We start from the raw sequence: 56522 nt of genomic DNA on the forward strand, positions 1-56522 counted from the left end.
CAAGAAGATGAGTGATCAGGGGGTCAACCTTCAGATGCCGGAAAGGGGTCAGTTTTCACTCGCCGTTGACAGCTTTCCGTGCGCGCTCCAGGGCTCGATTACTCAGACCCTGCCATGCGATGTTTCCCTTGGAAGTCGTCTTGCACCTGTAGCACGCGGGATCTGATTTGAGACCAAGGTGATGAACCACTGCGTACGCCTGGTGCCGCGTCACTCCGAGCTTCTCCCCCAGCTTGCTCAGCTTGAGCGAGTAACGGTCGAAAGTGTCAACCTCGCGATATGTGGCAGCTTCTTCGCCCTCACGTGCTGGCCTAACAGGTACCTCCCCTCGCTTGGGGTCGATCCTGAGGCTGATTTCCTGGACCTGATCCGAAGGACGTGGCGAACCGACGAGCTGCAGCCCGACCACCCCTGGGAACGCCGAGGTCCAGTCGGAGCTCTCCTTCAGCCCCCGCAAAGCGCGATTGATCTCCGCCTCGGTCGGCGGCTCGGTCTCCCCGCGAGCGGCACGGTCGAGGGACATGAGGGGCAACAGGCGCGCCCGCGCTGCGGCGCTGCGCCGCTTGCCAGGACGCAATAGCTCCGCGATTTGCTCGGCCTCCTTACCGACCACGAGGCCGACATCGGTGGGCGGGGTGGCCGATACAGGGAGCACCCGCCCGGGCATCACGTCAGCGAGGTCCTGACCGGTGAGGCCGAGCAGCACCTTACGGAAGATCGTCACGGCCGACCGCAAGTGCAACCACAGCACGTCATCGCTCATCGCAATGACGTCGTGGGTCGCCGTGTCCCGATCATTCTTAAGAGCGAGCAGCACGACTCTGTCTCCCTCGTCGATAACACCCAACGACGTTTCCGCGACGGTGACGCACTTGCCGAGATCGAAGGAACGATCACTGCCGGAGAACTTGACCTTCTTGCGCTGCTCATAAATCGCGGCCTTCAACAGCATCTCAAAGGGGCTCTTCGCAGATGAGGGTGTAGCTGCGGAGTGTGGGGTGGGCGCGTCGGTGCCGGGATAGACGTCGAGGTCTCCCGATGATGGAAGTTCTCACGCTCGCCATCAGGAAGACCTCGACGTGCCCAACGCTACCTTCGACAGCCCCGATTTGACGACCTTCGCGCGCCTGGACGAACTCGGTCTGGTCGCCGTCGGTCAACGCTTCTCGGCCGAGCGGGCGGTGCTCGAGTGTCGACTCGCGGAGGAAGATCCGTGGTGCCGCGCCTGCGGGGCGAGGTCGACCTCGCGCGGCACGATCACTCGTCGCCTCGCTCACCAGCCGTTCGGCCACCGCCCCACGACCCTGCTGGTGCGGATCCGGCGCTACCGGTGTGATCATTGCGGCAACCGCTGGCGAGAGGACACCACCGCCGCCGCGCCCGAGCGGGCGAAACTCTCCCGCGGCGGGATGCGGTGGGCACTGGAAGCCCTGGTCATCGATCACCTCACGATCGCAAGGATCGCCGCCGGGCTCGGGGTTGCCTGGCACACCGCCAACGACGCCGTCCTGGCCGAGGGCCAGCGGCTGCTGATCGATGACCCGGCCCGCTTCGACGCCGTCCGCGTGATCGGTGTTGACGAGCACGTCTGGCGCCACACCCGGCGCGGCGACAAGTACGTCACCGTGATCATCGACCTCACCCCAGCCAGGGACAAGACCGGCCCGGCGAGGCTGCTGGACATGATCCCCGGCCGCTCCAAAGCAGCGTTCAAGGCCTGGCTCGAGGCCCGCCCCAAGGCATGGAAGGACCGCATCGAGGTAGTGGCGATGGACGGGTTCACCGGATACAAGACCGCCGCCGGCGAGGCCCTCCCAGGCGCGGTCGCGGTCATGGATCCCTTCCACGTCGTCCGCCTCGCCGGAGACGCACTGGACGACTGCCGACGACGCGTCCAGCAGCAGCTCCACAAGCGCAGGGGCCGCAAGGACGACCCCCTCTACAAGACTCGCCGCACCCTCCACACCGGCACCAAGCTGCTGACCGACCGCCAATGCCAGCGCCTCAGCAGCCTGTTCGAGCGAGAGAAGCACGTTGCGGTCGAGGTGACCTGGGAGATCTACCAGGCGATGGTCGCCGCCTACCGAGAACCCGACCGGGCGAAAGCCAAAGCGAAGATGGAGAAGCTCATCACCGCGCTGAGCAAGAAGGTCCCGGACGCCTTGCCCGAGCTGGCCAAGCTCGGCCGAACACTGACGAAACGCGCAACCGACGTGCTGGCCTTCTTCGACCGACCGGGCACCAGCAACGGTCCGACAGAGGCGATCAACGGCCGGCTCGAACACCTCCGCGGCTCCGCCCTCGGATTCCGCAACCTCACCCACTACATCGCCCGCAGCCTCCTCGAAGCAGGAGGCTTCAGACCCCACCTACACCCTCAAATGCGATGAGCCAGCAATCCTCACGCTCCGTGAATCAGCGGGGCTAGAGAGAGCACTCCACCGCCTGCGGGGGCGCGCTCCCTATCCCGTTAAATCCGCCCAACTCTCCTTTCATCCAGTTCAACTACCCATCGGTCGACCCTGCGGGAGTTCGCAGGCGCCGTCGCCGAGCCAGGCTTGGCCGTCGTCGTACTTCCGCTCGAGGCGTTCGACCTCGGCCATGACGGCGTGGTGGATGAACTCGCTCAGCGAGCGGGGGCCTTCGAGGTGGTTTGTGTGGAGGATGGCCGCGCGCACGCGGGCGGTGTCGTCCTCGTCCTGCTAGAAGCTCACCTTGAGCCGGCACTTACGCTTCTCCCCCGCCGGCTTGTCGGCCGCCGCACTGGCCGACTCGCCGGCCGCCGCCGGGGACGCCGGCGCGACCGTGGCGACCTCGGTACTGGGTGCGCTGGCGGCCGCTGCGGGCGTGTCGGTCGGTGAGAGCCGGGCGAGGCTGGTCTTGCGCGGGGTCGGGCGGCTCATCGCGGGGCCTCCTCGAGGTGGGTCAGGTAGCAGTCAAAGGTCTCGGCGAGGCGGTTGGCGACCCTGCTGCCGTACTCGTCCAGCCCGACGCTGGCCTCGGCGGCATCGGAGAAGACCACGGCCTTGGGCATGGGCGGCTCGAGGATCGTCATCGCGCCGCGGAGCTCCTCGAGCCAGACTGGCCACTGACGGTGCTCTGCTCGTGCTGGTTGGCCAGCACCCCGGCGATGGTGAGGTCGGCGCGGTAGTTGCGCCGCACGGCATCGATGGTCTCGTGCAGCTTGACCAGGCCGTTGATACTGGCCTGCTTGCTCTGGGTAACGATGAGAACGGCATCGGCGGCCACCAACGCGTTGATCGTCAGCTGGTCCAGCGAGGGCGGGCAGTCGATGAGCACCAGGTCATACCGGTCCGCCACCGTCGCCAGCGCGTCACGCAGCCGCGACTCACGCCCTGCGCCGGTCACCACGAGCTCATCGCGCACGACTCCGAGGGTCTCCCCGCTTCGGCACAGTGCACATCCTTCCAGCGGCACCCTCAGCGCCACAGATCAGATGTCACTTATCCGTGCAGCGGTCCCGGGTCGCGGTCAGCGACATGGTCCAGGGCTTACCGATCGGGACATCACCAACGTCCAGCAACACCCGCCAGACGACGCTGTGCCGGACCGAACCACTACCTCCGTTGGTTGAGCGTCAGGCTGCCACGCGCGCGAGGGCGAACATGGCGGACATCAGAACGATGAGGATGCCGGTGGCGATAGCGAGCCGATCGGCGAGTGTACGGCGCATTCAGGCCTCCTTCAGGCGAAGTTGTATCGCTCGGAGTGGTACTTGGACATCGGTACGCCCAGTGTGCTGAGGGTGGTCTCCATCGAGTCCATCATCGGGGGTGGTCCGCAGATGAAGTACTCGTGCTCGTCGTATGGCGGCGGGACGTGGCGCCGCAGGATGTCAGCGGTGATGAAGCCTCGCTCGCCGGTCCAGTCGGCGGGCGGATCGGTGAGCACGTAGACGGTGGTCAGCGCCAGCCGGCCGGCGATCTTGTCGAGTTCCTCGCGGAACGTGATCGACTCCCAGTCTGTAGCCCCGTACAGCAGGATGACAGGCCGGTTGTCGTGTCGGTCGGCCAGGGTCCGGATGATACTCATCATCGGTGTGATGCCGACACCGCCAGCGATGAGGATGTGCATGTCGGCCGGGTTTCCGATCGTGAACGCCCCATAGGGTCCGTCCACGTAGACTCGCTTGCCGACCGGAATCGTCTTAACCGTAGCGGTGAAGTCCCCTAGCCTGCGGATCGACATCTCGACCGATCCCTCGCCGGCCTCAGCGCTGCCGGAGAAGGAGAACGGGTGACCCGTGATGCGGAAGGGACCGCCCCAGACGGTGAGCCAGCCGAACTGACCGGGCTCGAAGTGGAAGCCGTCGTGCCCGTCGGGCTCCATCACGAGCGTCGTGGTGTCGCCGCGTTCAGCACGCACCTGTGTGACCGTGTAGGGCCTGCGGAGCATGAACAGCGGCCTGACGATGCGCACATAGGCGAGCAGTCCGATCCAGAACACCGTCAGAGAGATCCACAGCGCCCTCTTCCACGGATCGGCTAGGTAGAAGCCCCAGCTCACCATGTGCGCCAGGCCGGTGACCACCGCGGCGACGGCCAGGACGACATGCAGATGGTGCCACGTCTCGTAGCGCATCCGCAGACGCGCCCGCCACAGCGACGTCATCACGAGCACTAGGAGTGACACCACGGACAGCACGGCGAAGCGCGCGCGCCAGGGCGCGTCGACGAAGGTGAGGAGTCCGATCAGGTTTGGCCGGACGATGAACAGGATGACCGGATGGGCGATAACCAGGGCGACGGCGACCAACGAGAGCTGGCGGTGCAGGTGATAGAGAACGTCTTCGCCCCACGGCTCGGTCACTCGCCGGAACCGGGCAGTGAGACCGAACTGCAGTCCCATCATCGCGAGCCCGGCATAGCCGATTGCGGCGGAGAACTCGGTCCAGAAGTCCCGGGCCGGCCCGACGGTCCCTATGAGCAGAGCGAAGAGAGGCGCCAGGACGAACACCAGGTAGCCGACTACCCAGGCGGTAGCGCGCGACGGATGGGAGCGCCTCATTGAACTGTCCTGGATCTCTCGGAGAGTTGGTTGATTATGCGGCCCCCGAGGCGGGGTCACGAACTCAATGGGTGCAGGTGCTGCTCGATTGAGGAGTGGAGGAGGTGTTGTCCAGCGCATTGCCCATCGTGCCGATCGATCCGCGACGCCGATCTGACCAAGTTCGGCGGTCGCGCCCCGGACCTGAGGCCCCCGGCGCCGGAGTGATGGACGAGTCTGCATGCTCCCCGCGGGCGCCGACGCCCTGCCAGATGACTAGCATAGCATTTCCACAACGGGGCACTATTGCGAGGGGGCGCGAGGCATGACCAAGCAAGCGAACCGGGCCGGTGACATGGTGGTCGGGGCCGACATTGTGGTCGACGCTCCGTGGTCACGGCCGCCGGACGAGGTCCTTGCGGCCGTGACTAGCCGGCGGACCGGGTTGACGGCCGAGGAGGCGGAACAGCGTCTCGAGCGCTTCGGCCCGAACCGGCTTGCGCCTGCGCAACGGCTACCGTGGTGGCGACGCGTGCTTGCACAGTTCGACGACACCCTGATCTACATCCTGCTGATCGCTGCGGCGTTCAAGGCCGTCCTCGCCGACTGGGTCGACTTCTCCGTCATCCTGGGCGTCGCGGTGATCAACGCGATCATCGGCCTGGTGCAGGAGGGACGTGCGGAACGCGCGCTGGACGCGATCAAGAACATGCTGTCGGTGCGTGCCCACGTCGTGCGTTCAGGTGCAGTGATCGATGTCGACGCGGACGTGCTGGTGCCGGGCGACGTCGTCCGGGTGCGTCCAGGGGACCGGGTGCCCGCCGACGTCCGGCTGCTGGAGTCGACCAGCCTGCAGGCGGAGGAGTCGGCGCTCACCGGGGAGTCCGTTCCGGCGTCGAAGGACGTCACCGAGGTTCGGGCCGACGCAGGTCTGGGCGACCGCCACTGCATGCTGCACTCGGGGACGCTCATCGTCGCGGGGGTCGGGACCGGAGTGGTGGTCGCCGCCGGAGAGAACACCGAGATCGGCAAGGTCCAGACGATGATCTCGGAGGTCGAAGGGGTCGATACACCGCTCACCCGGTCACTCGACGCGCTCGGGAAGAAGCTCGCAGTCGTGATCCTGGTGATGGCTCTGGTGATGATCCTGATCGGTCGTGGGCTCCACGACTTCGGGTTCTCCGACCTCGTCAATGCCACCATCGGGTTCGCGGTCGCTGCGGTGCCGGAAGGGCTCCCGGCCCTGGTGACGATCACGCTCGCGTTGGGCGTGCAGCAGATGGCCCGGCGGCGCGCGATCACGCGAAAGCTCCCGTCGGTCGAGACCCTGGGTGCTGTCACCACCATCTGCTCCGACAAGACCGGCACACTGACCAGGAACGAGATGACCGCGCGGGTGGTGCGCACCAGCTCGGCCCGGTTCGATGTCAGTGGACTGGGCTATGCCCCGAGCGGCGAGGTCACTCTCCGAGGTGAGCCTGTCGGCGTCGCCGATCGCCCGGATCTGGCTCGCCTGGTCGAGGACATGTCGATCTGCAACGACGCCGACGTAGTCGAGGACGGGGCGCAATGGCGCCTGGTCGGCGAGCCGACCGAAGGTGCCCTGAGCGTCCTCGGCCGGAAGGCCGGATTCTCGCCCGTTGGTTGGCGACGGATCGCGGTGGTCCCGTTCGACCCGGCGACCAAGTACATGGGTGTGCTCGCAGGCGACCCGAGCGGCGCCCTCCACGTGCTCGTCAAGGGTGCGCCCGACCGGATCCTGGAGCGGTGCGACTTCCAGACCGGCCCGGCCGGCGAGCCCGAACCGCTCGACCGGGAGTTCTGGGAGGCGCAGCTCGACGAGATCGGGGCCCGAGGACTGCGGGTGCTCGCCGCCGCCCACGCCCGTCCACCCGTCGGGACCTCCACGTTGTCCCACAGCGATCTCGACGGCGGGCTGGTGCTGGCCGGGCTGGTCGGCATCGTCGATCCACCCCGCCCCGAGGCCATAGCGGCGATTGCCGACTGCAGGACGGCGGGTGTACGGGTGAAGATGATCACGGGTGACCACGCAGGCACGGCGCTCGCGATTGCCCGGGAGATGCGGATCGTGCCACCTGAGGCCGGTCGCGTCCTCACCGGCGCGGAGCTGGAGGCGATGTCTACGGAGACTCTGCGCGCCACAGTGCGCGAGGTCGACGTCTACGCCCGGACCAGCCCCGAGCACAAGCTCCGTATCGTCGCGGCGTTGCAGTTCCACGGCGAGGTCGTGGCGATGACCGGCGACGGCGTCAACGACGCACCGGCGCTGACTCGGGCGGACGTCGGGATCGCCATGGGCATTAAGGGCACCGAGGCGACGAAGGAAGCGGCGGACATCGTGCTCGCCGACGACAACTTCGCGACCATCGAACGGGCCGTAGAGGAAGGCCGGCGCATCTACGACAACGTGCGACGGTCGTTGCTGTTCCTGTTGCCCACCAACGGCGCGCAGTCGCTCGTCATCCTCGTCGCCGTGCTCTTCGGGCTGAGCCTGCCCCTACAACCCGTCCAAGTGCTCTGGATCAACATGGTCACCTCGGTGACCCTCGGCCTTGCCTTGGCGAACGAGCGAGCCGAGCACGACATCATGATCCGACCGCCACGACAAGCCCAGGAGCCGATCGTCGGGTTCGCCTCACTGGGGCGCATCGCACTCGTGGGCGCGTTGATCGGCAGCGCGACCATGGGGATGTTCTACTACGAGTACGACCGCGGCGCCTCGCTTGCGGAGGCCCAGACCACCGCCGTCACCATGCTGGCCCTCGGCCAGCTCGCCTACCTGTTCAACTGCCGGTTCCTGGACCGTTCCAGCCTGACCTCGGCGGTGCTACGCGGCAACGCGGCCGTATGGTGGAGCGCCGGCTCCCTGATCGCGCTCCAGTTGTTGTTCTGCTACGTGCCAATTGCCCACACCTGGTTCGGCTCCGCGCCAATCGGCGCGCGTGAGTGGCTAATGACGGCAACCCTGGCACTGGTGATCTTCCTGCTCATTGAGGTGGCTAAGGCGATCAGCCGCGCACGAACCCGAACGGAGCTCTCGGTGCGATCCTCGCACGACATGCCGTCCGCCTAGATGTCAAAAATCTTGATGCAGCCCGCAGCCTCGAGCGCGTCGCGCTGAAGCTGGGCGTCCTGCGCGTTGGTCGATACCCGGGCCAGCTGAGTCACTCCTCAATGATCTCAGAAACTGCCGCAGAACTCGTCTGCGACACGGAGGGTTTTAAGACGCGTTGTGGACGCAAAACCAGCGGCATGACGGCCGAAGGTCGGATCGTCTCGCAAACGATCGTTAACCTCGATGTTTCATGGGGCTGGTGAGCGGGGTGGGTCGGCGTCGTTGCCGGTGTTGAGCTGCTGATTCTGGCATTCGGGTATGACAGATCGTCGCAGTGTCCGTTGCGGGCGGTCGGGTTCCACTCCCGAGAAGAGGAGCTGCTGGTCGTAGGGGCGGGTGGTCTCGCCGGGTTAGGTCTGTGCGACGGTGGTGCGGAGCCGGTTGACGCCGGTCAGGACCCTCACGGCTTCGGGTGCATGTTCGGCGAGGTGGAGGACCTTGTGCCGGGCGCGGCGCACGAGGGTCGCGGGGATCTCGAACAACCGCGCGCGGAGCCGTTTGGGTTCCCATTTCCTCGCGTCGTGCCTGGTGAAGGCGATGGTTTGCATCCAGGCGACGAGCTCGGAGGCGAGTTGGATGATCTGGCACCAGATCTGGTTCTGCGCGAAGGACTGCAGCGGGAACTTCTCAAGGCCCATGTCCTTGGCGTTACGGATCCGGTCTTCGCAGCGTGCACGGCGACGGTGCCGCAGTTCCAGGACGGGAAGCTGGCCGCGCGGGGAGTTGGTGGCGAACGCGGTGATGCGCATCCCCTCGTGATCGGTGATCCGCAGCTGCGCCCCAGGATGAGGACGTTCCTTCCGCACGATCACCCGCATCCCGGGCGGCCAACCCTGAAGATCCAGCAGCCCGGTCAGCTCCGCCACCCATGTCCCCTCGCGGATCCCCTCGTCCTCGCTGTCGTAGGCGGGGGTCCACGCCTTTGCCTCGTCGATACGTTCCAGTAGGTCAGGCGTGTTCGCAGGGAGGGTGAACCCGACCGAGTAGGCCAGACGCTGCCGCTGGAGCCAGGCCAGGAAGTCTTTGGTGCCGCCGGCCCCGTCGGTGCGGATCAAGATCTTCTTCGATCCCCGACCACCCCGAGCCAGCAGGCCCGCAGGCAGCTGGGCCAGAGCGTCACGGGTGACGGTGGTGTGATCAGCAGCCGTGTTCGAGCCGGCGTTGCCGGGGCGCAGCTGGATCGCCAGTGGTTCCCCGGTCCCGTCGCTGCCGTGGTCAAGGAACGCACACAACGGGTGGTATCCGAAGCCGCGTTTGAACGTCGGTGCGGCCTGCTCCTTCTCACTGTGGGCGGTGATCAGGGTGGCGTCGAGGTCGATGACCAGCGGGCTCTTCACGCTCGCCCCCACAGTCGGGGAATGGTCTCCGGCCAGGGCCCAGGCCTGTTCACGCGCGGCCCGGCGGGCTTTCGAGATCGCCTCGATCACGGTGGGCGCGTCCTGGGCGAGGGTGGTGAGCGTGCGGGAGATCGTGGGGGCCGAGGCGACATCACCGAACAGGCCCGGCTCGCAACGCAGCAGATCAGTATCCGAAGCATGCTCCCCGCCGATTGCGAGAGTGAGTGCGAGGTCCAGCAGGACCTTCGCCGCGTGGTGCTCGGCCAGCGGCTTCGTCCACGGAGCCAGTGCTTCCCGCAGCGAAGAGGCGAGGCCGGTGGCGTGGATCGTGTCGGTCAGCAGCACCGCACCAGCATGCGAGAGGGCCGGGACCTCGGCGATGTCCACGCGCGGACGGGGGTAGAAGAACAAGGTAGGGTGGGACACCTGAAAGGTGCTCCTTCCGGCGGATGGCTACGAGCTTCAACACCCCGTATCATCCCAGGCCAGGAGCACCTTTCTCTATGCCTCCCACCCATCGAGACCACACCGCTATGAAAACTCGAGGCTAAGCGCCAGAGCTTTGGCAGTGTTACTCTTTGGGCATGGTGGTACGCCGTTTGGAAAGCCTTGGTCTGATTATCGGACCCTTGCTGTTCGCCCTGTCACCGCTCTTCTGGATCGACGGACACTATGGAGTGACCGGCGGGCTTCTCATTGCCATAGCCGCCGTGCCCTGGGTGTACGGACTCATTGGGGAATACAACGCCCTCCGCCCCCGGTTTCCCCTTCTGTCGGGGCTATGGATGCTTCTGGTGCTGATCGGCATGTTCGGCACCGTCGCGTTCGGGCTGCAAGGCGTGTTTGAGAGTGTGTTCGGTATCACCGAGTTTCGCTCGCTAGCTACTTTCGACATCTACCCACTCCCGGTGGCTATTGTGCTGATTCTGGCCGGACCGCTCTTTCCGGTCGCGCTTTTGTCCTTGGGCGCAATGCATTGGTGGACCGGGCTCACGCCCCGCTGGAGCGCTGTGTTGTTGGTATTTGCGGCGGCTGCGTTCCCGGTTGCGCGGATATCTCGATCTGTCCCAGTTGCGTTCATCGCTGACCTCGTCATGCTCGCAGCCTTCTGTGTGGTCGCCTGGTTTGCCTGGCACCGAAGGGACGAGGAATCCATATAACTTGCGGCTTGCGCTCAATGATGCAGAACTCTGACCCTGATTTCCAGAACATCGCAAGAAAGGTGCGCTCCCATGACCACCCACTTCTATACTGCTTCAAGCCTCGACGGGTTCATCGCCACCCCCGAGTATTCCCTTGAGTGGCTGTTCAAGCAGGACTTCGATTTCGAAGGCCCCATGGCATACCCGGCTCTTCGCGGTTCGTGGTGAATGACCCTGCTGTGGCGGGTATTCACGCTACGGTTTTCGCGGCGCTGGTCAGCAGGATACGCATCCGGTAGTTCTCGGCGTTGCGGAAGCCACGGCCGATGCGTTTGATGTTCTTGATGCCGGTGTTCGCGGCCTCGACCCGGGCGGTGGTCGCGCCGGTGACGATGAGGACCTCGATCGCGTCCCACCAGGTCACGACGGTGTCGTACCCGACTTGGCTCACGTTGGGCGGGTTTCGGTGGCGTGAGGCGCGTTGACCTGGGGTTTCTTCGCGGAATGGTCGTGAATTGGGGCACTAGCCTGGGGGTGTGTCCCCGTATCTGCGCACCGTGAAGACGTCCTCGGGCGCGACCGCGGTGCAGATCGTGGAGAAGAAGCACGGGACGCGGCGGATCGTCGAGCACCTCGGGTCCGCGCACGCCCCGGAAGACGTCGCGCTGCTCAAGGCCGCCGGTCGGCAGAAACTCGCCGGCTCCCAGCCCGAACTCGACCTCGGGCTCGAGCCGGAACCTGACCGGGGCGGCCCTCTGCCGATGCGGCTCACGATGGGGCCACTCTGGAGGTGCCTGAATCTCGCTTTCGATGCGCTCCGGCTTGGTGATGTCGATGGCGCAGATGACGTCTTCCGGCAGCTCGTGCTCGCGCGGATCATCGAGCCGACCAGCAAGGTCGACACGCCGCGGGTCTTGGATGAAGTCGGCGTTGACGCCGCTTCTTACGCGACGGTCAAGCGTCGCTTGCCGGTGTTCGCGACCGACACGTTCCGCGATGATCTCGCGCGGGTTCTCGCGTCGAGCGCGGCGCTCGAGCCTGCCGCGCTGGTGCTCTACGACGTGACCACGCTCTACTACGAAGCTCACGAGGGCGACGGGTTCCGTGAGCCCGGGTTCAGCAAGGAGCGACGGCTGGAACCGCAGATCACTGTCGGCCTGCTGACCGACGCTGCGGGGTTCCCGTTGCGTGTTGAGGCGTTCGAGGGCAACAAGTCGGAGCAGGCGACGATGCTGCCGACGCTTGAGGCGTTCATGACGGCGCATGGCCTGTCGAATATCACGGTCGTCGCGGATGCGGGCATGGTGTCCGAGCAGAACAAGAAGGCCATCGAGCAGGCAGGGTTGAACTTCATCCTCGGCGCGAAGACCCCGAAGGTCCCTTATGTGATCGAGCGTTGGCGGTCCGAGCATCCCGGGGAGGCGATTCCCGACGGACACGTGTTCACGCAACGCTGGCCCGCCGGCCCCACGGATGGCCGCCGGGATCACGTCTACTACTACCGCTACAAGCACGACAACGCTCGCCGGACGCTCAAAGGGATCGCGGAGCAGGTCGCGAAGGCCGAGAACGCCGTCGCGGGGAAGGCGCCGGTCAAGCGCAACAGGTTCGTCAAGCTCACCGGCGGCGACAAGACCGTCAACCGCGAGCTCGAGGACAAGGCCCGAGCTCTGGCGGGCATCAAGGGATACGTGACGAATCTCGTCGATGAACCGGCGGAGTTCGTCATCTCGTCGTATCACCGGCTCCTGCAGGTCGAGAAGAGTTTCCGCATGTCGAAGGGCGACCTGAAGGCGCGGCCGATCTACGCGCGGCTGCGCGATTCGATCGACGCGCACCTGCAGATCGTCGTCGCAGCGTTGGCGGTGTCGCGATGGATCGAGGAGACGACAGGCTGGTCGATCCGGAAGTTCGTCCGGCAGCTACGCGTCTACCGCGAGGGCGTCGTGACCATCGGCGACCAGGAGGTCGCGACCGCGGTCCCGCTCGAGGAGGACGCCGCGTCCGCGGTCGAGGCGATCAAGACCCGCGTCACCGCGGGGCACTAGCGTGAGCCAAGTCGGGTCGTAGAGCTTGGTCGCCTCGGGCATGTTCGCGATCTGGACGAAGTAGCCCATCCGCATCCGTTCGTTCCAGGCCTGGGCGAGGGTGTCGGTGGCCAGCAGGCGGCGGAGCTGCTCCTTGATGCCCCAGGCGGCGGAGAGCTCGTCGGTGGGGTCATCGGTGCGGAATACCCTCTCCAACCGCTCCCACGCCCTCGGGGTGAGGGTGTCAGCGCCGCGCAGCAGGAGCATCCGGTGCGCCCAGGCCGGGTCATCCTTCCGACCCCGGCGACCGTGATGGGTGCGGGCCAGGCGTTGCCGCACGGCGGTGACCATGTCGTTCCCGAGCTTGACGAGGTGGAACTTGTCGACCGAGACCGCAGCGCGGGGCAGGTAGGTCCGCAGTGCTTTGCGGAACGCGGCCGAGGGATCGATCGCGACGATCTCGATCCGCTCCCGCCAGTCCTCAGAGCGCTGGGCAAGCCAGTCACCGACGGCGGTGGAGTCCCGGCCGTCGACGACGCCGAGGACCTGTCCGGTGGTCAGGTCGACCAGGGTCGTCATCCATGGCTCGAACCGTCTCCAGGCACCTTCATCGGTGCGGAACCAGCGCACCGACCGGTAGCGGTGCTCATCGATGCCCAGGCGCGTCACTCGCACGTCCTCGGCGGCGGGGAGGACCACTGCGGCCGCCGCCAGCGCGGACTGGACCAGCCACCACGAGACGCCATGGGCCCGGGCGACCTCGGAGGCAGCCCGGCCCGAGGTGAGCACCGCGGAGACGACCTGATCCCGCAGCCGGGTCGTCGAACGCGCACGGTAAGGGACCTGATCGGTGGCTTCCCAGAACGTGCGCCGGGCGCAGGCCGGCTCGAGGCAGAACCAGCGCCGCTTGGCCCACACCACCTCCACCGCCCCGGCCACGGGGACGTCGCGCACCTTCTGGGACCGGCGGGAGTGGACCTTGGTCGCGAGCACCCCGCAGGACGGACAGCCCGGCGGCTCGATGGATTCGATCACCACTCGACGGCCTCCGTCGGGCAGGTCGATCGCGTCTGTGACGCGGTAATCGGGCAAGTTGAAGATCGTGCTCGCAGCATCACGCTGCGAACCAGTATTCTCGTGCACAGGCTCGTGGTCCTCTGAGGTGTGGATGTCTTGACAACACCCATCACAGCAGGACCACGGGCCGTTCTACGCCAGCGACGCGACGCTCTCCTTCACCACGAACCTTGAAGAGCCCCCAATACGCAAAGAAGGACTGGCACAGCCGCCTCGGCGGCGGAGTCCACGCCGACGCCATCATGGACCGCATCGTCCACAACACCATCTGGATCGACACCGGCACCCACAACATGAGAGAACACACAGCCACCGCCCAGTGACCGACAGGCGCTGGTGGCGGGCCCCCGGCCCCCACCAGCGCCATCGGTGGCCCCCAACGTCAATACCGCTGGCCCCCAGAGGCAATATCCAGTGGTCCCGTCAGCCTCGAATACTCAATCAGGACCTGCTGCCCCAGGTCGGTGACGGCGTCATGGACGGTGCCCCACGCCGTCTGCAGCACCGCCGCGACAGCGCTGATCGAGCAATGGTCCAACACCACCTGGCACAGCGCCCACCACACCGCCGACCTGGTCAGTTTCGAACGGGGCTGCGCCACTGTCCGGAGTCGGTGGCGCCACACCTTGCCGCAGCCGCGGCAGCGATACCTCGGCGCCTGAACCTGCAGCTTCGTGGCGGCCCTGCCGACCGGGAGGTGGGTGAACCAGCGTGTGAAGGTGTCATGCCAGCCGCCCGTCGCACCGCAGGACGGGCAGGTGCTGTCGGGGAGCACCGGTTTGCAGAACAAGACGGTCTTGTCGGGCCACACCTGCTGCGCCAGCGCCTGCAGGCCCAGGACATCGATCCGGGCGAAGGTGTTCAGATCGGCAGCGGTGATCTTGGGCGTGGCAGGAGCCGGTGAGGTAGCGTCAGACATGAGCCTTGTTCGTTGCGAGGAGTGGACTAGACACTCACATCCTCCCAGCGGCAAGGCTCCCTACGTCTACTCACCCAGCAAGCGCGGTCCCACTCTCAATTGGGAAGAGCCACTTACGAAGATGACGCCGTCCTCCGCAAGTAGTTCCTTCGCGAGCTCCAGTCGTGGGTACATAAATGTGAGCCACGCCGAGTGCGACGATCTGCCTTGGAGTCCTATCACCCTATCGGCTTCGTCCTCGTCAAGACCCACCTTTTCGACGAGGTCTCTCGCCGTGAAGCCGAAGTCATCGACGTAGACGAAGCCATCGGAACCCGTGTTGTACGGCGGATCGATGTAGATGCACTTGACCTTGCCCGCGTACGACCCGATCAAATGCTTGAGTGCATCGAGGTTGTCTACAGGTTCTCCGACTCAGCGTTCGTCGGCTCGCCGTTGTGCTCGAGATCAGGGACCACGACCGTCTCAGTCCGAGTCGATGTCAGGTATTTGGCGAACGACTTCCCCAAAAATTTGAGTTCGTAGCCTTCGCGCGTCATCGACACGTCCGCGGAACTCAGCACCTCTTGAAGGCGGTCGAGCCTGAACTCGCCGTCCTTGTCGAAGTACTCCGGCAACGCCGCGCGGAGGCGTGCTAGCTCGAAGTCGTTCGGTTTCGTCGTCTCGTTCGCGTCGTGCGCGTCCCTGATCACTTCTTGCCTCCAGACGTAAGCCCTGTCCTGAACTCGACCACGTCGCCGTCGCGCATGACGTAGTCCTTGCCCTCGATCCGGACCTTGCCGGCGGCCTTCGCGTCGGCCATGGACCCGGCGGCGTCGAGGTCCTCGAAGGAGACGATCTCGGCCTTGATGAAGCCGCGCTCGAAGTCGGTGTGGATGACGCCGGCGGCCTGCGGGGCGGTGGCGCCCACGGGGATGGTCCAGGCGCGCGACTCCTTGGGCCCGGCGGTGAGATAGGTCTGCAGTCCGAGGGTGTGGAAACCCGTGCGGGCGAGCTTGTCGAGACCGGCCTCGTCCTGCCCGGACATCTCCAGCATCTCCTTGGCCTCCTCCTCGTCGAGCTCCACGAGCTCGGACTCGAGCTTCGCGTCGAGGAACACCGCGTCAGCGGGCGCCACGAGCTCGCGCAGCTCCTGCTGCTTCGCGTCGTCGCCGAGCACCCCGTCGTCGGCGTTGAAGACGTAGATGAAAGGCTTGGCGGTGAGCAGGCTGAGGTCGCGCAGCTGGTCGACCTCGAGCTTCTCCTTCTCGGCCGCCCCGAAGATGGTGTCCCCGCGCTCCAGGATCGTCTGCGCCTGCTGCATGGCGGCGAGCTTGGCGGGGTCGGCCTTCTTGATCTTGACCTGCTTCTCGAGGCGCGGGATAGCGTTCTCGAGGGTCTGCAGGTCGGCGAGGATCAGCTCGGTGTTGATCGTCTCCATGTCCGAGGCGGGATCGATCTCGCCGTCGACGTGGATGACGTCCGGGTCGTCGAACGCGCGCACCACCTGGGCGATGGCGTGGGCCTCGCGGATGTTGGCGAGGAACTGGTTGCCCAGCCCCTCCCCCTCGGACGCGCCCTTGACGATGCCGGCGATGTCCACGAAGGACACGGTCGCGGGCAGGATCCGGTCCGAGCCGTGGATCTCCGCGAGCCGGTCCAGCCGCGGGTCCGGCAGGTTGACCACGCCGATGTTCGGCTCGATGGTCGCGAACGGGTAGTTCGCCGCCAGGACGGTGTTGCGGGTCAGCGCGTTGAACAGGGTGGACTTGCCGACGTTGGGCAGTCCGACGATTCCGATAGTAAGAGCCACGGGAGACCATCCTACCGGGCACGGGGCCGGCACGCCGTGCCGCCCCCGGGGCCCGTGGCCGAGGTCGTGGGCGTGTCGTGGCCCGTGGAGCTTCCGGGACGGCGCGCGGTGGAGCAGAGTCGGAGCATGACGTCCTTCCCGGCCTCCCGCACATCGCCGCACCCGAGCCCCGCCGACCCGACGGACGGTTCCCCGGCCGTCGACGTCTCCGGCGTCCACAAGGGCTTCGGGCGCGGCGAGCAGCGCGTCCGCGCCGTGGACGGCGTGAGCATGCGCATCGAGCGCGGCGAGGTCGTCGCGCTGCTCGGGCCCAACGGCGCCGGCAAGACCACCCTCCTCGACATGGTCCTGGGCTTCACCGACCCCGACGACGGCACCGTGCGCACCCTCGGCGCCACCCCGCGCGAGAGCGTGCGGGCAGGGCGGATCGGCGCGGTCCTGCAGACCGGGGGGCTGCTCGACGACCTGTCCGTGCGCGAGACGGTCGCGATGGTCGCGACCCTGCACCGGGACCCGCTGCCCGTGGACGAGGCCCTGGGCCGGGCGGGGGCCGCCGGGTTCGCGCGGCGGAAGGTCTCCAAGTGCTCGGGCGGCGAGCAGCAGCGGCTGCGCTTCGCGCTGGCCCTGCTGCCCGAGCCGGACCTGCTGGTCCTCGACGAGCCGACCGCGGGCATGGACGTCGGCGCCCGGCGGGAGTTCTGGGCCGCCATGCACGCCGAGGCGGAGCGCGGCCGGACGGTCGTGTTCGCCACCCACTACCTCGACGAGGCAGAGGAGTTCGCCGCCCGCACCGTGGTGCTCAAGGGCGGACGGGTGGTCGCCGATGCCCCCACCGCCGAGGTGCAGGCCCTGGCGGGCCACCGCGTGGTCAGCTTCCGCTGGGCGGGGCCCGGGCCCGTCGTCGTCCCGGGGGCGACCGCGCTGGAGCCCGCCGGCGGGCGCCGGCGGCTCACGGGCCCCGACACGGACGCCATCGCCCGCCACCTGCTGACGACCACGGCCGCGAGCGAGCTCGAGATCACCCACGCCGGGCTCGAGGAGGCCTTCCTGGGCCTCACCGCCGACTGACCGGGTCCCCCGGCCCCGTCCCGACTCCCCGCCCCTACGCACCCGTCCCTACTCCCCCGTCCCGGAGGACCAGCACCATGAGCATCGCCTACGCCGCCCACGACCTGCGCCGCAACGTGCGCATGGTCGAGAACACCTTCTTCATCGTGGTCCTGCCCGCCGTGCTCTACGTGATGTTCACGGCGCTGGGGGACTTCTCCGACCTCCCGGTGGGCCACGGCAACGCCGGCGGGTACAACATGATCTCGATGGCGGTCTACGGGGCGGTCACCGCGACCACCTCGATCGCCGGCTCCGCCGCCGTGGAGCAGGCCCGCGGTTGGGGCCGGCAGATCGGGCTCACCCCGGCGCCGCGGCACGGGTACGCGCTGTCCAAGGTGGCCGTGGCCCTGGCCATGGCCGTGCTGCCCGTCCTCGTGGTCTACGCCGTGGGCGCCCTGACCGGTGCCGAGCTGGGCGGCTGGCGCTGGCCCGTCACCGCGGCGATCGTCGTGGCCGGCTCCTCGGTGTTCGCCCTCTACGGCCTGGCGGCCGGGCTGCTGTTCCGCTCCGAGTCCGCCGTGGGGGCGGCCTCCGGGATGCTCGTGGTGCTCAGCTTCTTCGGCAACCTGTTCGTCCCGCTCACCGGGGTGATGCTCGACATCGCGCGGTTCACCCCGCTCTACGGCCTGGCCGGGCTCGCCCGGTATCCGCTCGTGGAGGGCGACGTCGTGGCGACCAGCGGCCCGCCGGTGGAGTCCGACCCCCTGTGGGCGCTGCTGCTGAACACCGGGCTCTGGACGGTGGTCTTCACGGCCGTGGTGCTGCTGGCCGTGCGCCGGACCACGGTCCGGCGCTGACCGGGCGACGCTCCGGGGAGCGGGGCGGTGAGCGCCGCTGCCGTGGGGTGTCCGGGTGGCGTGCCACACTGCTGGGCATGACCGTCAGCCTCGTCGTCGTCCTCGTCCTGCTCGCCCTGCTGGTGGGCGCCCTCCTGGGCACCGCCGTGGCGCGGGTCCGTGCCGCCCGGGAGGTTCGGGCGGCGGAGGAGGAGCGGGCCGGGCTGCAGGCCGAGCTCGCCGCCGTCCAGGACCGGCTCGTGGACCTGGCCTCCGAGCGGGCGGCGGCCGTCGAGGCGCGCGCCCAGCTCGAGGACCGGCTGCGGGACGCCGACGCCCGCTCCGTGCAGGACAACAACGTCCTGCGGGCCCTGGCGCCGGTGGCCCACCAGCTGCGCTCGGTCGAGGAGCACGTGACGGCGCTCGAGCGGGACCGGGCCGAGCAGTACGGGGGCATCACCCAGGCCCTCGCCCACACCCGCGAGGTCGGCGACCACCTGCGCACCGCGACCACCTCCCTGTCCTCCGCGCTGCGCTCGGGCTCCGCGCGCGGCCTGTGGGGCGAGGTGCAGCTGCGCCGCGTGGTCGAGTCCGCGGGGATGACCGCGCACGTCGACTTCCGGGAGCAGGTCGCCTCCAACGGCACCACCGCGGACGGCGAGCGCAGCGCGATCCGCCCGGACATGGTGGTGCACCTGCCGGGGGGCCGCGACATCGTCCTGGACGCCAAGGCGCCCATGACCGCCTATCTGCGCGCCCAGGACGCCGAGGACGACGCCGGGCGCCGGGCGCAGCTGGCCGGCCACGCGAAGGCCGTGCGCGGGCACGTGGACGCGCTGGCGTCGAAGAAGTACTGGGAGGCGCGGGACGCCTCCCCCGAACTGGTGCTGTGCTTCCTGCCGGCCGAGTCGGCGCTCTCCGCGGCCCTGGACGCGGACCCGACCCTCCTGGACCACGCCGCGAGCCGCAACGTGGCGCTCGTGTCGCCGGTCTCGCTGCTCGCCTCGCTCAAGGCCGTGGCGTTCACGTGGCGGCAGAACGGGCTCACGGAGAACGCCAAGGAGCTCTTCGACCTCTCCCGTCAGCTCTACGAGCGGCTGGGCACGGTCGGCAAGCACCTCGATGACATGGGCCGGTCGCTGCAGAAGTCGGTGGAGACCTACAACCGGCTGACGGGCTCCGTGGAGACCCGGGTGTTCCCCACGGCCCGGCGGATCAACGACCTCGACCCCACGCTCGCGGAGGACGATCGGCTCACCACGCGTCCGCTCGTGGTGGCGCCGCGCCCGCTCACGGCGCCGGAGTTCACCGAGGCGGCGCAGCTGCCGCCGACGCCGGAGGCGGTGCAGCTTCCGGAGCCGGCGGAGCGCCCGGGCCGCACCGAGCCGGGCGGGAGCGTGCCGGGGCAGCTCGACGAGCGCGCGGCGGGCTGAGCGGACGGGTCCGCCCGCGGCTCAGCGGGTGGGGCGGGCCCTGCGGCTCAGCGGGTGGGGCGGGCCCCGCGGCCGCCGAGCCGGTGGGAGGTGTCCCCGGCCGCGGTGAGCCGGGCGCGCAGCTCCTTGGGGAGGGAGAACAGCACGTCCTCCTCGGCGGTGACGACCTCCTCGACCTCGCCGTAGCCGTAGTCCGCGAGCAGGCGCAGCACGTCCTTGACGAGGACCTCCGGCACGGAGGCCCCGCTGGTGACGCCCACGGTGGCGACGCCCTCGAACCAGGACTCGTCCACCTGGTTCGCGAAGTCCACGCGCTCGGCGCGGCGGGCGCCGTACTCGAGGGCGACCTCCTTGAGCCGCACGGAGTTCGAGGAGTTCGCCGAGCCCACGACGATCACGAGGTCAGCGTCCGGGGCGATCTTCTTGATCGCGGTCTGCCGGTTGGAGGTGGCGTAGCAGATGTCGTCGCTGGGCGGGTCCTGCAGGGAGGGGAAGCGCTCGCGCAGCTTCTGCACGGTCTCCAGGGTCTCGTCCACGCTGAGGGTGGTCTGGGAGAGCCAGACGACCCTCTCCGGGTCGCGGACGACGACCTGGCCGACCTCGTCGGGGCTGTTCACCACCTGGATGTGCTCGGGGGCCTCGCCGGCGGTGCCCTCGACCTCCTCGTGGCCGTCGTGGCCGATCAGGAGGATGTCGTAGTCGCTCTTCGCGAAGCGCACGGCCTCGCGGTGGACCTTGGTGACCAGCGGGCACGTGGCGTCGATGGTGCGCAGCTCGCGGGACTTCGCGGACTCCACCACGGCCGGGGAGACGCCGTGGGCGGAGAAGATCAGCAGGGACCCCTCGGGGACCTCGTCGGTCTCCTCGACGAACACGGCGCCCTGCTCCTCGAGGGTGCTCACCACGAACTTGTTGTGCACGATCTCCTTGCGCACGTACACGGGGGCGCCGTAGTGCTCGAGCGCCTTCTCCACGGCGATGACGGCGCGGTCGACGCCGGCGCAGTAGCCGCGGGGGGACGCGAGCAGGACCTTCTTCGGTCCGGCCACGGGAGCGGCGGCGGCCACGTCCTCCGGCGAGCGCCGGGAACGGGGGACGGTGGGCATGGAGAGCGCAACGGTGGTCGGCATGGCCTCCATGCTACGCGGTGGGGCGGGGCCCGCGCCGTGATCCGCCCGACACGAGGATGGCCCCCACGAGGCCCACGACGCCCGTGATCCCGGCAGCCCAGGCGGCCGTGACCATCTGCTCGCCGAGGGAGTCGGTGAGCAGGAGGACGGCCCGGTCGGCGGCGAGCCGGACCACGGGGTCGCCGCCGAGCATGCCGGAGGCCCGCTGCACGCCCTGCTCCACGAGCAGCCACACGACGCCCAGTCCGGCCAGGGTCCCCAGCCCCAGCACGGCGAGCACGGCGAAGCGGTGCCGGGTCACGAGCAGCGCGAGCACGGCGAGCACCGCGGCGGTCCACGTGAGCGGGACGGCCAGGTCGGTGACCCGGGTGCCCGCCTCGATCAGGCGCCCGGTGTTCGACCCCGGGACGGTGATCCGGCTCTCGCGCTCCGCCAGCCCGACGTCCACGCCGACGGCCCGCTGCACGGCCGCGTCGACCTCCCGGAGGACGGGGGCGATGTCCAGCACGAGGTCCTTCGGCGGCTCCTCCACCGCGCCGTCCACGGGGACGTTGGCCTCGTGGGTGCGGGTGAGCGCCTCCGTCCACGCGCGCTGGTAGGCGGGGTCGGCGGTGAGGTCCGCGGCGACGTCGGCCGCACGGCGGGCGGCGTCCTCGAGCATCCGGTCGAGGAACCCGACGCCGGTGGCCCGCTCCCCCACGATCCGGTCGGCCACCTGCCCCACCGCGGTGCGGGCCAGCTCCTCCTGGAACGGCCGGTCCTCGGCGAGGGTGCCCACCACCCGGGTGAAGCCGTCGCGGGAGACCAGGGTGTCCTGGGCCCAGTGCAGGGGCACGAGCAGCGCCACGAGGGACGCGGCGGCGAGGCCCAGGACGGTGCCGAGGCCGGTGCGCAGGACGGTCGTGGCGCGTCGTCGGGGGCGGGGCGCGGAACGGGGCGCGAAGCGGTGTCCGGGGGCGGGGGGTGCTGAGAGGCTCACGGAACCACTGTACGCACGGGCGGAGCGCGTGCACGGCTGTCCCCGTCGGGTGGTAAGCATGAGGCATGACGTATCTGGAGCCGCAGCAGGACGCCCCGGCGGGCGGCGAGCGGGAGCTGCCGCAGCGGGCGGACCGGACCACCCCGGAGAACCCGTGGCCGCTGCGGATGCTCTCCGAGAACCTGCATGCCTACATCGCCCGCTGCGCGCCCACGTGGGTCGAGGGGCAGATCATCGAGCTCAACCGGCGCGCCCGCGTCACCTACGTGACCCTGCGGGACGTCGACGCCGAGATCTCCGTGCCCGTGACCCTCTTCGCCAACGAGACCGCCCACCTGGACCGTCCCCTGGAGAAGGGGATGCGGGTGGTCGCCCAGCTCAAACCGGACTTCTGGGCCAAGACCGGCCGGCTGTCCATGCTGGGCCGCGGCATCCGCCCGGTGGGCCTGGGCGACCTGCTGGAGCGGCTCGAGCGGCTGCGGCGCGCCCTCGCCGAGGAGGGGCTCTTCAACGCCGCCCGGAAGAAGCCCCTGCCCCTGCTCCCCCGCCGGGTCGGCCTCGTCACGGGGCGCAACTCGGACGCCGAGAAGGACGTCATCCGCAACGCGTCCCTGCGCTGGCCGGCCGTGGACTTCGAGGTGCGGGAGGTCGCGGTCCAGGGCTCCGGCGCGGTGCGCGCCGTGACCCAGGCGCTGCGCGAGCTCGACGCCATGGCCGAGGTGGACGTCATCGTGATCGCCCGCGGCGGCGGCTCCTTCGAGGACCTCCTGGCCTTCAGCGACGAGTCCCTGATCCGGGCCGTGGCGGCCGCCCGCACCCCGGTGGTCAGCGCCATCGGGCACGAGAACGACCAGCCGCTGCTCGACTGGGTGGCCGACCTGCGGGCCTCGACCCCCACGGACGCCGGCAAGCGGATCGTCCCCGACGTCGTCGAGGAGCGCGCCGGGGTGGCCCGGGCCCGGGCGGGCCTGGACCGCGCCGTGCGAGGCTTCCTGGACCGGGAGGCCGCCGGTCTGACCGCCGTGCGCACCCGGCCCGTCCTGGCCCAGCCGGAGGACATGATCCTGCTCCGGGAGGAGGACGTGGACCGGTGGCGCACCCGGGCGCTGTCCGCCGTGGACTCCCGGACCCTGCGGGAGCGGGACGCCGTGCGCTCCCTGCGCGCCCGGGTGCGGGCGCTGTCCCCCCAGGAGACCCTGCAGCGCGGCTACTCCGTGGTCCTGGACGCCTCCGGCGCCGTGGTCACCGACGCCGCCGCCGTGCGCGCCGGGGACCTGCTGGGGGTGCGCCTGGCCGCGGGCGAGCTCGGCGTGCGCACCGAGACCGTCTCCGCCCGGCGCCCGGGCGAGCACCCCGGCTCCCCCTGACCCACCGGGGCACCGGCACCACCGCCGTCCCCGACCGTTCCGAACGAGAGGCGCCACCCATGGCGAGCACCGACCACCCCGCAGCACCCGACCTGTCCGACATCGCCGGCCTGGGCTACGAGCAGGCCCGCGAGGAGCTCGTGCAGGTCGTCTCCCGGCTCGAGGCCGGGGGCACGTCCCTCGAGGAGTCCCTCGCGCTCTGGGAGCGCGGCGAGGCCCTCGCCACCCGCTGCGAGCAGTGGCTCGACGGCGCCCGCGAGCGGCTCGACGCGGCCCGGAGCCGGCGCGCGGACGCCGACGGGGGCGACGGCGAGGAGGGCGCCGGGCGCGGCTGAGCGCGCCCCGCCCGGTCCGCCGCGGGTCAGAGCTCGGAGAGGCGCCGGCGCGCGTCCTCGACGTCGTAGCCGGGGTCCGGCCAGTCGAGCCGCAGGCCCGCGAGCGCGGAGATCAGCAGGTCCTGGACCACGGCCCGGGCGTACCACTTCCGGTCGGTGGGCACCACGTACCAGGGCGCGTGGTCGGCGTCGGTCGCGTCGATGGCCCGTTCGTAGGCGGCCATGTAGGTCTCCCACCGGCTGCGCGCCTCGAGGTCCGAGGGATCGAACTTCCACTGCTTCGTCCGGTCGCTCATGCGGGCGAGGAGGTTCTCGCGCTGCTCGTCCAGGCCCAGGTGCAGGAAGACCTTGATGACCACCACCCCGTCGTCGGCGAGCTCCTGCTCGAAGTGCCGGATCTCGGTGTAGCGCCGCTCGAGCTGCCGGTCGTCGAGCACGTCGTGCACCACGGGCACCAGCACGTCCTCGTAGTGGGACCGGTCGAACGCGCCGATCACCCCGGGCCGGGGCAGCTGGCGCCGCACCCGCTGGAGGAAGTGCTGGGCGGCCTCCTCCTCGGTGGGCCGGCCGAAGCCGTGGGTGTGCACGCCGTGCGGGCTGAGCCCGCCCAGCACGTGCTGGATGACGCCGCCCTTCCCGGAGGTGTCCATGCCCTGCAGCACGAGCAGCACCCGGTGCCGGGCGCCCACCGTGGCGTTGGCGTAGATCTGGCGCTGCAGCCGGGACAGCTCGGCGTCCCGGGCGGCCCGCAGCGCGGTGCCCTGCTGCTTCTTCCCCCGGAACCCGGGGGTGGAGCGGGTGTCCACCGCGTCCAGGGACAGGCCCGGCCGGGCGCGCAGCAGGGGCCGTACGTCCTGCTCGAACCCGGTGCCGGGGCTCTGGTCGGCTGCGCTCATGCGGGACCTCCTGGGAGTGCGGGGCGGGCCGCGGGGCGCGGCCCGCCGGTCACTGGCGGTAGTTGCCGAGGAACTCCTCGATCCGGTCCAGCGCCGTGGCCAGCATCTCCACGGACGGCAGGGTGACGAGGCGGAAGTGGTCGGGCTCCGGCCAGTTGAACGCCCGGCCGTGGCTGACGAGGATCTTCTGCTCCTTGAGCAGGTCGAGGGCGAACTTCTCGTCGTCGACGATGTTGAACTTCTCCACGTCGAGCTTGGGGAACAGGTACAGGGCGCCGTCGGCCTGCCGGCAGGACACGCCGTCGATCTCGTTGAGCCGCCGGTGGGCGAGGTCGCGCTGGGCCTTGAGCCGCCCGCCCGGGAGGATGAGGTCGTTGATCGACTGGTAGCCGCCGAGCGCGGTCTGGATCGCGTGCTGGGCCGGGACGTTGGCGCACATGCGCATGTTGGCGAGCAGCTTGATGCCCTCGATGAAGCTCTCGGCCTTCCAGTTGGGCCCGGTGATCGCCAGCCACCCGGCGCGGTACCCGGCCACCCGGTAGGCCTTGGAGAGCCCGGAGAAGGTCAGGCACAGCACGTCCTCGCCGGTGAGGGTCGCGGTGTTGATCATCTCGGCGTCGTCGTAGGTGATCTTCTCGTAGATCTCGTCCGAGAACAGGATCAGCTCGTGCTCGGCGGCGAGGTCCACGATGGTCTGCAGCACCTCGCGGGAGTAGACCGCGCCGGTGGGGTTGTTCGGGTTGATGATCACGATGCCCTTGGTGTTGGGGGTGATCTTCGCCGCGAGGTCCTCGAGGTCCGGGTTCCAGTCGTTGTCCTCGTCGCACCGGTAGTGCACGGGGGTGCCGCCGGACAGGGCCACCGAAGCGGTCCACAGGGGGTAGTCGGGGGACGGGATGAGGATCTCGTCGCCCGGGTTGCACAGCGCCTGCAGCGTCATGGTGATGAGCTCGGAGACGCCGTTGCCCAGGTAGACGTCGTCGGTGTCGAGGTTCATGATCCCGCGCGTCTGGTAGTACTGCACCACGGCCGTGCGGGCCGAGTAGATGCCGCGGGAGTCCGAGTAGCCCTGCGCGTTGGGCAGGTTCTTGATCATGTCCACGAGGATCGCGTCGGGTGCCTCGAAGCCGAACGGCGCGGGGTTGCCGATGTTGAGCTTGAGGATCCGGTGGCCCTCCGCCTCCATGTGCTCCGCCTGCTCCAGCACGGGGCCGCGGATGTCGTAGAGGACGTTCTTGAGCTTGTCGGACTGCTTCACCACTGACATGCGGTACACCTTACCCCCGGGGTGCACGCCGTCCGGGGCACCCGTCGGTGCGCCGATCAGGTGTCGTCGCCGCCCTCGAGCCAGTACCGCGCGGCCTCCTCGGGCGTGTACGGGTCGCGGGCGGAGGTCATCCGGGTCATCAGCACGAGGTCCTCGGTGCCGATCTGCGCGGAGACCCCGTCGACGACGTCCGCGGCGGCGTCCGGCAGGTCCTCGGCCGCCACGGGGACCACCCGCTGCGGGACGAAGTTGTTGAGCGGGTCGGCCAGGACCACGAGGGCGTTGTCCTCGATGGCGGGCGAGGCCGTGAACAGGGCCGCAGCCTGCACCCGGTCCTCGAGCAGTGCGTCCACGAGGTCGTCCTGGTCGCCGAACGGCACGAACCTGCCGGGCACGCACTCGTAGGCGTCCTCCAGTCCCTCCGGGCCGTAGGAGCGGCCCGCGAAGTCGAGGTCGGTGCCCAGCGCCAGCTCGTCGCACACCGGGCCCAGGTCCTCCAGGTCGGTGAGCTCGTGCTCCACAGCGGTCGGCCGGGTCACGACGACCGCCACCGTGTTCTCCGCCGGGGCCGGCTCGAGGGTCCGCAGGCCCTCGGGCAGCACGTCCTGCACCCCGGCCAGCACGTCGTCGTCGTCCGCGCGCTCCTCCCCCAGGCCCAGCAGCTCGGAGAGGTCCTCGGCGAGCCCGCCGTCCTCGGCGTCCGGGGACGGCGTGGGGGTGGGCGTCGCCTCGCCCGTGGGCGCCGCGGAGGCCGGGCCCACCGGCGCCCGGCCGCGCAGGTACAGGTAGAGGTTGCCGGAGTAGTCCGCGGCGACCTCCACCTCCCCCCGCTCGAGGGCCCCGAGGTAGTCGGCGCGCTCGGTCCCGGCGTCGACCACGCTCGCGTCGAAGCCCGCCTCCCGCAGCCGCCCGGCGTAGACGTGGGCGAGCACGGCCGTCTGCCCGGTGGGTCCCGCCGCGATCCGGACCGGCTCCGCGGCGGGGGACGCCGCGGTGGCCGGCGGCTGCTCCGGGGCCCCGCCGCCGCACCCGGTGAGCGCGGCGACGGCGAGCAGGCCCGCGGCGGCGCCACGGCGGCTCACCGGCCCTCCCCCGGTCCCGCGGAGCTCGCGGCCACGAGCCCGGCCAGCTCGAGGCCCACGGGCACGAGGCCGACCAGGGGCAGCTGCGGCACCGCCGCCAGGGGGAACCAGCGGGCCTCGTCGGAGGAGCCGTCCTGCTCCGAGGTGAGCGTCCCGCCGGTGATGTGGGCACGGTAGATCACGCGCAGGGCGTGGAAGGGCCGGTCCCGGCCGTCCAGCCGCTCGCCGGCGTCCATGTGGCGGCTGTGCACGCCGAGCAGCTCGTCGAGCTCCACGGTGAAGCCGGTCTCCTCGTGCACCTCCCGCAGCGCGGTCTGCGCGGGCTGCTCCCCGATCTCCATGCCACCGCCGGGCAGGCTCCACGCCCCCCGCAGCGTGGGGTGGCGCGGGTTCCAGTGGCTGAGCAGCACCGCCCCGTCCTGGACGATCACGGCGTAGGCACCCACCCGGGTGTCCATGGGGAAACTCATGCCCCCATTCTAGGAACGCCCGGGGCGGGGCGCCGACAGCGCGCGCGGCGGGCGGGCCGGTGGATCGGCCCCCGGGGATAATGGGCGCGTGAGCATCGTCGACAACGCCGTCTACCGGGGCGGACAGCGCATCGCGTCCCCCGCCACGCTCGAGGAGACCTACCGGCTGCTCGCCCGGCTGCGGACCGAGGACCCCCGCTGCACCGAGGCCGGGGAGCACTGCGTCCTCGTCTGGATCGGCCTGTACCGGCCCTCCGCGGACGAGCTCGACTCCCTGGCCGAGCAGTTCGGCCTGCACGAGCTCGCCGTGGAGGACATCCGGCAGGCCGAGCAGCGGCCCAAGCTCGACCGCTACGGGAGCACCCTGTTCACGGTGCTGCGCCCCGCCGTCTACCAGGACGCCACCGAGACGGTCGACTTCGGGGAGATCCACATCGTCACGGGACCCGGCTTCGTGATCACCGTCCGGCAGTCCGAGCACGGGCGGGTCGGGCGGGTCCGGACCCGGGTGGAGTCGCAGCCCGCCCTGCTGGTGACCGGCGCGGAGGCCGTGCTCTACGCGGTGCTCGACCAGACCGTGGACGACTACTACCCGGTGGTCGAGGGGCTCGAGAACGACATCGACGAGATCTCGGACGCCCTGTACTCCGGCTCCGGGGACGGCGTCGTCTCCCGGCGCATCTACCAGCTCACCCGGGAGGTCAGCGCGTTCCACCGGGCGGTCGCCCCGCTGGAGCTGGAGCTGCGGCAGTTCCTCGAGGAGCTCGCCGGGGCCGGCGCGCCCCGGGAGCTCCAGCACGTCCTGCGGGACGTCCTGGACCACCTGATCTTCGTCAACAACAAGGTCGAGTCCTTCCAGGCGTCCCTCACCAACGCCCTCATGCTGGACTCCACGCAGCTCGCCGCCCGGCAGAACGAGGCCGCGATCGAGCAGAACGAGCAGATGAAGCGGATCTCCTCCTGGGCGGCGATCCTGTTCGCGCCCTCGATCATCGGCTCCGTGTACGGGATGAACTTCAGGTTCATGCCGGAGCTGTCCTGGGTGTGGGGCTACCCCATGGCGCTGGGGCTGATGCTCGTGACGGGCGTGGTGCTCTACGTCGTGTTCCGGTTCAAACGGTGGCTGTGACCGCCGCGGTCACTGCTGCCCGCGCTCGCGGCGGGCGGAGTCGGACAGGCCCCGGCGGTTGCGCAGCACCCGCTTGAGCACCCACCACGCGATCAGGACCGCCACGGTGACGACCACGATCCGGGAGAAGATCCCGGCGTACTGCTCGGCGACGTGCCAGTTCTCGCCCAGGTAGAACCCGGCGAGCACGAAGATGGTGTTCCAGATCAGGGACCCCGCCGTGGTGAGCAGGACGAACGCGCTGAACGACATCCGCTCGATGCCGGCGGGGACCGAGATCAGCGACCGGAATACGGGGATCATGCGCCCGAAGAAGACGGCGGCCTTCCCGTGCCGCTCGAACCACGCCTCGGTGCGGTCGAGGTCGTGCAGGTCGACCAGGGGCATCCGGTCCACGATCGCCCGCAGCCGGCGGCGGCCGAGCGCGGCACCGATCCAGTAGAGGGCCACGGCGCCGACCACCGAGCCCAGGGTCGTCCAGAAGATCGCCCCGCCGAGCGAGAAGCTGCCCTGGCTCGCGGTGAACCCGGCCAGCGGGAGGATCACCTCGGACGGCAGCGGCGGGAAGAGGTTCTCGAGCGCGACGAGCAGACCGGCGCCAGGAGCGCCGATGGCCTCCATGACGTCGACGGCCCAGCCGGCGACCCCGCCCAGCGTCTCGGCGCCGGAGTCCTGGGCCCCGGTGATCCGGGCGGCCAGGACGGCCGCGTCCGGGGCGGCGGTGAGGTCGGGGGCGGCGGTCGGGGCGGGGCTGGGTGCAGTCATGGGTCCTCGGCGGTGGGCGGGGCGGGGCGGGGGCCCGGCGGGTGCGACCACCATTGTGCCCGACGCACCTCCGGATCGGCTGGACGGCTGACGGGTCGCGGACGTCGTTGGTTACGCTTCCTCCATGCTCCTCCCTGCCCCCCTCCTGATGTCCACCCCCGTGCCGGCCCTGGACCCGGTGTGGGAGTTCTGGCTCGACAAGCCGCTGCGGATCCTCCTGGTGCTGCTCGGCGCCTCGATCCTGGCCGCCGTGGTGCGGCTGCTGATCCGCCGGGTCACCGGGGGGATCGCGAAGGGCACCCGGTCACGGATCGTGCGCCGGATGGAGCGGGGCAGGCCGCGCTGGGTCGAGGACGCGGGACTGGCCGGCGCGCGGCAGTCCCAGCGCGCCCACACCATCGGCTCGGTGCTCTCGTCCGTGGGGACGGTGGTGATCTGGGCCGTGGCCCTGGTGATGATCATCTCGGAGCTCAACTACGACATCGGCCCGGTCCTGGCCTCCGCCGGCATCGCCGGGGTGGCCCTGAGCTTCGGGGCGCAGTCCCTCGTGAAGGACTACCTGTCCGGGATCTTCATGGTCGCCGAGGACCAGCTCGGCATCGGGGACGTCGTCGACCTCGGCGAGGCGAGCGGGACCGTGGAGTCCGTGGGGCTGCGCGTGACCCAGGTCCGGGACGTCAACGGCACCCTGTGGCACGTGCGCAACGGGGAGATCCTGCGCGTGGGCAACCAGTCCCAGGGCTGGGCCCGCTGCGTGCTGGACCTGCCGGTGCCCTACGACACGAACATCGAGCTGGTCACGGAGCTGATCCTGCACGAGGCGGGGCTGCTGCGGGACGACCCGAAGGTCGGCGAGTACATCACCGAGGACCCGGAGGTGTGGGGCGTGGAGGCCGTGACCGGGGAGTCCGTCACCGTGCGCGTGGCCGTCCGCACGGTCCCCCTCAAGCAGTGGGACGTGGCCCGGGCGCTGCGGCTGCGGATCAAGAAGATGCTCGACCGCGAGGGCCTGCACGTGCCCCTGCTGAACCAGACCGTGATCCGGCAGGCCGAGGCCGGGGTCGCGGCGCCCGGTCCGCCGGAGACGGGACAGGTCCGGTCGGTCCGGCGCGATGTGCCAGGATCGGACGCATGAGCATCGTCAAGATCAACGCCATCACCGTCCCGGCCGACTCCGGCGACGAGCTCGGCCGGCGCTTCGCCGCCCACAGCGGCACCATGGCCGGGGTCACGGGCTTCGAGGGCTTCGAGCTGCTGCGGCCCACGGACGGGCGCACGCAGTGGCTCGTGCTCACCCGGTGGGCCGACGAGGACTCCTACGACGCCTGGCGGTCCTCGCAGGACTTCGCCCGGTCCCACGGCGGCCCCGCCGGGGAGGGCGAGCGCCCCCGGCCCGTGGGCACCGCCTCGGAGCTGTGGTCCTACACGGTGGCCGTCGAGCAGCAGTCCCCCGAACAGCAGTAGGCGCCCTCAGCGCCGGCCACGGCCGCCGGACCGGCGGCCGCCCTTGGGCCCGCCGCGACCGGACCGCGCCCCGCCCCGGGGCGCGCCCGCCCGCCGCGCCCCCTGCGGGGGCTGTCCCCCACGGCGCGACGACGGGGCCCGTGCCGGACCCGCCTTGGCGGCCGGCCGGTCCTCCGCGGCCGGGGACGCCGGTGCGGCAGCACCCCGGGAGCTGTTGAGCCCCCTGCCGCGGACGACGCCCACGAAGTCCTGCACGAGCTCCTCCTGCTCCTCCGTCAGGTCCTGCGGCCACACCAGCGCCACGGGGACCGTGGCGGCATCGGGCACCACACGGTGGACGAGGTCCTTGCGGTGGTGCAGCCGGGCGAGCGACATGGGCACGACGACCAGCCCCAGGCCCGCGGCGACGAGCTCGACGGCGTCCCGGGCGTGGCGCATCGGGGGCAGCGGCGCGTCCGCGGCGACAGCCTCCGGGGAGCGCAGCCGGTGGCGCTCGGGGAGGGTCGCCGGCTCCTGCAGCAGCACCTCGTCCACGAGCTCCGCGACCGGCACCTCGTCGAGCAGGGTCAGCTCGTGGTCCCGGGGCAGCACCACGACCTGCTGCTCCGCGTAGAGCTCCACCGCCCGGTACTCCTCGCGCAGCGTGGCGAGGTCGTCGACCCCGGGGCGCGGGTGCGCGGGCAGCCGCACGAAGCACGCGTGGGCGCGCCCCGCTCCCAGCTCCTCCTCCCACGCGTCCGTCTCGAGCGGGCGCTCGGCGAGGACGCGGCCGGGGTTGCGGTCCCGCCACCGGAAGAACCACTTGCCGGGCATCACGCCGGGGACGAAGGCGACCGCCAGGTCTGCCGTCTCGCCGGCCTCGTCGGCTGCGGGGTCGTGGGGTCCGGGCGCGTCGTCCATGCCGGTCAATCTACCCACTGGCGGCCCTGCTCCCCGACCACCGGCGGGAACCGCCCCGGACGCGCCGGGCGCCCGAGATGCGAAACCGGCGCGGGATGTATACGATGGAACGGTTGCTCCGGGGCTATAGCTCAGTTGGTAGAGCGTTTCGTTCGCAATGAAAAGGTCAGGGGTTCGATTCCCCTTAGCTCCACCGGAGACGAAGGCCCCCGCTCGGCACAACGCCGGACGGGGGCCGTCGTCGTGCGGGCCGGGAGCCGCTCGCTAGTTCCCGTAGAGGACATGCTCGAAGTTCCACCCGTTGCCGATCCTGCGCCCGGTGCCGTTGTTGGCCCAGCGCGGCGTGCCGTTGTTGCGCCCCTCGTGGCGGTACCAGAACAGGTCTCCGTCGAACGCCACCGCGTAGACGATCCCGCCTCCGCCGCCGAAGACGTGGGCGAAGTCCCACCCGCTGCCGACCTTGCGCCCGCGTCCGTTGTTGGCCCAGCGCGCCGTGCCGTCGCCGCGTCCCTCGTGGCGGTACCACAGCAGGTCCCCGTCGTGCTCCACCGCGTAGATGATCCCGTCGCCGCCGGCGAAGACGTGGGCGAAGTCCCACCCGCTGCCGATCTTGCGCCCGCGTCCGTTGTTGGCCCAGCGCGGCGTGCCGTTGCTGCGCCCCTCGTGGCGGTACCAGAAAAGGTCACCGTTGCCCTGCACCGCGTAGAGGACCCCGGCGCCGCCGGAGAAGACGTGGGTGAAGTCCCACCCGCTGCCGACCTTGCGCCCGCGGCCCCGGTTGGCCCAGCGCGCCGTGCCGTCGGCCGCGCCCTCGTGGCGGTACCACAGGAGGTCCCCGTCGTGCTCGACCCCGTAGACGACCCCGGCGCCGCCGGCGAAGACGTGGGCGAAGTCCCACCCGCCGCCGACCTTGCGCCCGGTGCCGTTGTTGGCCCAGCGCGGCGTGCCGTTGCTGCGGCCCTCGTGGCGGTACCACAGCAGGTCCTTGTCGTCCTCGACCCCGTAGATGACGCCGTTGGTGCTGGGTGCGGCGGCAGCCGCCGTCGGAACGGCCCCGACGGCGACGGCGGAGGCCACTGCGGTGCCGGCCGCCAGCAGTCCGCGGCGGGACATCACCAGGGAGATCCCGGACGGGGTCGGCCCGTCCGGCTGGGTGTGCTCGGTCATCACGCACTCCTCGGGTGCTGGAAGCCGTCCCGGCGGCCGTCCTCACCGGCCGACCGGGCAGTCGAGTCCGGGCCGGGAAACGCGCGAGAACGCGAACGGCCCGTCGACTGCGACCATCGTCCCCCCGTCCCCGTGACCCGGGCATGACTACTGCGACGGAACCGTACAGGCCGGCCCCGGCCGCCCGCCGGCCCGGGTGCAGACGGGGCAGAGGCTGCTCCGGCAGGGCTCAGGCGGGTCGTGGCGCGCCCCGCCGGAGTCTCTCGGGAGGCGTCCGCGCGGTGGCGTCCGGAGCGCCGCTCAGGCGAGGTCCTCCCGCAGCTGGGACAGGAGCACCCCCACCACGTCCGTCCCGCCGTCGGTCCCGGCCCGCAGGCGGAGGACCTCGGCGCCGTGCAGCGCCCCCACGGCGTAGCGGTCCGCACCGGAGCGCCCGAGGGCGGCCGCCGTGCCCGCGAGCCACCGCTCCACCACCGCGGCGTCCATGATCCGGCCCAGCTCGTCCTGGTAGTCCTCCGCGTCCCGGGCCGCGCGCCGCAGCTGCTTGCCCGGCCGGTGCCCGGTCCGGCCGAGGACGGCGTCGACGTAGCGCACGCGCTTGACGGCCTTGCGGACATCGTGCAGGTGCTCCAGCTGCCCCTCGCCGCCCGGGCCACCGGCCAGCTCCGCCTCGGCCACGCGCACCACCTTCCGCAGGGCCCGGTGCACCACTGCGTCGGCGACCTCACGCCCCGAGAGCCGGGTGCACTCCTCGGTCAGCGGCGGACGGGCGGCGAAGTCCTGGACGTCCGCCAGGAGCCGCAGGTGCTCCTGGCCCGTGACGTGCCGGCGCACCTTCGCGGCCGCCGTCCGTGCCTCCTCCTCGGCCCGCTGCCGCAGGCTCTCCGCCGCGGCCGGCCCCACCCGCCCCTCGAGCGCCTCCACGCGCCCGGCCAGCAGCTCCGCCGTGACCTCGGCGTCCCGGGCCGCGGACAGCGTCCGGGCGAGCTCCCGCAGCCGGGCGTCCAGCTCCTCCGCCGCCGCGCCGTCGAAGAACGGCTTGGCCGCCCTCAGCACGCTGCGCAGGGAACGGGACGTCACGCGCATCTGGTGCACCGCGTCCGGGACGTCGAGGCGGACCCTGAAGTCCCAGAGCACCAGCTGTTCGGCGAGCTCCCCGAGCACCGCGCGCAGCACGTCCGGCCCGCCCGCCGGCTTCCCCTTCTTTCCCGCCTTGTTCTTGTTCTTCTTGTTCTTCTTGTTCTTCGTGCCGCTCCCGGCCTTCTTGCCGCTCCTGCCCTCCGGCTGCTTCTCGTCCTGCTTCCGGCCGGGCCCCGCCGGGGCGTCGTCGTCCTCGCCGAGCGCACGGGCGATCTTCGCCCGGGAGGTGGACGGCTTCCCGCCGGCCGCGAAGACCACGGCCTCGACCGCGGCGAAGATCTGTTCCTGGCGCACCTCGGGCACCGTGCCGTCGAGGAGCTCGACCTCCCACTCCGACCAGGACCGCGCCGTTCCCGTGCGCTCGTCGACGGCGTCCACGACGTCCACGGCGAGCTCCGCGACCGCCGCCCCCGTGCTGTCGCTGATCCGGTGCACCTGCCGCACGGTGCGGAGGGTCGCCACCGGCCGCAGCTCCTGTCCCCCGGTCAGCCCGGCGAGGAGGTTCCGCACGGACGCGGGCATCCGGTCCGGGGTGCGCAGCAGCGGCACCTGCAGCTCGTGGCGTCCGTTCGCGCCCTGGAACTTCACGTGCCACCCGTCGTCGGCCCCGCCCCGGCGGCGGCGCAGCGCGACCAGGCGCCGCCCCAGGGCCATGTCCTCGGTGTCGTGGTAGACGGCCTCCATGCGGTGCTCCACGGGCTCGGCCGAGACGGTGCACCCCTCCAGCGTGCTCCAGTCCACCCGGGCCTCGGCGCCCTCCGGGAACTCGTACTTGCGCTCGACCTCGCGGTGGGCGACGGCGGTCATGGGTGTCCTCCTGGTCGGGGCCACCGGCCGCCGGAACCGGCGGCCGGCCGTTGCGGCGATGATACCGGGGCCGTGCACGGCCCCCGGGGACGCGAACCGCCGCGCGCCCCGGTGGGGGCGCGCGGCGGTTCGTGCGGCCCGGTCGACCGGGCCGGCTGGTGCGTGCGCTCAGGCGCGGCGGCGCTTGAGGACGTCGTCGAGGTCGAGGGCGGCGCGGCCCTGCTCCTCGCCCGTGCGCACGGCGTCCTTCAGGCTCGCGGAGCGGGCGGCGGGCTGCTCCGGCACCGGCAGCGGCTCCGGCTCCGGGCGCTGGACCACGGGCGCCTCGGCGTAGGTCGGACGCGGCACGGGCACCGGCTCCCACGTCCGGGCCGCGGCGGCCGGTGCGGACTCTCGGGCCACGCGGAGCGCCTCGGCCCGCAGCTCCTCGACCGTGAAGGCGGCGGGTGCGGGCATCCGGGGCTGCTCCTCGGGGGTGGGCAGGTCGAGGTCCTCAGCCGTCCGGCGCGACTGCTCGCGGACCTCCTCCGCCACGACGTGCTCGTTGTCGAACAGGGCGACGTCCTCGCGGGGGGCGTGCGGCTCCGCATCCGCCTCCGGCGCCCGGACCGCGGGGCGCGACGCACGGCGGGCGGCCCGGTCCTGGACGGCCAGGTAGCGCAGGGACAGGACGGAGCCGACGCCGAGCAGCAGCAGGAAGACGGGCCACGGCCAGCTCACCGCGGCGGAGAACGGTGCGACCACGGCGGTGACGAGTGCGGCCAGGAGGGCGGCGCACCCGGCGAGGAGGATCACGGCGCGGTCCCGCCTGATGCGCAGGTGCCCTCTGCCGGTGCGTCCGGGGTCGCCGTCGGCGGGCCGGGGGACGGTGTCGGTGGTCGCCATGATGTTCCTTCGTCGGCGGGACGCGGGTGGGGGCTGCTCGATCGGCGCGGGGAGACCGTCGGGGCCGGCCGTCTCGGCCGGCGCCTCGACGGGGAGCTCCCGGCGGCGCTGCAGTCGCGGCGCGACCCAGAACAGCGACAGCGCGCACACCACGGCCAGCACGGCCGAGCTGCTCACCCAGATCATGGTCGCGGTCCTGCCTTCGTGGTCGCCGGATCGAGCGGACGGGGGACGCCGGCGCGCTGCGCCGGCGTGTCCGGGGCCCGGGCTCGGGCCGTGAGGAACAGCCTACTACCGCGGGGGCGCGCCTGTGGGTATCCCTGTGGACACGCCCGGCCGGGTCACTGCCACACGGCGGGGCGGTCCGATCCCGTGAACCGGCGGACGAGTCCCTCGGGCGCCTCCGGCGCGGTGAGCGCGAAGCTGCGGTGGTCCGTCCAGCGCCCGTCGATGTGCAGGAAGTCCTTGCGCAGCCCCTCGTCCCGGAACCCGAGCTTCTCCACCACCCGCAGGGACTTGGTGTTCTCCGGCCGGATGTTGATCTCGATCCGGTGCAACTCGAGGCCCTGGAAGCAGTAGTCGGTGGCCATGGCCACCGCCATGGGGGCCACGCCGCGTCCCGCCTGGTCCCGGTCCACCCAGTACCCCAGGGTCGCGGACAGGAACGACCCCCACGAGATCCCGGAGACGGTCAGCTGGCCGACGAGACCGAACCGCTCCGTCCCCGGGACCCGCTCCGTGATGAGGAAGGGCAGCGCCGTGCCCTGCCGGGCCTGCTGGTCGAGGGTGCGCACGAACTGCCCGAACGTGGGCGGGGCCCCGCCGGGTGCGGGGTTCGTGGCCTCCCACGGGTCGAGCCAGTCCCGGTTGCGGGCGCGCACGACGTCCCACTCCCGGCGGTCCCCCCGGGCCAGCGGACGCAGCCGGAGGTCCCCCCAGGAGACGGTGACGGGCCACCGGAACTGTCCGGCCACGGGAGCGCGGTCTCTCAGCCGACCGGCAGGGTCCGGGTGTACTCCCTGAGCCACTCGCACAGCTCGGGCCCGAGGTCCTCGCGCTCCGAGGCCAGGATGATGTTGGCCTTGAGGTAGCTGAGCTTGTCGCCGGTGTCGTAGCGACGGCCCTTGAAGACCACCCCGTACACCCCGCCGCCCTCGCCCTCGCGCTGGGCGAGGGTCTGCAGCGCGTCGGTGAGCTGGATCTCGTTGCCGCGCCCGGGGGCGGTGTTCTCCAGCACCTCGAACACCTCCGGCACCAGCACGTAGCGCCCGATCACGGCCAGGTTGGACGGAGCGTCCTCCGGGGCCGGCTTCTCCACCAGCCCGTTGATCCGCACGTAGTCCTCCCCCTCCACCGCGGTGACGTCCGCGCAGCCGTAGGCGCTGATCTGCTCGGCCGGGACCTCCATCAGCGCGACCACGGAGCCGCCGGTGCGCTCCTGCACGGCGATCATCTCGGTGAGCAGCTCGTCCCGGGCGTCGATCAGGTCGTCGCCCAGCAGCACCGCGAAGGGCTCGTCACCGATGTGGATCTTCGCCCGCAGCACCGCGTGCCCCAGTCCCTTGGGGTCCGCCTGGCGCAGGTAGTGGATCTCGCCGAGCTCGGAGGCGTGCTCCACCGCCCGCAGCAGATCGGTCTTGCCCGACTCCTCGAGCTGGTGCTCCAGGGCCGGTACCCGGTCGAAGTGGTCCTCCAGCGCCCGCTTCGAGCGCCCGGTGATCATCAGGACGTCCTGGAGGCCGGCGTCGACCGCCTCCTGGACCACGTACTGGATGGCCGGCCGGTCCACGACCGGCAGCATCTCCTTGGGCATGGCCTTCGTCGCGGGGAGGAACCGGGTGCCCAGCCCGGCGGCAGGAATGACGGCCTTCCGGACCGTCCGGGGGTTGCTGTTTCCACTCATGCGCTCAGGCTAACGGATCGGGGGCTCCCGCCAGGGGATTCCAGGCCGGGCACGCTTGCCCGCCGCGGTGGTGCGCGGCTAGCCTCGCACCACCGGCCCGGCAGGGTCGGCGCGTCCGGGGCCACCCGGGCCGAGCGTCGGACGAGGAGCGGACACGACGATGACCGACCCCCGCGGTCCCGCCGAGGCCAAGACCCGGCTGCGCCGGCAGCTCGTGGCGGCCCGCGCGCGGCGCTCCCGGGCCGCCCGGGAGCGCGCCGCCGTGGCGTTCGACCGGCACCTCGCGGAGATGCTGGCCGACCGCCCGCACCTCGACGTCGCCGCGTACCTCCCGCTGGCCACGGAACCGCCCCTCGAGCCCGCCCTCGTCACGGCCCACCACCGCGGCCACCGGATCTGGGTGCCCGTGTGCGAGCCCGGGCGCCGGCTCTCCTGGGCGCGGTGGACGCCGGACACCCCCGTGCGGTCCGGCGGCGCGGGCGGACTGCGCGAGCCCGTGGGCGCCCGCCACGGCGCGGAGGTGATGCACGCGGTGGGCCTGCTGCTGGTGCCCGCGCTCGCCGTGGCGCCCGACGGCGCGCGGCTGGGCTTCGGCGGCGGCTACTACGACCGCTTCCTCGCCACGCTGCCGCGCACGGCGCACCCGGAGCTGCGCACGGCGGTGTGCGTCTTCGCCGACGAGGTCCTCCCGGCCGGGACCGTGCCGGTCGAGGAGCTCGACGCCCCCGTGCCGCTGGCCCTCACGGAGCACGGGACCGTGCGCCTGGACGGGCCCGCCGGTCCGGCGCCGGGGACACGGTAGAATCGGCAGTCGACCCCTTCGAGTGCCAACGAGCGCGCTCGTCGACCCTTCCCAGGAGGACCCATGCCCGTCTACGCCTACGCCTGCAAGGACTGCGGCCACGCGTTCGACATCCGCCAGTCGTTCAGCGAGGACGCCCTGACCGTCTGCCCGGAGTGCGACGGGGGCCTGCGCAAGAAGTTCAACACGGTGGGCGTGGTGTTCAAGGGCTCCGGCTTCTACCGCAACGACTCGCGCTCCGGCGGCGCGGACTCGGGCGCCTCCACGTCCTCCACGTCCTCCACGTCCTCCGCGTCCTCCACCGCCGAGCCGGCGGCGCCGGCGAAGACGGCGACCCCGGCGACCGCCGGCGCGGGCGCGTCCTCCTCGTCCGCCTCCGCGACCGCGGGCGGGTCCTCCGACTGAGCCGGTCCCCGGACGCCGCCCCGGCGTCCGCACTGCACGGGAGGCACCTCCCGGGCGGCGCTGCCCGCCCCTCCCCAGGCGGCCCCGGAACGGCGGGGTCCCGGGCACCCGGCCCGTAGCGTGCCCGGCATGAGCCGCCGCCCCCGGACCGTCCGACGCCGCTACCCGCTGTCCCTGCACCTGCGCTCGGCACTGTCCCGGCGCCGCCGGCTGGTGGCCGCGCTGCTCCTCGGGCTCGCGGCGGCCCTGGTGGTCCTGCGGCTCGGCCCGCCCCAGACCAGGACGGTGCCGGTGGTCACCGCCGCCGAGGCGCTGCCCGCGGGCACGGTGGTCACCCCGGAGCGGCTCGCGGTGGTCGCCTATCCCCACGGGCTGGCGCCGGAGGGTGCCGTGGCCGACCCCGCGGAGCTGTCCGGGCGCGTCCTGGCGGGCGCCGCGGGCCCCGGGCAGCCGCTGACGGAGACCGCGCTCGTGGGCCCGGGACTGCTGACGGGACAGGACGGGGGCGTCACGGCGGTGACGCTGCGCATCGACGACCCCGGTGTGCTGCGGCACGTGCGCGCGGGCGACCACGTGGACGTCGTCCACCTGCCCGACGGCGCCGCGCCGGGCGGGCGTCAGGTCCTGGGCCGGGGCCTGCCCGTGCTGTGGGTCTCCTCCGCGGACCCCGGCGGGGACGGCGGTCTGCTCGCCGGGCCCGGCACCTCCGAGGAGGAGGGGCTGCTGGTGGTGGGGGCCCCGCACGAGGGCGCCGCGCAGCTCGCGGGCGCGGACGGCACCGGGCGCACCACCGTGGTCCTCGTCCCGGCGCCGGTCAGTCCCAGTGCGGAGGCCGCTGGGCCCTGAGCCAGTCCTCGTGGGCCCGCTCGGAGGCCTCGTCCGCCCGGTCCGCGTCCGCCGCGGACGCCCGCCCGTCCAGGCCGGGTAGGCGCGGCTCCGCCCCGGTGGACGTGCCGTCGGTGAACGTGCCCCCGGTGGCACGCCTCGGCCCGCGCCGGCGGGGGCGCGGGGCGGCGGGCACGTCCCGCCGGGGGGCGCGGTCCGGCTCGGCGGGCCCGGGGTCCCCGCCGGACGCCGGGCCCGGCTCAGCCGGCACGGTCACCCCGCTGCGGGGCGGCGGGCAGGCCGAGATAGCGCCGGATCAGCTCGGCGACGGTGTCCGGGTCGGTGAAGACCTCGATGGTCCACAGCGTGAGGTAGTTCCAGCCGGTGCGCTCGAGCTGCTGGGGCCGCAGCCGCGAGCGCTCCCGCACGGACAGGGCGGCGTTCTCCGGCGAGCCGTCGGACTGCCCGGCCACGGGGATCCGCAGCGGCCGGCCCTCGGCACGGGTGCGGCCCGGGACCACGGCCCCCGCGGACAGCGACTCCGTGCCGGCCCAGGCGACCAGGTCGAGGACGCCCGCGTAGTCCAGCCGCACCGAGGCACCGCGCTCCACCAGCCGGCGGGCGAGGTCGACCACCAGGGCGTCGTCGTGGGTGTCCCGGGCCTCCTCCTCCCCCGGCGACAGGCCGCCGAGGTGCGCGGCGAGCACACGGGCGAAGTCCCGCGCGCCGTGCTGGAGGCCCTTTCCCTCCATCTCCCCCGGGTGCAGGGAGGTCACGATGCGGGTGCTGTGGCGGGCCCGGGTCATGCCGAGCACGAAGTGCTGGCGGCCGTGCCGCTCCGACAGCGCCCCGAGGTACGGCACGGTGCGCCCGTTGGCCGTCTTGCCGAAGCCCAGCGAGAAGATGACGGTGTCCCGCACGATGCCCGCCGCCCGGTGCAGGTCGACCACCCGGAAGGACTCGGGGCCCGGGGCGAAGAAGGCCGCGGCGGCGGGCTCCTCGCGCATCCGCTGCCGGACGGCCTGCGCGATCCGCGCGGCGTGCACCGCGCTGGCCGTGACCACGGCCAGGGACCGGCGCGGGTGGCGCGCGGCGTGCTCGAAGACGAGCTCCACGACGCGCCGCACCTCGGCGGCGGGCGCCTGGATGCCCTCGATCCCGGCGGTCAGGGCGCCCACGCCGTCCGGGACGTACTCGACGTCGAGGACGGGGGTGGCCCCGGTGACGGACTCACCGTGCGGGAGCCTGCTCAGGCGCCCGCCGTAGAACTGCTCGTTGAGGTGGCGGAAGACCTGCTCGTCCATGGACCGGTACACGGTCCGCAGCGTCCGTTCCGGCACCACGCGGGAGAGGGCGTCGAAGGCGCTGTCCACCTCGACCACCGGCTGGGCGCCCGGGGCGGGCACCGCGGTGGGCGCCACCGTGAACGGCTGAGGGCGGCCCAGGTGCGGGTCCCCGAACGCGATGACCTGCCCGCACCGGGTCAGCGCCGGCAGCACCGCCGCGAGCGGGGAGCTCTCGGCGTCCAGCACCACCACGGCGTCGAAGTCGTGGTCCTCGGGCAGCGCCGCGGAGAGCACCAGGGGGCTGGCCGTCCAGACGGGCACCAGCGAGCCGATCAGCTCGCCCGCCGAGGCGCTGACCTCCTCGAGCGGGGCGGCCCCCGCCCGGAGCATGCGGCGCAGGGCGGCCGCCGCGCGCGGGGAGCGCCGGACGGAGCGCTGCCAGCGGTCGGCGAGCTCCCAGAGGAGCCGGCCGGCCCCGGAGGCCACGTGCGCCGCGTCGGCGCGGCGGAACACGGACTCCACCTTGCGCAGGGTGTGCCCCTCCGGCATCGCCAGGAAGTCGTCGCCGGTGATCATGGCCTCGAGCGTGGACTGCCACCACGCGAGGTCGAACTCCCCGGAGACCTCCGCGCGGGGCACGGTGCGCCGCACGAGGTCGTCCACGAGCTCGCCGAGGCCCTGGCCGCGCAGCTCGTCGAGCAGGACGGTGCGCTCGGGCAGCACGGCGAGGTTCTCCTCGTCGTTGATGAGCCCGTCCAGGGTCTCGCGCAGCCGGTCGATCGGCAGCCCCAGGAGGTCGGCGCCGGTGGACGAGCCCTCGAGGGCGATGGCCAGGCCCTCGAGGTCCTCCACGAAGCGGGCCTGCACGGCCGCGAGCTCCTCGACCCGCTCGGAGACGACCGGGTGCGTGGACGAAGTGGCCCACTCCCGCCACCGCTCCCGCTCCGACTGCACGCGCAGCAGGGCGGCGTGCAGATCCGAGAGGTGCACCCCGTGCCGGATGTACTCCTTCGCGGCCTTGCGCAGCCGTGAGCGCTGCAGCCCGGTCATCTCGATCCCGTGCTCCCGCCGCCAGCCCGACCCGGCGGTCGCGGCGACCAGGTCCGTCACGGGCCGGTCGTAGATGTCGGGCGTGAAGCGGGTCAGGGAGTCCTGGACCTCCTGCAGCAGCCGCAGCTGCCGGCCCCACTCGGGCACGGTCGTGCCGCCGCGCAGCCCGCTGGTGGCCAGGACGTGCCGCATCCCGGTCTCGAGGGTGGTGAGCTCCAGGAGCAGGGACTGGGCCAGCCGGTGCGCCTGCCGGGCCTCGTCCTCGTTGACCAGGCGCGCCCCGGTCCAGGGCCCGGCCAGGGTCCCGGCGTCGAAGGCCCCGAGCTCGGCGGCGCGCTCGAGCCGGGCGACGGCGTCGCCGCGCTCCGTGACCGCGTCGAGCACGGAGCGCGGGAACCGCACGGCCGTGGCGGGCGCCGGCCGGCGGGAGGTCAGCTCGGCGAGCGCCTGCACGGCCCGGTACGGGGAGACGGACCACCGGGGCCGCACGGTGTGCAGGGACCGCACGTGCTCGGCGAGCTGGTCCCGGCTGGTGCGCAGCGTCTCGTGCAGCTCGGCGAGGTCCGGGCGCTCGGCGCGCTCGTTGCGGGCCACCGCCCGGACGAGCTGCTGGGCCACGTCGGCGTCGCTGAGCTGGGAGGACAGCGGCAGGACGGCGGTGCCCAGGCCCAGCCCGTCCATCCGCCGCCCGAACGCGGCGAGCGTGGTGCGCCGCTCGCCCAGGACCAGGACGGTCCGGCCGGCGGCCACGAGGGTGCCCACCGTGTTGACGGCGGTGTCGAGCTGCCCGGTGCCGGGGGCCGCGGTCACCACGAAGGAGTGGCCCTGGGCGGCGAGGTCGAGGACCTCCTGCTGGGGGCCGTCGGCGTCGAGCAGGAGGAGCTCGTCGGCGGGGTCGCGCTGGTCGAGCGGGGGCGCGTCGTCCGTGATCTCCTCGACCTGGGGGATCCGTCCGACCGCGGAGTCCTTGAGCCGGGCGAGGTCCCGGACCACCGCGGTGCGGGCCACGACCGACAGGTCGGCGGGCCGGTCGTGCAGATCGGCGAACGTGGAGACGAGCAGCTTGTGCTCGACGTGCATCCCGGGCACCGCCCCGGCGAGGGTGCGCAGGGTCTCGAGGGCGGGGGCCGGGTCGAGCCGGCGGGTGCCGTAGGCGAGGCGGGCGAGCTCGCCGGAGGTCAGGTCCACGCCGTGGTCCGCGGCCAGCCGGCGGACCATGGCGGGGTTGAGCCGGGCGGGGCCGACGAGCTGGAGCTCGAAGTCGTCGAGGTCCGGGCGCGGCTTCAGGGCGAGGGGCGCGAGCAGGACGGGGGCGATCCAGCGGCGCTGTCCGGCGCCGGTCGGGTCGGAGCCCCGGGGCCGGGCGAGCCAGGACGCGGTGCCGGCGGCGAGGTACGCGGCGTCCAGCCCGTGGTTGACCGACAGCTCGTGGGTCTTGGTGCGCAGGGACCGGGCCGCGCGCACGGCGTGCCCGTAGGCCTCGGGGTCGTGCACGATCGTGGACAGGCGGGTGGGGCGGCCCATGAGCAGCTGGGCCTGCCCCGAGGAGTTCGCCTCGGTGAGGTCGATGCAGACGTTGTCGACCTGGTTGAAGTCCAGCAGCGTGTCCGGGCCGGTGTAGGCGTCCATCTGGCGGGTCCAGGGCTGCAGCGAGACGCGCGGGGGCTGCGCCCGGGAGGTGTCCGACTCCTGGGGGGTGCGGTCGGCTCCGATCGACATGGTTCTCCTCCTGCGCCTCGGCCCGGGGGCCGGGCACCGCTCACGCACGGGTCGAGCGGTCCGTGCGGACCGCTCGACCCCGGCTGCTCGTGTACCGCCCGTGCGGGGCGGGCCCTGGGCCCGCCCCCGGGCCTACTCCCACTCGATGGTGCCCGGGGGCTTGGACGTGACGTCCAGGACCACCCGGTTGACCTCTTCGACCTCGTTGGTGATGCGGTTGGAGACGCGGGCCAGCAGGTCGTAGGGCAGGCGCGACCAGTCGGCGGTCATCGCGTCCTCGCTGGACACGGGACGCAGCACGATGGGGTGCCCGTACGTGCGGCCGTCGCCCTGCACGCCCACCGAGCGCACGTCCGCCAGGAGCACGACCGGCATCTGCCACACCTCGTCGTCGAGCCCGGCGCGGGTCAGCTCCTCGCGGGCGATGGCGTCGGCGCGGCGCAGGACCGCGAGGTTGGCCTCCGTGATCTCCCCGATGATGCGGATGCCCAGCCCGGGGCCGGGGAACGGCTGGCGGCCCACGATCTCGTGGGGCAGGCCGAGCTCGCGCCCCACGGCGCGGACCTCGTCCTTGAACAGCGTGCGCAGCGGCTCCACGAGCTCGAACTGCAGGTCCTCGGGCAGCCCGCCCACGTTGTGGTGGCTCTTGATGTTGGCGGCGCCCTCCCCGCCGCCGGACTCCACCACGTCGGGGTAGAGGGTGCCCTGGACGAGGAAGCGCACGGGCTCGCCCTCCCGGGCGGCGGTCTTGGCGACCTCCTCCGCGGCGGCCTCGAAGGAGCGGATGAACTCCCGGCCGATGATCTTGCGCTTCTGCTCGGGGTCGGTGACGCCGGCGAGCGCGGTGAGGAAGCGCTCCTTCTCCTCGGCCACGTAGAGGTTGACGCCGGTCGCGGCCACGAAGTCCTGCTCGACCTGCTCGGCCTCGCCCTCGCGCAGCAGCCCGTGGTCCACGAACACGCAGGTGAGCTGGTCGCCCACGGCCCGCTGGACCAGGGCGGCGGCCACGGCGGAGTCCACGCCGCCGGAGAGACCGCAGATCACGGACGCGGAGCCGACCTGCGCGCGGATCCGCTGGACGTGCTCCTCGATGATGTTGCCGGTCGACCAGGTGGGCTCGACCCGGGCGCCGTCGAAGAGGAAGTGCTCGAGCACCTGCTGCCCGTGCACGGAGTGCTTGACCTCCGGGTGCCACTGCACGCCGTAGAGCCGGCGGGCGTCGTCGGCGAACGCGGCCACCGGGGTGGTCTCCGTGGAGGCGAGCACCTCGAAGCCGGCGGGGGCCTCGACGACCGAGTCGCCGTGGCTCATCCACACGGTCTGGGTGCCCGGGGAGCCCTCCAGGATGGAGGCCGTGGGACCGCCGACGGCGGTGGCGGTGGTGGCCCCGTACTCGCGGGCGCCGGTGTGCGCGACGGTCCCGCCGAGGGCCTGCGCCATGGCCTGGAAGCCGTAGCAGATGCCCAGGACGGGCACCCCGGCCTCGAAGAGCGCCGCGTCCTGCTGCGGTGCGTCCTCGGCGTAGACGGAGGAGGGGCCGCCCGAGAGGATGATCGCCGCCGGGTTCTTGGCGAGGATCTGCTCGGTCGACCAGGTGTGGGGGACGATCTCGGAATAGACACTGGCCTCGCGGACCCGGCGGGCGATCAGCTGCGCGTACTGCGCGCCGTAGTCGACCACCAGGACCGGGCGCTGCTCCAGATCGGTGCGGGTCTCAGCTGTTTCGGTCACGCCCTCCATCCTAGGCCAGGCGCGGGGAGGGCTCAGTACCGCTTCGCGGCCTTCGGGTTGGCGCGCAGCTCGGCGGTGGTGGAGGCGTGGATCTTGCGCTCCACCACGAAGGACAGGAACGGCACCACGCCGCCCAGGGCCATCACCACGAGCTGCGGGAAGGGCCAGCGCATGAGCGTCCAGATCCGGAAGCAGGAGATGAGGTAGACCACGTAGAACCAGCCGTGCACGATGAGGATCCACGTGGAGATGTTGACCCCGCCCGCGAGGTTCTCGAGCTCGAGGTCCTGCCAGCCGAGGGCCACGGTCTCCCCCGTGGCCCGGTCGGTGCCGCCCGCGACGAGGTCGTAGCCCAGTCCGTAGCGGGTGATCATCTCGGCCACGAGCAGGAGCAGGAAGGTCCCGGAGATCCACGCACAGACCATGTAGAAGCCCAGGGCCCCGCGGATCTGGGCCTCGGTGCCCCCGAAGCGGCGGCGCGGCTGCAGGGCGGCCGCCCGGCGCGGGACGCGGCCCGGGGACGCCGCCTCCGCGGGGCGGGCGTCCGGCGGGAGGGAGACCCGCACCCCGTCGGTGCGGTCCTTCGGGGCGGGGGTCGGCTGCGTGGGTTCAGTCATGGTGGGCTCCGGTCCTGTCCTGGGTCCTGTCGTGGGTGCTGGGCTCGCCGGCCCGGGCGCCGGGCTGGTCGTCGAACCAGTAGTACTCCCCCGCCTCGGGGTCGTAGTAGTAGTAGCGCCCGGCCGCCTCGTCGTAGTAGTACTCGCCCTCGAAGTAGAAGTACTCCTCGGGGTTCTGCTCGCGCTGCCACTCGTCGCGCACGAACCGCCACCAGATGTAGAGGGCGAACCCGGCGAAGACCACCCACTCGACCGCGTAGAAGAGGTTGAGCAGGTTCACGGACTCGTCCGTGGGCTGCTGGTCGATGTCGAGCCGGGACAGCCCCGGGCTCAGCAGCGCGGCGTCCGGGGCGAGGGTCCCGTCCCCGGCGAGCTGGAACGGCGCGGACGCGGGGTTCTCGGCGAAGGCGGCCAGGTACCCGGACCACAGCGGGGCGTCCCAGCGGTTGGTGAGCTGCGCCGGGGACACCGTGCCCACCTGCCCCGCGGGCAGGTCGGCGCCGGGCACCGGGCCCTCGGCGGGCAGGTACCGGCCGACGACGTCGACGGCGCCCGCCGGCTCCTCCGGCACGGCGGCGGGATCGGCGGTCCAGCCGCGGGCCACCGCGAGGGTGAGCTCCCCGCCGGCGTCCGGCCACAGCTGCCCGGTGTCCGGGACGTCGAGGGCGGTGACGGCCCACCAGCCCTCCGTCCCGTCCTGCAGCCGGCCCGGGACCAGGACGGTGGACCCGTCCCGGTAGTCGCCGGTGACGGTGACGAGCTGGTCGGCCTGCGCGGCGGTCACGGGGGTGCCGGCCTCGGCGGCCTCGGTGAGCGGGACGGCCACGTCCTTCGCGGGGTCCGCGACCGTGCGGGACTGCTCGCTGGACTCCAGCTGCCACTGGCTCAGCAGCACGAAGCCCACGGCCAGCCCGAGGCTCACGATCAGGGCGAGGATCGAGCGGGGGCGCAGGGCGGTCGTGAGCACCCGTCAAGGCTAGTGCGCCTTCCTGGGCGTTCGCCAGTTGCGGCGGGGGCCCGTGCCGGGCCGGCGGGGCGCGGCACTGGCCCCCGCGGGGCGGTCGCGGGTCAGCCGCGGATGACCACCTCGGCGCGCTGGAACTCCTTGAGCTCCAGGTACCCGGTGGTGGCCATCGAGCGGCGCAGCGCGCCCACGAGGTTGGAGGTGCCGTCCACGTGGCGGGACGGCCCGAAGAGCACCTCCTCGAGGGGGCCCACGGTGCCCACGCGGGTGCGGAGCCCGCGCGGCAGCTGCCCGTGGTGGGCCTCCGCGCCCCAGTGCCAGCCCTGCCCGGGCGCCTCCTCCGTGCGGGCCAGCGCGGTGCCGAGCATCACGGCGTCCGCGCCCATGGCGAGCGCCTTCACGATGTCCCCGGAGACCCCCACGCCGCCGTCGGCGATGACGTGGACGTAGCGCCCGCCGGATTCGTCGAGGTAGTCCCGGCGGGCGGCCGCGACGTCGGAGATCGCCGTGGCCATGGCCGCGTGGATCCCCAGGGTGTTCTGGATGCGCATGGACGCGCCGCCGCCGAAGCCCACGAGCACGCCGGCCGCGCCCGTGCGCATGAGGTGCAGCGCCGGCGTGTAGCCCGCGGCGCCGCCCACGATGACCGGGACGTCGAGGTCGTAGATGAACTTCTTGAGGTCCAGCGGCTCCTGGTTGCGGGAGACGTGCTCCGCGGAGACCGTGGTCCCGCGGATCACGAAGACGTCCACGCCGGCGTCCAGGACGGTGCGGTAGTGCTCCACCGTGCGCTGCGGCGTCAGGGACCCGGCGACGATGACGCCCGCCTCGCGGATCTGCGCCAGCCGGGCCGTGATCAGCTCCGGCTGGACGGGCGCCTCGTAGAGCTCCTGCATCCGGCGCGTGGACGCCGGGGCGTCCTCGCCGGAGAGCGCCGCGATCTCGTCGAGCACCGGCTGCGGGTCCTCGTAGCGGGTCCACAGCCCCTCGAGGTCCAGCACGCCCAGTCCCCCGGCGCGGCCGAGGGCGATGGCCGTCTCCGGGGACGTCGCCGAGTCCATCGGGGCGCCCAGGAACGGGATGGAGAACCGGTAGGCGTCGATCTGCCAGTCCGTGGACACGTCCCGGGGGTCGCGGGTGCGGCGGGAGGGGACGAGGGCGATCTCGTCCAGGGAGAAGGTGCGGCGGGCGCGTTTGGAGCGGCCGATCTCGATGTCGTAGCTCATGGTGTCCTTTCCGAACGGTGCTGCGGACGGTCGCTCAGCGCTGGTAGTTGGGGGCCTCGACGGTCATCGTGATGTCGTGCGGGTGGGACTCCTTGAGCCCGGCCGGCGTGATCCGCACGAACCGGCCCTCGTGCTTGAGCTCCTCGACGGTGTGGGCGCCCACGTAGAACATCGTCTGGCGCAGGCCGCCGTCGAGCTGGTGGACCACGGCCGAGAGCGGGCCGCGGTACGGGACCTGGCCCTCGATGCCCTCGGGGATGAGCTTCTCGTCGCTGGCGACGTCGGCCTGGAAGTAGCGGTCCTTGGAGTAGGAGGTGTTCTTGCCGCGGGACTGCATGGCCCCCAGCGAGCCCATCCCCCGGTAGGTCTTGAACTGCTTGCCGTTGACGAAGATCAGCTCGCCCGGGGACTCGTCGCAGCCCGCGAGCAGGGACCCGACCATCACGGAGTCCGCGCCGGCCACGAGCGCCTTGCCGATGTCGCCGGAGTACTGCAGGCCGCCGTCGGCGATCAGGGGCACGCCCGCCGGGATCGCCGCCTTCGCCGCCTCGTTGACGGCGGTGATCTGGGGGACGCCCACGCCGGCGATGATGCGGGTGGTGCAGATCGAGCCGGGGCCCACGCCCACCTTCACGGCGTCCGCCCCGGCGTCCACGATGGCCTGCGCGCCGTGGCGGGTGGCCGCCTGCCCGCCGATGACGTCCACGTGCGCGGCGGCGGTCTCCGCCTTGAGCCGGGCGATCATGTCCAGCACGCCCTGGGAGTGCCCGTTGGCGGTGTCGATGAACAGGGCGTCCACGCCGGCCTCGACGAGGGTCATGGCCCGTTCGAAGCCGTCGCCGAAGAAGCCGACGGCGGCGCCGACGCGCAGCCGGCCCTCGTCGTCCTTGGTGGCGTGGGGGTACTGCTCGGCCTTGGTGAAGTCCTTGATCGTGATCAGGCCGGTGAGCCGGCCGGCGTCGTCGACGAGCGGCAGCTTCTCGATCTTGTTGGTCGCCAGGAGCCGGTGCGCGTCGTCCTTCGCCATCCCGACCTTGCCGGTGATCAGCGGCATGGGCGTCATGATCTCGTGCACCCGGCGCCGCGGGAACTCGCTCTCCGGCAGGTACCGGGTGTCGCGGTTGGTGATGATCCCCAGCAGCTTCTGCTCGGCGTCCACGACGGGCAGCCCGGAGACCCGGTAGTAGCCGCAGAGCCGGTCCAGCTCCTCGAGGGTCGCCTCCGGGGAGATGGTGACGGGGTCGGTGATCATCCCGGACTCGCTGCGCTTCACCCGGTCCACGTGCTCGGCCTGGTCCTGGATCGAGAGGTTGCGGTGGATCACGCCGATGCCGCCCTGGCGGGCCATCGCGATCGCCATCGAGGACTCGGTGACGGTGTCCATGGCGGCGGACAGCAGCGGCACCTCCAGGTCGATTCGCCGGGACAGGCGGGTGCGCGTCGACGCCTCGGACGGGATGACGTCCGTGTTGCCGGGCAGCAGCAGCACGTCGTCGTAGGTCAGCCCGGTGAACCCGAACGGGTCCTCGGACAGGGCGGTGGGGACGGCGGTATCCGACACGGTGGGGCCTTTCAGCTTCGAGGGAGTCGCGATCATTCTACGGGCCGGGTCCCGGCCGGCGGACGGCTGTGGCCGCTCTCACGACCCGGCGGGGAACCCTGCCCCGTCCGCGCGCAGGGCCTCCTCGACGCGCTCCGCGAACAGGGGCGCCAGGCTCCGCACGTACTCGACGGTGAGGTGGTTGTTGTCCCAGTACGTGAACACGTTGCCGATGACCGGGACGCAGGTGCCGTCCGGGCAGATGAGGTCCCCCATGTCGACCATCGTGACCCGCGGCAGCTCGGCCACCGGGGCCAGCGGGCTGTCCGGGCCCAGGATCACGTGGGAGGCGGCGCACTCGGGGGCGTCGGCCCCGTGGTCCGCGGCGCAACGCGCGGGGACGAAGTCGAACCGGGCGTTGTCGCGCAGGCCGAGGACCTGGATGCCGCGCTCCGCCAGCCCGCGGATGCGCTGCTCCATCCCGGGGGTGAACTGCTCCTGGTCCTCGTCCGTGCTGCGGGTGCCCTGCACCAGCACCAGGTCCGGGTCCACGGCCTCCACCACGGGGTCGGCGCCCTCGAGCCAGCGCGCGCACGCCTCGTGGTCGGCCACCTGCTCCTCGGGCAGGGCGTACAGGCAGTTGCCGCGGATGTAGGTGACCACCCGCCAGTCGTTGCGCTCGGCCAGGAGCTCGACGGCGGGGATCCACTGGTGCACGTGGCTGTTGCCGATCACCAGCATCGTGGCGGCGGGCTCGGGGTTCGGGACGGTGTCGAAGCACCACTGCCGGAAGCGCTCGCCGACCCCCGTGCCGGGCGGGCAGGGCTCGCCGAGCGACGGCTTGGCGTACGGCTCCCCGGTGATCACGGGGACGGTCTCGGCGTCCGGGTCGCCCTCGTACCGGAAGCCCGGCAGCAGGGCCGCCGCCCCGGGGTTGTTGCGGTCGGCCGACGCCGCGATCTCCACCGCCCGCCGCTCCTCGGCCACCCGGGCCGCGGTCACCGGGACCGCGACCGCCGCCAGGCACACCACGATCACCGCGGCCAGCCGCAGCCGGGACCGCTCGGGCCAGGCCCAGCGCTTGAGCGGGTCCTCGACCAGCCGGGTGGCCAGCACCGCGAGCACCAGGCAGACCAGCACGATCGCGACCCCCGACCGCGGCCCGGCCATGGGCCGGTCCCGCAGCACGAGGTAGGTGACCAGCACGGGCCAGTGGATCAGGTACAGCGCGTAGGCCGAGTCCCCCAGCCGCACCAGCGGCGCCGAGGCGAGGATCCGGTCCAGCCCGAAGCGCGACCCGGACTGCCCGGCCACGATGATCGCCGCGGCCGAGAGCAGCGGCCACAGCGCGATCCACCCGGGGAACGCCCCCTGCACGTCGACCAGCACCCCCACCGAGACCATGCTCACCAGCCCGGCCCAGCCCAGGACCACGCGCACCCTGCGGCCGGGCCGCAGCCAGGGCACCGCGAGGGCCAGCAGGGACCCGAGGGCGAACTCCCACAGCCGGGTGCGGGTGTCGAAGTAGGCGAACTCCTGCTGGACGGCCGTGCTGTGCACCGACCACGCCAGGGAGGCCGCGAAGACCACCCCGAAGACGACCGCCAGCACCGGCACGGGGCTCCACCGGGTCCGCCGGGAGATCAGCCAGGCGGCGGCGAAGACCAGGGGCCACAGCAGGAACACCTGTCCCTGCACCGACAGGGACCAGAAGTGCTGGAACGGCGAGGCGGTCGAGTGGTCGGCGGCGTAGTAGTCCACCGCGTTGAGCGCCAGCGCCCAGTTCTCCGCGTAGAACACCGAGGCCAGCGCCTCGGCGCGCCACTGCCCGGCGTCGTAGCCCGGGTAGAGCAGCTCCACCAGCACCAGGGTGCCCAGAATCGTGAGCACCGCCAGGGGCAGCAGCCGCTTGAACACGTGCAGCCAGTACCGCCCCAGCGCCAGCGGCCTCCCCGCCTCGAGCTTGCGCACGAAGGACAGCGTCAGGAAGAAGGCCGAGATCAGCAGGAACACGTCCACGCCCCCGGAGACCCGGCCGAGGAACACGTGGTAGACCACCACGAGCAGCACCGCCACCGCGCGCAGGCCCTGCACCTCGGGCCGGAAGCCCGAGTACCGTCCGGTCCGCCGCCGGGCCGCGTCCCCGCGGTCGGCGGTCCCGGTGGACGGTTGCGGAGCGGCGGCGTGCACGGTGGCCACGGGGGCACCTCCAGGAGGGAGCGTCCCGGACGCGGCCGCGGGGCGGCGCCGGGAGGGGAGCGGGGGGATGCGGAGCGAGGGTGATGCGGGGCGAGGGGGGCGGGGCCGGGGGCGCCCGTCGCGACCTTATCGCACGACCGGCGCCGCGCGCGGCACCCGGCGCTCCGTCACCGGGCGGCGCCGGGGGCCGGCGGCCGGGGACGGGCGGTCGTCAGGGGCGGAGGCCGTCGGTGGCAAGGGCCTCCCGGAACCGCTCGCCGAAGACCGGGGCGGCGCTCTCGGAGTACACCCGGCTGAGGTGGTCGTCGTCCCAGTACACGTAGACGTTGCCGACGACCGGCGGGCACCGCCCGTCCGGGCAGATCAGGTCGGTGAGGTCCAGGGTCGAGTAGAGCGGCAGCTCGCGGGCGAGCGGGAGCGCGGGATCGGGCGTGCCCACCATGGGGTGCGCGAAGGTGCACCGGGGGTCGTCCTCCCCGTTCGCCACCGCGCACTCGGCCGGCGCCTCCGGGAAGCGGGGGGTGTCGCGGATCCCGACCACGGGGATCCCGCGGTCGGTGAGCTCGCGGATCCGCTGCTCCAGCCCGGGCCGGAGGACCTCCCCCTCCAGGTCGGTGAAGGTCGACTGGACGACGACGAGGTCGGGGTCGGCGGTGCCGATCATCTGCTCGGCGCCCTCGAACCACGCCCGGCAGCTCTCCGAGCCCGGCTGGTCCTCGGCGGCGGCGTAGAAGCAGCCCGGCTGGATCCAGGTCAGCACCCGCCACCGCTCGGCCTCCGCCAGGGGCCGCAGCGCGGGGAGCCAGTGCTGCAGGTGGCTGTTGCCGAGCACGAGCACCGTCCGCTCGGGGGCCTCCTGCGCCACGCTCTCGTGGCAGAAGCGGAGGAGCTCCTCCGGCAGGTCGAGGTCCTCGGGGCAGGCCTCGCCGAGGGAGGCCGGCTGCCTCGGCAGGTCCTCCGGCAGGGGCAGGGTCGGGGCGTCCGGGTCGCCGCGGAACTCGAAGCCGGGCTCGAGGACGGCGGCCCCGGGGTTGTTCCGGACGGCCTCGGCCTGGATCCGCTCGGCACGCCGGTCCTCGAGCTGCTGCCAGGCGAGCACGGGGGCTGTGACCAGGGCGAGACAGAGCACCACGACCCCGGCGAGGCGCCGCTTGTTCTGCTCGGGCCAGGCCCACTTCTTGAACCGGTCCTCGACCAGCCGGGTGGCCAGCACGGCGAGCACCAGGGAGACGACGATGATCACCACCCCCGATCGCGGCCCGGCCATGGGCCGGTCCCGCAGCACGAGGTAGGTGATCAGCACGGGCCAGTGGATCAGGTACAGCGCGTAGGCCGAGTCCCCCAGCCGCACCAGGGGCCGCGAGGCGAGGATCCGGTCCAGTCCGAACGGGGACCCGGAGCGGCCGGCCACGATGATCGCCGCGGCCGAGAGCAGCGGCCACAGCGCGATCCACCCGGGGAACGCCCCCTGCACGTCGACCAGCACCCCCACGGAGACCATGCTGAGCAGCCCGGCCCAGCCCAGGGCCACGCGCGCGGTCCGCGGCGGCCTCAGGTAGGGCAGGGCGAGGGCGAGCAGCGACCCGAGGGCGAACTCCCACAGCCGGGTGCGGGTGTCGAAGTAGGCGAACTCCTGCTGGACGGCGGTGCTGTGCACGGACCAGGCCAGGGAGGCCACGAGCACGGTGCCGAACATCGCGACCAGGACGGGGACCGGCCGGAGGCTCCCCCGCCGCGTGAGCAGCCAGGCGGCGGCGAAGATCAGCGGCCACAGCAGGAACACCTGCCCCTGGACCGACAGGGACCAGAAGTGCTGGAACGGCGAGGCGGTCGAGTGGTCGGCGGCGTAGTAGTCGACGGAGCTCAGCGCGAGCGCCCAGTTCTCCGCGTAGAACACCGAGGCCAGCGCCTCGGTGCGCCACTGCCCGGCGTCGGAGCCGGGGTAGACGGCGGCCACCAGGACGAGGGTGCCGAGGATGGTGAGCACCGCCAGGGGCAGCAGCCGCTTGAACACGTGCAGCCAGTACCGTCCCAGGGCCAGGGGCCGGCCGGCCTCGAGCTTGCGCACGAAGGACAGGGTGAGGAAGAAGGCGGAGATCAGCAGGAACACGTCCACGCCCCCGGAGACCCGGCCGAGGAACACGTGGTAGACCACGACGAGCAGCACCGCGACGAACCGCAGTCCCTGCACCTCGGGGCGGAACCCGGAGTACCGGGCCACCCGCCGGGCCGTGTCCGGCTCGACGCCCCCGGGGCCGTCCGGGGAGGTGGCCCCCGGGTCCGGGCGCGGGGCGCCGGCCTGCACCGTGCTCACGAGGACACCTCCTGGAGGAGCGTGCCGGGGAGCCGGGTCTCGAGGGCCGGCGCCATCGTCCGCGCGTAGGTCCACGTGAGGTGGTGCGGGTCGAAGAAGACGTGCACGTTGCCCACCACGGGACGGCACAGCCCCTCCGGGCAGATGAGGTCGGTGAGGTCGAGCGAGGCGAAGCCGTTCCGGTCCCGGAGGGCGTCGGCCGGGTTGACGGGCGCCAGGACCTGCTCGACGGGCACGCGGCACCGGTCGGCGTCCTGGCCGTGGCGCACGGCGCACTCGTAGGGGTTGAAGTCGAACCGGGGGTTGTCCCGGAAGCCGACGACGTCGATGCCCTGGCCCGTGAGGCGGTCGACCAGCTCCGGGAACCCCCCGACGAGGGCCTCGGCGGGACCGTCCATCCGGGCGGCGTAGGTCGAGGTCGTCATGACCGCGTCCGGGGCGAGCCGCTCCACGTACTCGATCGCCGCGTCGTTGCCCTCGTGGCACGCGTCCCCCTCCGGGCGCACCGCGAAGGCGCAGCCCGGCTGCAGCACGGCGACGAGCTGCCAGTTGCGCTCCTCCGCGAGGGGGATCACCGCGCCCATGAACTGCTCCATGTGGGAGTTGCCGACCACCGCGATCGTCCGCTCGGGGTCCGGCAGGGCCGGGGTCTGGCGGCAGTACTGCTCGAGGACCTCCTGCTCGGGGGCGAACGCCCCGGAGCAGGGCTCGGGCAGCCCGACCCACTCGTCGCCCAGCGCGGAGGCGAGGGGCAGGGTGGGGGCGTCCGGGTCGCCCCGGAACTCGAAGCCCGGGTCCAGCACCGCGGCCCCGGGGTTGTTGCGGGCGGCGTCCTCCGCCAGCGCGGCCGCCCGCCGTGCGTCGGCCTGCTGCCACGCCAGCACCGGCACCGCCACGAGCGCCAGGCTCACCGCCACCGACACGGCCAGCCGCCGCTTGTCCCGCTCCGGCCACGCCCACCGCTGGAACGGGCGCTCCACGAGCTTGGTGGCGGCCACCGCCAGCAGCAGGGAGACCAGGATGATCGCGACCCCCGACCGCGGCCCGGCCACGGGCCGGTCCCGCAGCACCAGGTAGGTGATCAGCAACGGCCAGTGGATGAGGTAGAGCGCGTAGGAGGCGTCCCCCAGCCGCACCAGCGGCCGCGAGGCCAGCAAGCGGTCCAGGCCGAAGGGCGAGCCGGAGTGCCCGGCCACGATGATCGCCGCGGCCGAGAGCAGCGGCCACAGGGCGATCCAGCCGGGGAAGGCCCCCTGCACGTCGATCAGCACCCCGACCGAGACCATGCTGAGCATCCCGGCCCAGCCCAGCACCACCCGCACCGACCGCGGCGGCTTCAGGTACGGCACCGCGAGGGCCAGCAGGGACCCGAGGGCGAACTCCCACAGCCGGGCCCGGGTGTCGAAGTAGGCGAACGCCTGGTCCGTGGCGGTCGTGTGCACCGACCAGGCGAGGGAGACCGCGAGGACCAGCCCGAAGATCACCGCCAGCACCGGCACCGGCCGCCGGCGCCCGCCCCGGCACACGAGCCACGCCGCCCCGAACACCAGCGGCCACAGCAGGAACACCTGCCCCTGCACCGACAGGGACCAGAAGTGCTGGAACGGGGAGGCCGTGGAGTCGTCGGCGGCGTAGTAGTCCACCTCGGCCAGCGCCAGCGCCCAGTTCTCCACGTAGAACACCGAGGCCAGCGCCTCCGTGCGGACCCGGTCGATCCGCGCCTCCGGGAAGAACCACCACGCCAGCACCAGGGTGCCCAGGATCGTGAGCACCGCCAGCGGCAGCAGCCGCTTGAACACGTGCAGCCAGTACCGCCCCAGCGCCAGCGGCCTCCCCGCCTCGAGCTTGCGCACGAAGGACAGGGTCAGGAAGAACGCCGAGATCAGCAGGAAGATGTCCACTCCCCCGGACACCCGGTCCAGGAACACGTGGTAGACCACCACGAGCAGCACGGCGACGAAGCGCAGCCCCTGCACCTCCGGACGGAACCCGGCGTACCGGGCCACCCGCCGGGCCGTGTCCGGCTCGACGCCGGCGGGAGTGCTCTGCGCACCGAGGGTCGTCATGGGCATCTCCTGGGAACACCGTGCCGCCGGGGGCGCGGCAGTGGTCGGACGGACCCCCGCACTCTACCGGAGGCGCCGGGGCGGCCCCCGGAGACGGCGACGGACCCGCCCCACCGGTGGTGGGACGGGTCCGCGGGGCGAGCCGGCTCGGCGCCGGCCGTCAGTGCCGGCCGTCAGTGCTGGTGGCCGTGGCCGTGCCCCTCGTCCTCGGCGGGCTTGTCCGTCACGAGCGTCTCGGTGGTCAGCACGAGCGCCGCGATGGACGCGGCGTTCTGCAGCGCCGAGCGGGTGACCTTGACGGGGTCGATGATGCCGGCGCCGACCATCTCGACGTAC

The 56522-nt window shown here is 72.0% G+C and carries 52 protein-coding genes, 1 tRNA gene and 2 pseudogenes (1 of these 55 running past the window's edge); 18 read left to right on the forward strand and 37 right to left on the reverse strand.

Features of this window, described 5'->3' with window-relative positions; translation table 11 throughout:
• Nucleotides 1-55 precede the first annotated feature (55 nt).
• Nucleotides 56-952 carry a hypothetical protein gene (locus RF640_RS03235; RefSeq protein WP_368826595.1) on the reverse strand — a complete coding sequence of 299 codons (897 nt, stop codon included), beginning with the start codon at nt 950-952 and terminating at the stop codon, nt 56-58.
• Between the two features lie 127 nt (nt 953-1079).
• Here RF640_RS03235 and RF640_RS03240 point away from each other — a divergent pair, with 127 nt between their 5' ends.
• Nucleotides 1080-2390: an ISL3 family transposase gene (locus RF640_RS03240; protein WP_109149465.1), complete on the forward strand. Its 1311-nt coding sequence runs from the start codon at nt 1080-1082 to the stop codon at nt 2388-2390.
• 111 nt (nt 2391-2501) lie between these two features.
• Here RF640_RS03240 and RF640_RS03245 read toward each other — a convergent pair whose 3' ends face one another.
• The 5 genes from RF640_RS03245 to RF640_RS03265 form a co-directional block, all read right to left on the reverse strand.
• The gene (locus tag RF640_RS03245; protein WP_219930807.1) at nt 2502-2678 is read right to left on the reverse strand and encodes a hypothetical protein; all 177 of its coding nucleotides are present in this window, start codon (nt 2676-2678) and stop codon (nt 2502-2504) included.
• Between the two features lie 24 nt (nt 2679-2702).
• Nucleotides 2703-2903: a hypothetical protein gene (locus RF640_RS03250; RefSeq protein ID WP_219930806.1), complete on the reverse strand. Its 201-nt coding sequence runs from the start codon at nt 2901-2903 to the stop codon at nt 2703-2705.
• Nucleotides 2900-3055, reverse strand: a complete 156-nt coding sequence (locus tag RF640_RS03255; RefSeq protein ID WP_158279202.1) for a hypothetical protein — start codon at nt 3053-3055, stop codon at nt 2900-2902. Before RF640_RS03255 ends, RF640_RS03250 begins: the two co-directional genes overlap by 4 nt.
• Nucleotides 3052-3450, reverse strand: a complete 399-nt coding sequence (locus tag RF640_RS03260; RefSeq protein ID WP_109149464.1) for a ParA family protein — start codon at nt 3448-3450, stop codon at nt 3052-3054. The genes RF640_RS03255 and RF640_RS03260 overlap by 4 nt, the downstream gene beginning before the upstream one ends.
• Nucleotides 3451-3705: 255 nt before the next feature.
• The gene (locus RF640_RS03265; protein WP_109149463.1) at nt 3706-5028 is read right to left on the reverse strand and encodes a ferric reductase-like transmembrane domain-containing protein; all 1323 of its coding nucleotides are present in this window, start codon (nt 5026-5028) and stop codon (nt 3706-3708) included.
• Nucleotides 5029-5332: 304 nt separating this feature from the next.
• On the opposite strand from RF640_RS03265, the gene RF640_RS03270 reads away from it, so the two are divergent.
• The gene (locus RF640_RS03270) at nt 5333-8101 is read left to right on the forward strand and encodes an HAD-IC family P-type ATPase (protein WP_249033755.1); all 2769 of its coding nucleotides are present in this window, start codon (nt 5333-5335) and stop codon (nt 8099-8101) included.
• Between the two features lie 392 nt (nt 8102-8493).
• Here the strand turns inward: RF640_RS03270 and RF640_RS03275 are convergent, their stop codons facing one another.
• Nucleotides 8494-9891 carry an IS1380 family transposase gene (locus RF640_RS03275; RefSeq protein WP_170122819.1) on the reverse strand — a complete coding sequence of 466 codons (1398 nt, stop codon included), beginning with the start codon at nt 9889-9891 and terminating at the stop codon, nt 8494-8496.
• A gap of 173 nt (nt 9892-10064) precedes the next feature.
• Between RF640_RS03275 and RF640_RS03280 the strand changes: the two genes are divergently transcribed.
• Nucleotides 10065-10640, forward strand: a complete 576-nt coding sequence (locus tag RF640_RS03280; RefSeq protein ID WP_007273072.1) for a hypothetical protein — start codon at nt 10065-10067, stop codon at nt 10638-10640.
• A gap of 72 nt (nt 10641-10712) precedes the next feature.
• Nucleotides 10713-10850 carry a hypothetical protein gene (locus RF640_RS03285; RefSeq protein WP_249033754.1) on the forward strand — a complete coding sequence of 46 codons (138 nt, stop codon included), beginning with the start codon at nt 10713-10715 and terminating at the stop codon, nt 10848-10850.
• A gap of 22 nt (nt 10851-10872) precedes the next feature.
• Here RF640_RS03285 and RF640_RS03290 read toward each other — a convergent pair.
• Nucleotides 10873-11052: pseudogene (locus RF640_RS03290) on the reverse strand (transposase); the annotation flags it as partial.
• A gap of 154 nt (nt 11053-11206) precedes the next feature.
• Between RF640_RS03290 and RF640_RS03295 the strand changes: the two are divergent.
• The gene (locus RF640_RS03295) at nt 11207-12670 is read left to right on the forward strand and encodes an IS1634 family transposase (RefSeq protein ID WP_368826790.1); all 1464 of its coding nucleotides are present in this window, start codon (nt 11207-11209) and stop codon (nt 12668-12670) included.
• 57 nt (nt 12671-12727) lie between these two features.
• Here RF640_RS03295 and RF640_RS03300 read toward each other — a convergent pair.
• Nucleotides 12728-13792 (reverse strand): annotated as a pseudogene (locus tag RF640_RS03300) (ISL3 family transposase); the annotation flags it as partial.
• 104 nt (nt 13793-13896) lie between these two features.
• On the opposite strand from RF640_RS03300, the gene RF640_RS03305 reads away from it, so the two are divergent.
• Complete coding sequence (locus RF640_RS03305) at nt 13897-14049, forward strand: hypothetical protein (RefSeq protein ID WP_282957525.1); 153 nt, start codon at nt 13897-13899, stop codon at nt 14047-14049.
• A 59-nt stretch (nt 14050-14108) separates the two neighbouring features.
• Here the strand turns inward: RF640_RS03305 and RF640_RS03310 are convergent, their stop codons facing one another.
• The 4 genes from RF640_RS03310 to ychF all read right to left on the reverse strand — a co-directional run bounded on the left by RF640_RS03310 (nt 14109) and on the right by ychF (nt 16437).
• Nucleotides 14109-14645, reverse strand: coding sequence for a transposase family protein (locus tag RF640_RS03310; protein ID WP_368826601.1), 537 nt, complete (start codon nt 14643-14645; stop codon nt 14109-14111).
• Nucleotides 14646-14711: 66 nt separating this feature from the next.
• Entirely contained in the window at nt 14712-15020 is a 309-nt protein-coding gene (locus RF640_RS03315) for a DNA methyltransferase (RefSeq protein WP_249033749.1), read from the reverse strand.
• Between the two features lie 23 nt (nt 15021-15043).
• Nucleotides 15044-15337, reverse strand: a complete 294-nt coding sequence (locus tag RF640_RS03320) for a hypothetical protein (protein WP_249033748.1) — start codon at nt 15335-15337, stop codon at nt 15044-15046.
• Complete coding sequence (gene ychF / locus RF640_RS03325; protein ID WP_109149380.1) at nt 15334-16437, reverse strand: redox-regulated ATPase YchF; 1104 nt, start codon at nt 16435-16437, stop codon at nt 15334-15336. The genes RF640_RS03320 and ychF overlap by 4 nt, the downstream gene beginning before the upstream one ends.
• Nucleotides 16438-16563: 126 nt before the next feature.
• Here ychF and RF640_RS03330 point away from each other — a divergent pair, with 126 nt between their 5' ends.
• The 3 genes from RF640_RS03330 to RF640_RS03340 all read left to right on the forward strand — a co-directional run bounded on the left by RF640_RS03330 (nt 16564) and on the right by RF640_RS03340 (nt 19756).
• Complete coding sequence (locus RF640_RS03330) at nt 16564-17505, forward strand: ABC transporter ATP-binding protein (protein ID WP_035927475.1); 942 nt, start codon at nt 16564-16566, stop codon at nt 17503-17505.
• 77 nt (nt 17506-17582) lie between these two features.
• The gene (locus RF640_RS03335) at nt 17583-18344 is read left to right on the forward strand and encodes an ABC transporter permease (RefSeq protein ID WP_035927478.1); all 762 of its coding nucleotides are present in this window, start codon (nt 17583-17585) and stop codon (nt 18342-18344) included.
• Nucleotides 18345-18421: 77 nt separating this feature from the next.
• Entirely contained in the window at nt 18422-19756 is a 1335-nt protein-coding gene (locus RF640_RS03340) for a DNA recombination protein RmuC (RefSeq protein ID WP_249033747.1), read from the forward strand.
• 47 nt (nt 19757-19803) lie between these two features.
• Here RF640_RS03340 and RF640_RS03345 read toward each other — a convergent pair whose 3' ends face one another.
• Nucleotides 19804-20886, reverse strand: a complete 1083-nt coding sequence (locus RF640_RS03345; protein ID WP_035927659.1) for a 4-hydroxy-3-methylbut-2-enyl diphosphate reductase — start codon at nt 20884-20886, stop codon at nt 19804-19806.
• A 10-nt stretch (nt 20887-20896) separates the two neighbouring features.
• Complete coding sequence (locus tag RF640_RS03350) at nt 20897-21865, reverse strand: hypothetical protein (protein ID WP_109222038.1); 969 nt, start codon at nt 21863-21865, stop codon at nt 20897-20899.
• A 65-nt stretch (nt 21866-21930) separates the two neighbouring features.
• Between RF640_RS03350 and xseA the strand changes: the two genes are divergently transcribed.
• Nucleotides 21931-23232 carry an exodeoxyribonuclease VII large subunit gene (xseA, locus tag RF640_RS03355; RefSeq protein WP_368826606.1) on the forward strand — a complete coding sequence of 434 codons (1302 nt, stop codon included), beginning with the start codon at nt 21931-21933 and terminating at the stop codon, nt 23230-23232.
• Between the two features lie 59 nt (nt 23233-23291).
• Nucleotides 23292-23567, forward strand: coding sequence for an exodeoxyribonuclease VII small subunit (locus RF640_RS03360; protein ID WP_035927490.1), 276 nt, complete (start codon nt 23292-23294; stop codon nt 23565-23567).
• 26 nt (nt 23568-23593) lie between these two features.
• Here the strand turns inward: RF640_RS03360 and RF640_RS03365 are convergent, their stop codons facing one another.
• Genes RF640_RS03365 through RF640_RS03380 form a run of 4 tightly spaced genes read right to left on the reverse strand, consistent with a single transcriptional unit; the run spans nt 23594 to nt 27282 of the window.
• Nucleotides 23594-24463 carry a PPK2 family polyphosphate kinase gene (locus tag RF640_RS03365; protein ID WP_109244461.1) on the reverse strand — a complete coding sequence of 290 codons (870 nt, stop codon included), beginning with the start codon at nt 24461-24463 and terminating at the stop codon, nt 23594-23596.
• A 49-nt stretch (nt 24464-24512) separates the two neighbouring features.
• The gene (locus tag RF640_RS03370; RefSeq protein ID WP_035927494.1) at nt 24513-25730 is read right to left on the reverse strand and encodes a pyridoxal phosphate-dependent aminotransferase; all 1218 of its coding nucleotides are present in this window, start codon (nt 25728-25730) and stop codon (nt 24513-24515) included.
• Nucleotides 25731-25786: 56 nt separating this feature from the next.
• Nucleotides 25787-26812, reverse strand: a complete 1026-nt coding sequence (locus tag RF640_RS03375; protein WP_035927497.1) for a glycine betaine ABC transporter substrate-binding protein — start codon at nt 26810-26812, stop codon at nt 25787-25789.
• A complete protein-coding gene (locus RF640_RS03380) occupies nt 26809-27282 on the reverse strand; it encodes an NUDIX hydrolase (RefSeq protein ID WP_368826610.1) in 474 nt (157 codons plus the stop codon). Before RF640_RS03380 ends, RF640_RS03375 begins: the two co-directional genes overlap by 4 nt.
• 88 nt (nt 27283-27370) lie before the next feature.
• On the opposite strand from RF640_RS03380, the gene RF640_RS03385 reads away from it, so the two are divergent.
• Nucleotides 27371-28411, forward strand: a complete 1041-nt coding sequence (locus RF640_RS03385; RefSeq protein ID WP_017833370.1) for a magnesium and cobalt transport protein CorA — start codon at nt 27371-27373, stop codon at nt 28409-28411.
• A 9-nt stretch (nt 28412-28420) separates the two neighbouring features.
• Here RF640_RS03385 and RF640_RS03390 read toward each other — a convergent pair whose 3' ends face one another.
• A complete protein-coding gene (locus tag RF640_RS03390) occupies nt 28421-29032 on the reverse strand; it encodes a DedA family protein (RefSeq protein WP_109222061.1) in 612 nt (203 codons plus the stop codon).
• Nucleotides 29033-29300: 268 nt separating this feature from the next.
• Between RF640_RS03390 and RF640_RS03395 the strand changes: the two genes are divergently transcribed.
• Together RF640_RS03395 and RF640_RS03400 are read left to right on the forward strand one after the other, a co-directional pair.
• On the forward strand, nt 29301-30311 hold the full coding sequence (locus RF640_RS03395) for a mechanosensitive ion channel family protein (RefSeq protein ID WP_035927506.1): 1011 nt from the start codon (nt 29301-29303) through the stop codon (nt 30309-30311).
• Nucleotides 30308-30640, forward strand: a complete 333-nt coding sequence (locus RF640_RS03400; protein WP_115162880.1) for an antibiotic biosynthesis monooxygenase — start codon at nt 30308-30310, stop codon at nt 30638-30640. The genes RF640_RS03395 and RF640_RS03400 overlap by 4 nt, the downstream gene beginning before the upstream one ends.
• Before the next feature lie 6 nt (nt 30641-30646).
• Here the strand turns inward: RF640_RS03400 and RF640_RS03405 are convergent, their stop codons facing one another.
• Nucleotides 30647-31540: a LysR family transcriptional regulator substrate-binding protein gene (locus RF640_RS03405; RefSeq protein WP_081994442.1), complete on the reverse strand. Its 894-nt coding sequence runs from the start codon at nt 31538-31540 to the stop codon at nt 30647-30649.
• 120 nt (nt 31541-31660) lie between these two features.
• On the opposite strand from RF640_RS03405, the gene RF640_RS03410 reads away from it, so the two are divergent.
• Nucleotides 31661-31733, forward strand: a tRNA-Ala gene (locus RF640_RS03410).
• 71 nt (nt 31734-31804) lie between these two features.
• On the opposite strand, the gene RF640_RS03415 is transcribed toward RF640_RS03410, so the two are convergent.
• From RF640_RS03415 to galU, 5 genes are all read right to left on the reverse strand, one after another.
• Nucleotides 31805-32707, reverse strand: a complete 903-nt coding sequence (locus tag RF640_RS03415) for a tachylectin-related carbohydrate-binding protein (RefSeq protein WP_368826613.1) — start codon at nt 32705-32707, stop codon at nt 31805-31807.
• A gap of 300 nt (nt 32708-33007) precedes the next feature.
• Nucleotides 33008-34654 carry a CHAD domain-containing protein gene (locus RF640_RS03420; RefSeq protein WP_368826615.1) on the reverse strand — a complete coding sequence of 549 codons (1647 nt, stop codon included), beginning with the start codon at nt 34652-34654 and terminating at the stop codon, nt 33008-33010.
• 168 nt (nt 34655-34822) lie between these two features.
• Nucleotides 34823-35725 (reverse strand): hypothetical protein, encoded by a 903-nt coding sequence (locus RF640_RS03425; RefSeq protein WP_255219672.1) that lies wholly within the window; start codon nt 35723-35725, stop codon nt 34823-34825.
• A gap of 155 nt (nt 35726-35880) precedes the next feature.
• Nucleotides 35881-36513 carry a GNAT family N-acetyltransferase gene (locus tag RF640_RS03430; protein WP_368826617.1) on the reverse strand — a complete coding sequence of 211 codons (633 nt, stop codon included), beginning with the start codon at nt 36511-36513 and terminating at the stop codon, nt 35881-35883.
• A gap of 14 nt (nt 36514-36527) precedes the next feature.
• A complete protein-coding gene (gene galU / locus RF640_RS03435; protein ID WP_031282980.1) occupies nt 36528-37442 on the reverse strand; it encodes a UTP--glucose-1-phosphate uridylyltransferase GalU in 915 nt (304 codons plus the stop codon).
• A gap of 160 nt (nt 37443-37602) precedes the next feature.
• On the opposite strand from galU, the gene RF640_RS03440 reads away from it, so the two are divergent.
• From RF640_RS03440 to RF640_RS03450, 3 genes are all read left to right on the forward strand, one after another.
• The gene (locus tag RF640_RS03440; protein ID WP_368826620.1) at nt 37603-38244 is read left to right on the forward strand and encodes a 5-formyltetrahydrofolate cyclo-ligase; all 642 of its coding nucleotides are present in this window, start codon (nt 37603-37605) and stop codon (nt 38242-38244) included.
• Nucleotides 38245-38307: 63 nt separating this feature from the next.
• Nucleotides 38308-38649, forward strand: coding sequence for an FmdB family zinc ribbon protein (locus tag RF640_RS03445; protein ID WP_368826622.1), 342 nt, complete (start codon nt 38308-38310; stop codon nt 38647-38649).
• 129 nt (nt 38650-38778) lie between these two features.
• Nucleotides 38779-39495 carry a Flp pilus assembly protein CpaB gene (locus RF640_RS03450; RefSeq protein WP_368826624.1) on the forward strand — a complete coding sequence of 239 codons (717 nt, stop codon included), beginning with the start codon at nt 38779-38781 and terminating at the stop codon, nt 39493-39495.
• Here the strand turns inward: RF640_RS03450 and RF640_RS03455 are convergent.
• The 11 genes from RF640_RS03455 to groL all read right to left on the reverse strand — a co-directional run.
• A complete protein-coding gene (locus tag RF640_RS03455; RefSeq protein WP_035924770.1) occupies nt 39464-39745 on the reverse strand; it encodes a hypothetical protein in 282 nt (93 codons plus the stop codon). The genes RF640_RS03450 and RF640_RS03455 overlap by 32 nt on opposite strands.
• Complete coding sequence (locus RF640_RS03460) at nt 39735-43529, reverse strand: hypothetical protein (RefSeq protein WP_109222030.1); 3795 nt, start codon at nt 43527-43529, stop codon at nt 39735-39737. The genes RF640_RS03455 and RF640_RS03460 overlap by 11 nt, the downstream gene beginning before the upstream one ends.
• Nucleotides 43530-43661: 132 nt before the next feature.
• The gene (gene guaA / locus RF640_RS03465; protein ID WP_109222029.1) at nt 43662-45269 is read right to left on the reverse strand and encodes a glutamine-hydrolyzing GMP synthase; all 1608 of its coding nucleotides are present in this window, start codon (nt 45267-45269) and stop codon (nt 43662-43664) included.
• 23 nt (nt 45270-45292) lie between these two features.
• The gene (locus RF640_RS03470; protein ID WP_017833355.1) at nt 45293-45877 is read right to left on the reverse strand and encodes a DUF3817 domain-containing protein; all 585 of its coding nucleotides are present in this window, start codon (nt 45875-45877) and stop codon (nt 45293-45295) included.
• A complete protein-coding gene (locus tag RF640_RS03475) occupies nt 45870-46844 on the reverse strand; it encodes an SURF1 family protein (RefSeq protein WP_109243776.1) in 975 nt (324 codons plus the stop codon). Before RF640_RS03475 ends, RF640_RS03470 begins: the two co-directional genes overlap by 8 nt.
• A 101-nt stretch (nt 46845-46945) precedes the next feature.
• The gene (locus tag RF640_RS03480; protein WP_017833353.1) at nt 46946-48067 is read right to left on the reverse strand and encodes a GuaB3 family IMP dehydrogenase-related protein; all 1122 of its coding nucleotides are present in this window, start codon (nt 48065-48067) and stop codon (nt 46946-46948) included.
• Nucleotides 48068-48101: 34 nt separating this feature from the next.
• Nucleotides 48102-49628, reverse strand: a complete 1527-nt coding sequence (guaB, locus tag RF640_RS03485) for an IMP dehydrogenase (protein WP_244915780.1) — start codon at nt 49626-49628, stop codon at nt 48102-48104.
• Nucleotides 49629-49706: 78 nt separating this feature from the next.
• Complete coding sequence (locus RF640_RS03490) at nt 49707-51806, reverse strand: acyltransferase family protein (protein ID WP_272026009.1); 2100 nt, start codon at nt 51804-51806, stop codon at nt 49707-49709.
• Nucleotides 51807-52017: 211 nt separating this feature from the next.
• A complete protein-coding gene (locus RF640_RS03495) occupies nt 52018-54120 on the reverse strand; it encodes an acyltransferase family protein (protein WP_368826629.1) in 2103 nt (700 codons plus the stop codon).
• Nucleotides 54117-56186 carry an acyltransferase family protein gene (locus RF640_RS03500; RefSeq protein WP_368826631.1) on the reverse strand — a complete coding sequence of 690 codons (2070 nt, stop codon included), beginning with the start codon at nt 56184-56186 and terminating at the stop codon, nt 54117-54119. Before RF640_RS03500 ends, RF640_RS03495 begins: the two co-directional genes overlap by 4 nt.
• Before the next feature lie 173 nt (nt 56187-56359).
• Nucleotides 56360-56522, reverse strand: partial view of a chaperonin GroEL gene (groL, locus tag RF640_RS03505; protein WP_035924783.1) — the final stretch only. Its footprint extends 1445 nt past the window's final position; 163 of the gene's 1608 nt are visible here — the last part of the coding sequence; the start codon falls outside the window, past its right edge; it ends in the stop codon at nt 56360-56362.

It is taken from the genome of Kocuria sp. CPCC 205231 (assembly GCF_040980965.1).
Taxonomy (GTDB): Bacteria; Actinomycetota; Actinomycetes; order Actinomycetales; family Micrococcaceae; genus Kocuria; species Kocuria rosea.

Bases quoted from the DNA above. Each gene is read 5' to 3' on its own strand.
- RF640_RS03235 (WP_368826595.1), bottom strand. From the start codon at position 952: ATGCTGTTGAAGGCCGCGATTTATGAGCAGCGCAAGAAGGTCAAGTTC.
- RF640_RS03250 (WP_219930806.1), bottom strand. From the start codon at position 2,903: ATGAGCCGCCCGACCCCGCGCAAGACCAGCCTCGCCCGGCTCTCACCG.
- RF640_RS03255 (WP_158279202.1), bottom strand. From the start codon at position 3,055: ATGACGATCCTCGAGCCGCCCATGCCCAAGGCCGTGGTCTTCTCCGAT.
- RF640_RS03265 (WP_109149463.1), bottom strand. From the start codon at position 5,028: ATGAGGCGCTCCCATCCGTCGCGCGCTACCGCCTGGGTAGTCGGCTAC.
- RF640_RS03270 (WP_249033755.1), top strand. From the start codon at position 5,333: ATGACCAAGCAAGCGAACCGGGCCGGTGACATGGTGGTCGGGGCCGAC.
- RF640_RS03280 (WP_007273072.1), top strand. From the start codon at position 10,065: ATGGTGGTACGCCGTTTGGAAAGCCTTGGTCTGATTATCGGACCCTTG.
- RF640_RS03285 (WP_249033754.1), top strand. From the start codon at position 10,713: ATGACCACCCACTTCTATACTGCTTCAAGCCTCGACGGGTTCATCGCC.
- RF640_RS03310 (WP_368826601.1), bottom strand. From the start codon at position 14,645: ATGTCTGACGCTACCTCACCGGCTCCTGCCACGCCCAAGATCACCGCT.
- RF640_RS03330 (WP_035927475.1), top strand. From the start codon at position 16,564: ATGACGTCCTTCCCGGCCTCCCGCACATCGCCGCACCCGAGCCCCGCC.
- RF640_RS03335 (WP_035927478.1), top strand. From the start codon at position 17,583: ATGAGCATCGCCTACGCCGCCCACGACCTGCGCCGCAACGTGCGCATG.
- RF640_RS03340 (WP_249033747.1), top strand. From the start codon at position 18,422: ATGACCGTCAGCCTCGTCGTCGTCCTCGTCCTGCTCGCCCTGCTGGTG.
- RF640_RS03345 (WP_035927659.1), bottom strand. From the start codon at position 20,886: ATGCCGACCACCGTTGCGCTCTCCATGCCCACCGTCCCCCGTTCCCGG.
- xseA (WP_368826606.1), top strand. From the start codon at position 21,931: ATGACGTATCTGGAGCCGCAGCAGGACGCCCCGGCGGGCGGCGAGCGG.
- RF640_RS03360 (WP_035927490.1), top strand. From the start codon at position 23,292: ATGGCGAGCACCGACCACCCCGCAGCACCCGACCTGTCCGACATCGCC.
- RF640_RS03365 (WP_109244461.1), bottom strand. From the start codon at position 24,463: ATGAGCGCAGCCGACCAGAGCCCCGGCACCGGGTTCGAGCAGGACGTA.
- RF640_RS03370 (WP_035927494.1), bottom strand. From the start codon at position 25,730: ATGTCAGTGGTGAAGCAGTCCGACAAGCTCAAGAACGTCCTCTACGAC.
- RF640_RS03380 (WP_368826610.1), bottom strand. From the start codon at position 27,282: ATGAGTTTCCCCATGGACACCCGGGTGGGTGCCTACGCCGTGATCGTC.
- RF640_RS03390 (WP_109222061.1), bottom strand. From the start codon at position 29,032: ATGGAGGCCATCGGCGCTCCTGGCGCCGGTCTGCTCGTCGCGCTCGAG.
- RF640_RS03395 (WP_035927506.1), top strand. From the start codon at position 29,301: ATGCTCCTCCCTGCCCCCCTCCTGATGTCCACCCCCGTGCCGGCCCTG.
- RF640_RS03400 (WP_115162880.1), top strand. From the start codon at position 30,308: ATGAGCATCGTCAAGATCAACGCCATCACCGTCCCGGCCGACTCCGGC.
- RF640_RS03405 (WP_081994442.1), bottom strand. From the start codon at position 31,540: ATGGACGACGCGCCCGGACCCCACGACCCCGCAGCCGACGAGGCCGGC.
- RF640_RS03415 (WP_368826613.1), bottom strand. From the start codon at position 32,707: ATGACCGAGCACACCCAGCCGGACGGGCCGACCCCGTCCGGGATCTCC.
- RF640_RS03420 (WP_368826615.1), bottom strand. From the start codon at position 34,654: ATGACCGCCGTCGCCCACCGCGAGGTCGAGCGCAAGTACGAGTTCCCG.
- RF640_RS03425 (WP_255219672.1), bottom strand. From the start codon at position 35,725: ATGATCTGGGTGAGCAGCTCGGCCGTGCTGGCCGTGGTGTGCGCGCTG.
- galU (WP_031282980.1), bottom strand. From the start codon at position 37,442: ATGAGTGGAAACAGCAACCCCCGGACGGTCCGGAAGGCCGTCATTCCT.
- RF640_RS03440 (WP_368826620.1), top strand. From the start codon at position 37,603: ATGACCGACCCCCGCGGTCCCGCCGAGGCCAAGACCCGGCTGCGCCGG.
- RF640_RS03445 (WP_368826622.1), top strand. From the start codon at position 38,308: ATGCCCGTCTACGCCTACGCCTGCAAGGACTGCGGCCACGCGTTCGAC.
- RF640_RS03450 (WP_368826624.1), top strand. From the start codon at position 38,779: ATGAGCCGCCGCCCCCGGACCGTCCGACGCCGCTACCCGCTGTCCCTG.
- RF640_RS03460 (WP_109222030.1), bottom strand. From the start codon at position 43,529: ATGTCGATCGGAGCCGACCGCACCCCCCAGGAGTCGGACACCTCCCGG.
- guaA (WP_109222029.1), bottom strand. From the start codon at position 45,269: ATGGAGGGCGTGACCGAAACAGCTGAGACCCGCACCGATCTGGAGCAG.
- RF640_RS03470 (WP_017833355.1), bottom strand. From the start codon at position 45,877: ATGACTGAACCCACGCAGCCGACCCCCGCCCCGAAGGACCGCACCGAC.
- RF640_RS03480 (WP_017833353.1), bottom strand. From the start codon at position 48,067: ATGAGCTACGACATCGAGATCGGCCGCTCCAAACGCGCCCGCCGCACC.
- RF640_RS03500 (WP_368826631.1), bottom strand. From the start codon at position 56,186: ATGACGACCCTCGGTGCGCAGAGCACTCCCGCCGGCGTCGAGCCGGAC.